This window comes from Kitasatospora sp. NPDC050463, assembly GCF_040655255.1.
In the GTDB taxonomy this organism is placed as follows: Bacteria; Actinomycetota; Actinomycetes; order Streptomycetales; family Streptomycetaceae; genus Kitasatospora.
The window spans coordinates 1-57418 of sequence record NZ_JBFAJO010000034.1; the positions used below are offsets into that span (position 1 = coordinate 1).

48 protein-coding genes, 1 rRNA gene and 2 pseudogenes (1 of these 51 cut by a window edge) are annotated in these 57418 nt (G+C 72.5%); 32 read left to right on the forward strand and 19 right to left on the reverse strand.

The window, feature by feature from the left end; genetic code table 11:
• Positions 1-84 (forward strand): 5S ribosomal RNA (gene rrf / locus AB0J08_RS21750); the annotation flags it as partial.
• Positions 85-158: 74 nt separating this feature from the next.
• Here the strand turns inward: rrf and AB0J08_RS21755 are convergent.
• The 7 genes from AB0J08_RS21755 to AB0J08_RS21785 form a co-directional block, all read right to left on the reverse strand.
• Positions 159-1889, reverse strand: coding sequence for a hypothetical protein (locus tag AB0J08_RS21755; RefSeq protein ID WP_360636548.1), 1731 nt, complete (start codon positions 1887-1889; stop codon positions 159-161).
• Complete coding sequence (locus AB0J08_RS21760) at positions 1886-2869, reverse strand: protein phosphatase 2C domain-containing protein (protein ID WP_360636551.1); 984 nt, start codon at positions 2867-2869, stop codon at positions 1886-1888. The genes AB0J08_RS21755 and AB0J08_RS21760 overlap by 4 nt, the downstream gene beginning before the upstream one ends.
• Positions 2866-3549 (reverse strand): VWA domain-containing protein, encoded by a 684-nt coding sequence (locus AB0J08_RS21765; protein WP_360636554.1) that lies wholly within the window; start codon positions 3547-3549, stop codon positions 2866-2868. Before AB0J08_RS21765 ends, AB0J08_RS21760 begins: the two co-directional genes overlap by 4 nt.
• Before the next feature lie 133 nt (positions 3550-3682).
• On the reverse strand, positions 3683-4048 hold the full coding sequence (locus AB0J08_RS21770) for a hypothetical protein (RefSeq protein ID WP_360636557.1): 366 nt from the start codon (positions 4046-4048) through the stop codon (positions 3683-3685).
• Positions 4045-5838: a hypothetical protein gene (locus AB0J08_RS21775; protein ID WP_360636559.1), complete on the reverse strand. Its 1794-nt coding sequence runs from the start codon at positions 5836-5838 to the stop codon at positions 4045-4047. The genes AB0J08_RS21770 and AB0J08_RS21775 overlap by 4 nt, the downstream gene beginning before the upstream one ends.
• Before the next feature lie 692 nt (positions 5839-6530).
• Positions 6531-7763 (reverse strand): acyl-CoA dehydrogenase family protein, encoded by a 1233-nt coding sequence (locus AB0J08_RS21780; protein WP_360636562.1) that lies wholly within the window; start codon positions 7761-7763, stop codon positions 6531-6533.
• A gap of 19 nt (positions 7764-7782) precedes the next feature.
• Complete coding sequence (locus tag AB0J08_RS21785; protein WP_360636565.1) at positions 7783-8961, reverse strand: acyl-CoA dehydrogenase family protein; 1179 nt, start codon at positions 8959-8961, stop codon at positions 7783-7785.
• 523 nt (positions 8962-9484) lie between these two features.
• Here AB0J08_RS21785 and AB0J08_RS21790 point away from each other — a divergent pair.
• From AB0J08_RS21790 to AB0J08_RS21840, 11 genes are all read left to right on the forward strand, one after another.
• Positions 9485-10645 carry an isopropylmalate synthase gene (locus tag AB0J08_RS21790; RefSeq protein WP_360636568.1) on the forward strand — a complete coding sequence of 387 codons (1161 nt, stop codon included), beginning with the start codon at positions 9485-9487 and terminating at the stop codon, positions 10643-10645.
• Positions 10646-10716: 71 nt separating this feature from the next.
• Complete coding sequence (locus AB0J08_RS21795; protein ID WP_360636571.1) at positions 10717-10908, forward strand: lysine biosynthesis protein LysW; 192 nt, start codon at positions 10717-10719, stop codon at positions 10906-10908.
• Between the two features lie 4 nt (positions 10909-10912).
• Positions 10913-11764 (forward strand): RimK family alpha-L-glutamate ligase, encoded by an 852-nt coding sequence (locus AB0J08_RS21800; protein WP_360636574.1) that lies wholly within the window; start codon positions 10913-10915, stop codon positions 11762-11764.
• Positions 11761-12816, forward strand: coding sequence for an N-acetyl-gamma-glutamyl-phosphate reductase (argC, locus tag AB0J08_RS21805; RefSeq protein WP_360636577.1), 1056 nt, complete (start codon positions 11761-11763; stop codon positions 12814-12816). Before AB0J08_RS21800 ends, argC begins: the two co-directional genes overlap by 4 nt.
• Positions 12813-13616, forward strand: a complete 804-nt coding sequence (locus AB0J08_RS21810; protein ID WP_360636580.1) for an acetylglutamate kinase — start codon at positions 12813-12815, stop codon at positions 13614-13616. The genes argC and AB0J08_RS21810 overlap by 4 nt, the downstream gene beginning before the upstream one ends.
• A gap of 12 nt (positions 13617-13628) precedes the next feature.
• On the forward strand, positions 13629-14192 hold the full coding sequence (locus AB0J08_RS21815; protein WP_360636583.1) for a gamma-glutamyl-gamma-aminobutyrate hydrolase family protein: 564 nt from the start codon (positions 13629-13631) through the stop codon (positions 14190-14192).
• A gap of 108 nt (positions 14193-14300) precedes the next feature.
• Positions 14301-15416: a Glu/Leu/Phe/Val dehydrogenase dimerization domain-containing protein gene (locus AB0J08_RS21820; RefSeq protein WP_360636586.1), complete on the forward strand. Its 1116-nt coding sequence runs from the start codon at positions 14301-14303 to the stop codon at positions 15414-15416.
• The gene (locus AB0J08_RS21825; RefSeq protein ID WP_360636589.1) at positions 15413-17062 is read left to right on the forward strand and encodes an AMP-binding protein; all 1650 of its coding nucleotides are present in this window, start codon (positions 15413-15415) and stop codon (positions 17060-17062) included. Before AB0J08_RS21820 ends, AB0J08_RS21825 begins: the two co-directional genes overlap by 4 nt.
• Before the next feature lie 92 nt (positions 17063-17154).
• A complete protein-coding gene (locus tag AB0J08_RS21830; RefSeq protein ID WP_360636592.1) occupies positions 17155-18468 on the forward strand; it encodes a pyridoxal phosphate-dependent aminotransferase in 1314 nt (437 codons plus the stop codon).
• A gap of 13 nt (positions 18469-18481) precedes the next feature.
• Entirely contained in the window at positions 18482-19375 is an 894-nt protein-coding gene (locus tag AB0J08_RS21835) for a fumarylacetoacetate (FAA) hydrolase (protein WP_360636595.1), read from the forward strand.
• A 470-nt stretch (positions 19376-19845) separates the two neighbouring features.
• Positions 19846-21051 (forward strand): MFS transporter, encoded by a 1206-nt coding sequence (locus AB0J08_RS21840; RefSeq protein WP_360636598.1) that lies wholly within the window; start codon positions 19846-19848, stop codon positions 21049-21051.
• A gap of 380 nt (positions 21052-21431) precedes the next feature.
• On the opposite strand, the gene AB0J08_RS21845 is transcribed toward AB0J08_RS21840, so the two are convergent.
• On the reverse strand, positions 21432-22142 hold the full coding sequence (locus AB0J08_RS21845; RefSeq protein ID WP_360636601.1) for a response regulator transcription factor: 711 nt from the start codon (positions 22140-22142) through the stop codon (positions 21432-21434).
• Between the two features lie 153 nt (positions 22143-22295).
• On the opposite strand from AB0J08_RS21845, the gene AB0J08_RS21850 reads away from it, so the two are divergent.
• Positions 22296-22910, forward strand: coding sequence for a TetR/AcrR family transcriptional regulator (locus AB0J08_RS21850; RefSeq protein WP_360636604.1), 615 nt, complete (start codon positions 22296-22298; stop codon positions 22908-22910).
• A 33-nt stretch (positions 22911-22943) separates the two neighbouring features.
• Here the strand turns inward: AB0J08_RS21850 and AB0J08_RS21855 are convergent, their stop codons facing one another.
• On the reverse strand, positions 22944-23678 hold the full coding sequence (locus AB0J08_RS21855) for an SDR family oxidoreductase (protein WP_360636777.1): 735 nt from the start codon (positions 23676-23678) through the stop codon (positions 22944-22946).
• Positions 23679-23881: 203 nt separating this feature from the next.
• On the reverse strand, positions 23882-24511 hold the full coding sequence (locus tag AB0J08_RS21860) for a ScbR family autoregulator-binding transcription factor (protein ID WP_360636607.1): 630 nt from the start codon (positions 24509-24511) through the stop codon (positions 23882-23884).
• Between the two features lie 116 nt (positions 24512-24627).
• On the opposite strand from AB0J08_RS21860, the gene AB0J08_RS21865 reads away from it, so the two are divergent.
• On the forward strand, positions 24628-25566 hold the full coding sequence (locus AB0J08_RS21865; RefSeq protein ID WP_360636610.1) for a ScbA/BarX family gamma-butyrolactone biosynthesis protein: 939 nt from the start codon (positions 24628-24630) through the stop codon (positions 25564-25566).
• Between the two features lie 346 nt (positions 25567-25912).
• Positions 25913-27358: a glyceraldehyde-3-phosphate dehydrogenase gene (locus tag AB0J08_RS21870; protein ID WP_360636613.1), complete on the forward strand. Its 1446-nt coding sequence runs from the start codon at positions 25913-25915 to the stop codon at positions 27356-27358.
• A gap of 99 nt (positions 27359-27457) precedes the next feature.
• Here AB0J08_RS21870 and AB0J08_RS21875 read toward each other — a convergent pair whose 3' ends face one another.
• The 3 genes from AB0J08_RS21875 to AB0J08_RS21885 all read right to left on the reverse strand — a co-directional run bounded on the left by AB0J08_RS21875 (position 27458) and on the right by AB0J08_RS21885 (position 30846).
• Positions 27458-28726: a sugar ABC transporter permease gene (locus AB0J08_RS21875; RefSeq protein ID WP_360636780.1), complete on the reverse strand. Its 1269-nt coding sequence runs from the start codon at positions 28724-28726 to the stop codon at positions 27458-27460.
• 59 nt (positions 28727-28785) lie between these two features.
• The gene (locus AB0J08_RS21880) at positions 28786-29574 is read right to left on the reverse strand and encodes an ATP-binding cassette domain-containing protein (RefSeq protein WP_360636616.1); all 789 of its coding nucleotides are present in this window, start codon (positions 29572-29574) and stop codon (positions 28786-28788) included.
• 159 nt (positions 29575-29733) lie between these two features.
• The gene (locus AB0J08_RS21885; protein ID WP_360636619.1) at positions 29734-30846 is read right to left on the reverse strand and encodes a substrate-binding domain-containing protein; all 1113 of its coding nucleotides are present in this window, start codon (positions 30844-30846) and stop codon (positions 29734-29736) included.
• Between the two features lie 508 nt (positions 30847-31354).
• Here AB0J08_RS21885 and AB0J08_RS21890 point away from each other — a divergent pair.
• The 4 genes from AB0J08_RS21890 (at position 31355) to AB0J08_RS21905 (ending at position 37910) form a co-directional block, all read left to right on the forward strand.
• Positions 31355-33058, forward strand: coding sequence for a cellulose synthase catalytic subunit (locus AB0J08_RS21890; protein WP_360636622.1), 1704 nt, complete (start codon positions 31355-31357; stop codon positions 33056-33058).
• Positions 33059-33073: 15 nt separating this feature from the next.
• Positions 33074-36130 carry an acyltransferase family protein gene (locus AB0J08_RS21895; RefSeq protein ID WP_360636625.1) on the forward strand — a complete coding sequence of 1019 codons (3057 nt, stop codon included), beginning with the start codon at positions 33074-33076 and terminating at the stop codon, positions 36128-36130.
• Positions 36131-36344: 214 nt separating this feature from the next.
• A complete protein-coding gene (locus AB0J08_RS21900; protein WP_360636628.1) occupies positions 36345-37085 on the forward strand; it encodes a DUF5995 family protein in 741 nt (246 codons plus the stop codon).
• A gap of 108 nt (positions 37086-37193) precedes the next feature.
• Positions 37194-37910 carry a flavodoxin family protein gene (locus tag AB0J08_RS21905; RefSeq protein ID WP_360636631.1) on the forward strand — a complete coding sequence of 239 codons (717 nt, stop codon included), beginning with the start codon at positions 37194-37196 and terminating at the stop codon, positions 37908-37910.
• 262 nt (positions 37911-38172) lie between these two features.
• Here the strand turns inward: AB0J08_RS21905 and msrA are convergent, their stop codons facing one another.
• Complete coding sequence (msrA, locus tag AB0J08_RS21910; RefSeq protein ID WP_360636634.1) at positions 38173-38679, reverse strand: peptide-methionine (S)-S-oxide reductase MsrA; 507 nt, start codon at positions 38677-38679, stop codon at positions 38173-38175.
• Positions 38680-38837: 158 nt separating this feature from the next.
• Here msrA and AB0J08_RS21915 point away from each other — a divergent pair.
• Positions 38838-38956, forward strand: a pseudogene (locus AB0J08_RS21915) (IS5/IS1182 family transposase); the annotation flags it as partial.
• 80 nt (positions 38957-39036) lie between these two features.
• Here the strand turns inward: AB0J08_RS21915 and AB0J08_RS21920 are convergent.
• The 3 genes from AB0J08_RS21920 to AB0J08_RS21930 all read right to left on the reverse strand — a co-directional run bounded on the left by AB0J08_RS21920 (position 39037) and on the right by AB0J08_RS21930 (position 40677).
• A complete protein-coding gene (locus AB0J08_RS21920; protein ID WP_360636637.1) occupies positions 39037-39288 on the reverse strand; it encodes a histidine phosphatase family protein in 252 nt (83 codons plus the stop codon).
• 333 nt (positions 39289-39621) lie between these two features.
• Positions 39622-39918 carry a cupin domain-containing protein gene (locus tag AB0J08_RS21925; protein WP_360636640.1) on the reverse strand — a complete coding sequence of 99 codons (297 nt, stop codon included), beginning with the start codon at positions 39916-39918 and terminating at the stop codon, positions 39622-39624.
• A gap of 462 nt (positions 39919-40380) precedes the next feature.
• A complete protein-coding gene (locus AB0J08_RS21930) occupies positions 40381-40677 on the reverse strand; it encodes a hypothetical protein (RefSeq protein ID WP_360636643.1) in 297 nt (98 codons plus the stop codon).
• Between the two features lie 430 nt (positions 40678-41107).
• Here AB0J08_RS21930 and AB0J08_RS21935 point away from each other — a divergent pair, with 430 nt between their 5' ends.
• From AB0J08_RS21935 to AB0J08_RS21965, 7 genes are all read left to right on the forward strand, one after another.
• Positions 41108-41626 carry a hypothetical protein gene (locus tag AB0J08_RS21935; RefSeq protein ID WP_360636646.1) on the forward strand — a complete coding sequence of 173 codons (519 nt, stop codon included), beginning with the start codon at positions 41108-41110 and terminating at the stop codon, positions 41624-41626.
• 279 nt (positions 41627-41905) lie between these two features.
• The gene (locus AB0J08_RS21940; RefSeq protein WP_360636649.1) at positions 41906-42598 is read left to right on the forward strand and encodes a Tat pathway signal sequence domain protein; all 693 of its coding nucleotides are present in this window, start codon (positions 41906-41908) and stop codon (positions 42596-42598) included.
• A gap of 587 nt (positions 42599-43185) precedes the next feature.
• Positions 43186-44628: an MFS transporter gene (locus AB0J08_RS21945; protein ID WP_360636652.1), complete on the forward strand. Its 1443-nt coding sequence runs from the start codon at positions 43186-43188 to the stop codon at positions 44626-44628.
• Positions 44629-44781: 153 nt separating this feature from the next.
• Positions 44782-45081 (forward strand): hypothetical protein, encoded by a 300-nt coding sequence (locus tag AB0J08_RS21950; protein WP_360636655.1) that lies wholly within the window; start codon positions 44782-44784, stop codon positions 45079-45081.
• Positions 45078-46040 (forward strand): acyl-ACP desaturase, encoded by a 963-nt coding sequence (locus AB0J08_RS21955; RefSeq protein ID WP_360636658.1) that lies wholly within the window; start codon positions 45078-45080, stop codon positions 46038-46040. Before AB0J08_RS21950 ends, AB0J08_RS21955 begins: the two co-directional genes overlap by 4 nt.
• 178 nt (positions 46041-46218) lie before the next feature.
• On the forward strand, positions 46219-46614 hold the full coding sequence (locus tag AB0J08_RS21960) for an acyl-CoA thioesterase (RefSeq protein ID WP_360636661.1): 396 nt from the start codon (positions 46219-46221) through the stop codon (positions 46612-46614).
• Positions 46615-46690: 76 nt separating this feature from the next.
• Positions 46691-48289: an AMP-binding protein gene (locus AB0J08_RS21965; protein ID WP_360636664.1), complete on the forward strand. Its 1599-nt coding sequence runs from the start codon at positions 46691-46693 to the stop codon at positions 48287-48289.
• Between the two features lie 122 nt (positions 48290-48411).
• Here the strand turns inward: AB0J08_RS21965 and AB0J08_RS21970 are convergent, their stop codons facing one another.
• Complete coding sequence (locus AB0J08_RS21970) at positions 48412-48738, reverse strand: hypothetical protein (RefSeq protein WP_360636667.1); 327 nt, start codon at positions 48736-48738, stop codon at positions 48412-48414.
• 381 nt (positions 48739-49119) lie between these two features.
• On the opposite strand from AB0J08_RS21970, the gene AB0J08_RS21975 reads away from it, so the two are divergent.
• From AB0J08_RS21975 to AB0J08_RS21995, 5 genes are all read left to right on the forward strand, one after another.
• Positions 49120-50142: a hypothetical protein gene (locus tag AB0J08_RS21975; protein WP_360636670.1), complete on the forward strand. Its 1023-nt coding sequence runs from the start codon at positions 49120-49122 to the stop codon at positions 50140-50142.
• Between the two features lie 138 nt (positions 50143-50280).
• Positions 50281-52170, forward strand: coding sequence for an HSP90 family protein (locus tag AB0J08_RS21980; protein WP_360636673.1), 1890 nt, complete (start codon positions 50281-50283; stop codon positions 52168-52170).
• A 2-nt stretch (positions 52171-52172) separates the two neighbouring features.
• Positions 52173-55112, forward strand: a complete 2940-nt coding sequence (locus tag AB0J08_RS21985; RefSeq protein ID WP_360636676.1) for a tetratricopeptide repeat protein — start codon at positions 52173-52175, stop codon at positions 55110-55112.
• Positions 55113-55356: 244 nt separating this feature from the next.
• The gene (locus AB0J08_RS21990) at positions 55357-56673 is read left to right on the forward strand and encodes a sensor domain-containing protein (protein ID WP_360636681.1); all 1317 of its coding nucleotides are present in this window, start codon (positions 55357-55359) and stop codon (positions 56671-56673) included.
• Positions 56661-57317 (forward strand): response regulator transcription factor, encoded by a 657-nt coding sequence (locus tag AB0J08_RS21995; RefSeq protein ID WP_360636684.1) that lies wholly within the window; start codon positions 56661-56663, stop codon positions 57315-57317. The genes AB0J08_RS21990 and AB0J08_RS21995 overlap by 13 nt, the downstream gene beginning before the upstream one ends.
• Before the next feature lie 34 nt (positions 57318-57351).
• On the opposite strand, the pseudogene AB0J08_RS22000 reads toward AB0J08_RS21995, so the two are convergent.
• Positions 57352-57418: pseudogene (locus AB0J08_RS22000) on the reverse strand (transposase); it runs 1174 nt beyond the window's last position.

The following is a 57418-nucleotide window of genomic DNA, read 5'->3' on the forward strand; positions in this document are numbered from 1 at the left end:
TACATTCCGAACCCGGAAGCTAAGCCTCACAGCGCCGATGGTACTGCAGGGGGGACCCTGTGGGAGAGTAGGACGCCGCCGAACAATCATTCACAGAGAACCCCCACCCGATTCCGGGTGGGGGTTCTTTGCGTTGTGCCGGCGAATTCTCGGCACGTCTACAGGTCGGGTACGTCCTTGCGCCTCCACCGGGCATCGCCGCAGTAGACGGTGCCGCGGTCCGTCTTCCACTGCCGGTCGTTGCCGCAGGCGTCGGCGGGTGCACCGTTGGGGTACACCTTGGAGATCTGGACCATGTACTCGTACTTGTCGGGGATGCCGACCCGGCACGGGACGACGGCGTTGTAGTAGACGAAGAGCTGCTTGCCCTCGGCCTTGGCGAACATGCATTGGCCGGCGACGAAGTTGCGGTTCATGCAGAGGTTGGTCTCGGTGCCGTCGCGGTTGTTGTGGTACCAGCCCCGGTCGTACGAGTCGCAGGTGCCGGAGCGCGTGATCGACATCACGCGGTAGACCGCCTCGGCACCGGTGCAGCTCGTCACGGCCGGAGTGGTCGGCTCCCAGTCCGAGATCGTGTCGTTGTAGTTGCTCAGGCAGTCGCCGGTGTCGACGTGGCCGAAGGCGATGTCCGAGGGCGCGGGTTGGGGCGCGGGTGGTGGTGTGTAGGGCGGGTCCACGGGGGTGGTCTTCGCGGGCTTGGGGAGCGGGGCCGGGGTGTACGGGGTGTACGGGGTGTAGGTGGACACCGCTGTATTCGGCGTCGTGTCCGACACCGAGTTCGAGTCGTGGCGGGACTGGACGAACGCGTATGCGGCGACGACGGCGGCGAGGAGGAGGATCACGCCGATGCCGGAGCCCACCGAGGACTTCGGTGCGGGCGTCGGCCCGCCGGGCGAACCCGACGCGGAACCGCCCGCGCCGCCGGTCCCGCCGGTCCCGCCTGCGCCGCCCGCGCCGCCCGCCCCGCCGGTCCCGCCCGCCCCGCCGGCCCCGGTGACGGGAGCGGTCGACGCCGCCACGGCGGCCACCCCGAGATGTTCCGCCCACAGCACCGGGCTCGGCCGCCGGGCCGGGTCCGGGTCGAGGCTCGCGCGGGCCAGGTCGCCCAGCGCCGGACTCACCGCGGTCAGGGCGGCGGGGTCGGTGGTGGTCTGGTCGCGGGCGAACAGGCGGACCGCCAGCAGCGCCAGCTTGTGGACGTCACCGGCCGGAGTGGCCTTCTCCTCGCCCGCCGGGAGCTGCCAGTCCGGTGTCTCGGCCTGCGGCAGGATGCTGGCACCCCGCAGGCGCATGGCGTCGCAGTCGATGAGGAAGCACTCGGGCCGGCCGCCGGCCGTGGTGAACAGCAGGTTCTTCGGGGACAGGTCGCCGACGGTGATGCCGATGCGGTGCAGCCGGCCGAGCGTGGTGGCCAGGTCGGCCAGCAGGAGCAGCCGGTCCCGCTCGCTGACGGTCAGGCCGATGCCGGCCACGTACCTGTCGTCGTTGAGCAGGAACTCCAGGTTCGCGAGCCGGCGGGTGGCCGTGGCCGTGCTGCTCAGGCTGCGGAAGTCGAAGTGGAAGCGGTCGGGAGCGGCCCGCATCAGGAAGCCGCTGGTGCGGCCCTCGCGCCGGACGACGGCGGCGGGCCAGGCGGTCTTCTCGCAGAGCCACCTGCCCTCGCTCCCGCTGAGTTCGGCGAGCAGGCCCACCATGGTGGCCAGGGCACGGGCGTCGAGAAGAGGCAGCAGGGCCGGGGCGTACTCCTTGTAGACGACCTCCCAGCCGTCGCCGTCGGCCTCGTTGATCCTCCGGTTGGCCACCCGGTGGACCACACCCTGGCCGCCCTGCCCGAGCTGGCGGTCCAGGACGAGGGCGCCGTGGTCGACGGTGCGTCCGGAGGTGGTCATCGCCGCGCCGCCGGGTCGCGGGGCCAGACGGCCAGCAGCGTCCGGTCGTCGTCGAAGGTCTCCCGGGAGAAGTCCAGTACGTGCGCGAGCCAGAGCGGCGGCGGTGGTTGGGCGAGGTGGCGGGCGAAGAGCGCACCGACCTGGCCGTCGCCGTCGCCGAGCGGGTCGCCGAAGCCGTCGGTGCCGACCAGCAGCGCGAGACCGGGCGTCAGCCGTACGGTGGCCTGTTCGAGTCGCTCGGGCACGCTGGGCAGCGGGGTCACCTCGTTGGAGACCAGCAGGGTGTCCGAGCCGGTCTTCGAGGGGAAGAGTGGGCGGTACCGGCCGTGCGGGCGGTCCAGCAGCCAGGCGCCGGAGTCCCCGACCCGGCACAGCTGGACGATCGGTCCGTCGGGATGGGGGCGGACCACGCCGGTCACCAGCGTGGTCGCGTACAGGCCCGCGACCTCGGCGGGGCTCGGCTCGGCGCTGTTCAGCCGTCCGCGGGCCAGCCGGTGCAGTCGCTCGGCGGCGTGCCGGGCGACATCCTGGAGGTCCAGCGCCGCGGTGCTCCAGGAGAGTTGGAGCAGCATCCGCTCCAGCGCGGCCCGGCAGGCCTCGCCGGCGCCGAGCTCGGCGTTCGTGGCACTGGAGACGCCGTCGGCGACGGCGAACACGACGGTGCCGGTGGACTCGTGCGCCACGGCGCGGGCGGCGTCCTGGCGCGGCTTGCGGTAGTAGCGGTGCTGGGCACCCCGTACCGAGGCGAGCCGCAGGGTGAGGCCCGGGGTGGACCAGCCGTCGCACTCGGTGTCGGGCACGTCGAAGGCGTCCTCGCCGGGCGGGCGCGACTCGAATTCGACACCGGGCGCACCGACCGCGATCCGCGCCCAGGGCGCCGGCCCCGGCCCCGGCCCCGGGCCGGGGGCGAGCGGCGGGGTCAGCGGTGGGGCCGGCGGCGGCAACGGCGGCGGACCGCCGTCGAGGCCGTACGGATTCACAGGCCCACCTCGTCGATGGCCATGGTGAACTGGTCGGGCCGGTTGACGACGAGCTGCGGGCTGGCGGAGTTCAGCGCGTGGCCCGAGGCGACCAGGCTCGCGGTGAGCGAGTGGAAGAACTCGGCGATGGCCCGGCCGATGTCCGTGCCCGTCTTGGCCACGAAGGCGAACTCCGGCCGGGTCGCGACCTCCAGCATGGTCCGGGCCTGGGCGTCGCCGATCCCGCAGGCGATGATGTTCGGCGAGGTGGGGGTGCGGGCCCGGTCGGTAAGGACGGTGTGCGGGTGCCGCCAGGCGTCGCCGTCGGTCGGCTGGCCGTCGCTGAGGAAGAACACCACCGGGCGGTGCACCTTGTACCCCTGGCCGCGCAGCCACTGCACGTCGGTGGGGATGCGCTGCAGCAGGTCGTCGAAGACCGCCTGGTACCTGGTCGTGCCGCGGATGACCACCTGGGGCAGGCTGGTCTCGGTGCGCATGTCGGCGACGGCGAGCCGGACCTGCACGTCGTCGGAGAAGCCGAGGACGGCCAGCCGCAGTTTGGCGGCGATCATCGGCTCGGCCCGCAGCCCCTCGCAGAGCGAGATCAGACCGTCCGACAGTTCCCGCAGGTAGGGGCCCATCGAGGCCGACTCGTCGGCGAGTACGTAGGCGGGCAGCAGAACACCCCTGGTCTCGGCCATGTGCAATCCCCCTTCAGATCGCGTCCCTGACGCGCGGTTCCGATGTTCGTGCGACGTGCGACGTGCGACGAGCGACAGGCAACGTGTGACGTCACTCGCCGGCGGCCGGGCCCCGTTCCCCGGCGCGGCGTTCCTACGGCAGGAGCGCCCTGACGGCGTTGTCCAGGCCCTGGATCTCGGTGGCCACCGCCGTGGTGGCGGCCAGGCCCTGCCCGGCCCGGGACAGGTAGGCCAGTACCTGCTCCCAGCGCCGCGCGGGTGCGGTCACCGCCTGCTGGAGGTCCTCCGCAGCCCGGGCGGTGGCCGGGTCGGAGCTCTGCCGCAGCTGCTCGGCCAGCGCGAGCACCCGTCGGGCCAGCGCCTCCTCGTCCACCGCCGGCGAGGAGGTGTGGACGGTGGCCGACGAGTTCTCGCCGGCGGCCACCCCCGAACCGGTGATGGTGACGTTGGCGTTGCCGCTGACGTGGAATCCACCGGTGATGCGTCGGTCCTCGCTCATCGGCCCTCCTTCCTGCCGCCGGCCGGCCCGCGGCCGGCCCGGGTCATGATCCTGCTGGCGGCTCCGGCGGCCACCGCGGAATTGACGAAGTTGACGGTGGCGTTGCCGGAGGTGAACACGCCGCCGTTGTAGATCACGCTCTGGCGTTCCCGGAGCTCGGAGACGTCCACCTGGTGGTCCGCCAGGAAGTCGGTGAGCGTGTCCAGGACGCGGCGTTCGACGATCTTGGAGTACATCTGGCTGTCGATCTGCTGGAAGTACCGGTGGAACTGCGTGTCGCTCGCCGTCTCCCGGAGGCTCAGCGCCGCACCGTAGTTGAAGGCGCCGAGGGCGATCTGCCGCAGCTGGTCGCGTTCCTTGCGGCGTTCGGCCAACTGGGCGCTCACCAGGGCGAGCAGCTTGAACGGGGCGGTCGGCAGCCGGAACAGCACGGCGCCGGCCGAGGAGCGCAGCAGGTCCGCCAGCTGCCACCAGGTGGGGCGGTCGAGCAGGTGGTCGACCTGGTGGTAGCGGCGGTGGAGCGGGGGGAGCAGCGAGGTGGCGCCCTCGACGAACAGCTGGTCCCGCGCGGGGCTGAGCGAGAAGCGGACCGCGGTGGTGGCCACCAGTTCGCTGTTCCAGCCCGCGACGGTGGTCACCAGGTACGGCCGGGCCCGGCCGGAGCCGTCCGCGCGCAGCCGGTCGAGCACGGCCGGGTCCAGGGCGATTTGCGGCCGGCCCTCGGGCCGGGGGAGGAGGAGCGGGCGGAGTGCCTGGTCCAGGCCCTGCGCCAGGTCCGCACCGTTGACGAAGACGCGCTCGGAGATCTCGACGCCGGGCAGCCCGAGGCCGGTGACCGCCGTCATGACCTCGGCGTCCAGCGTCTTGAGGGTGAACGGGACCACGTGGTCGAACTGCTCCCCGGGCCGGTCCACGGCGACGGTGAAGTTCCAGCTGTTGAGCTGCCTCCCGTAGCCGAGGAACGGTTCGTAGCCGGCGAAGACCGAGACGTTCCCCTGCTGGTCCTCTGTTGCCAGCCGGCTCAGCAGCGTCTCGTCCTGCGGCCGGGCGCGCGGTGCCTGCGCGGGGTCGAAGGCGCCCCGGCGCAACTTGGGCCGCAGGACGCCGTAGAACGTGATCAGCCGTTCGACCAGCACGATGCCCCAGGCCACGGCGAGCAGCGGGAGGCCGAGGGGCGGCAGCGGGAGCGGGATGACGGAGGTCGCGGGGTCGGAGAGGGGCTGGTAGGCGAAGGAGGCCACCAGACCGACCGCGGTCAGGGTGAGCAGCACCTGGGCGGTGGTCTGCCGGGTGCGTGCGGCGAGCGCGTAGCGCAGGACGCAGACCAGGTCGACGCCGGGTGAGGAGGCGACGGTGCGGTGCGGCTCCTTGAGGACGGACTCGACGGCCCGGCCGGCCAGGTCGCCCTCCAACTGCACGGCCGCGCACAGGTAGCGGGTGGCGTCCGTGGCCAGGGAAGGGGCCGGCTGGTGCGGCCCGGGGTGGGGCGCCGTCGTCCAACTGCTCGATGTGGTGGGCATCGTGGCGGCGCCGGTGGGAGGGGGCGTCGGTGCGAAGGTGGGGGCCATCGGCGGCGCCGCCTTCGCGGGGCCCGGCAGGGTCGGCCCGGGCGATGCCCCCGAGGCCGGGCCCGTACCGCCCAGGCCGGTGGCGCCCGTACCGCCCAGTCCGCCCGTACCGCCCGGGCCGCCCGTACCGCCCGGGCCGGCTCCGCAGCCGGGGCAGCGGACGGTGGCCGGTGAGCAGGCCGTGCCGCAGCCGGAACAGGTCCACATGTCGAATGTGCTCATCTGATCATCGCCGACTTTCGTGCGACAACGACGTCCCCGTGAGCCTGCGGGGACGCGTCGGCAGGGTGCCGCGGAGGCGTCGCGCATGCATGCCCACAGCATGTACCTGCCCGGGACGGCTCGGCGCCATACGTATCCGTCGTTACCAAACCAATACGTGATGTTGCGTCAAACTTGATAGTCATCAAGTTAGTTGATCACTACGGCGTGGTGATCGGGGGCGGCGCACCCGGGCTTTCCGGACGCCCGGCCATGTGGTCGTGGACAAGGACCGCGGTGCGGGGAGGTCGGTGTGGACCCGGCGCGGTCGACCGGTCGAGGCCGAGCGCGGTCGACCGGTCGCGGCGCCGACCCGGCCGCGGCTCTCCGCCGAACACGGCAAGACCGTCGCCGATGTCCACGGCGACGTCCGACGGGGCGGAGTTCGCCCACCGCCGAGGCCGTTCCGGGGAGTACCGGGAAATCCCGGGACGGGTCGCCGATCCGCGTCACGCGCCGCCGGCGGGACAGCGGGAATTCACGTGCGGTGTTCCGGAGGATGAACTCGGCGTGACATATTCCGATCGAGTCGGAATTCGACCGGCCGGCCGGTCCACATACCTGGACCGGCCGGCCGGTACCGGTATTCCCGTGGTTCTTCCGGCCCGGTCCCGGGCCGGGCCGGAAGAACACGCGAGGTGCCGAATTCCGAACTACGCGGGAACGGCCCCGGCGGACTGCGTGAGGCCGTCGAAGCCCGCCGGGTCGATGCCCAGGCCGGCCGGCGCCACCCAGTCGAAGGGCTGGTAGACCGCCGGGCCCAGGCCCAGGCTCTCGGCGACCGTCTCACGCAGCCGGTTCGAGGTGAACCCGCCGATGACGTTCATCTGCGCGTCCCGGTAGAGGCGCTCCACCTCGTGTCCCCGGGTGACGCCGGCCGCGCCGTGGATCTGTACGGCGCGGGCGGCGACCTCGACGGCCATCTCGGTCGCGTAGATCTTGAGCATCGCGATCGCCTCCCGGGCCGACCGGCCGGCGGCGAGTTCGGTCACCGCCTTGCGGGCCAGCACCCGGGCGGCGTCGATCTGGGCGCGGGACTCGGCGAGCTGGGTCTGCACGCCCTCCATGTGCCCCAGCGGCCGTCCGAAGGAGACCCGCTCGCCCGCGTACCGGACCGACGCGTCCAGTGCGGACTCGGCGATGGCGATGGCCGAGACCGAGATCAGCAGCCACCCCCAGGCCATCAGCTCGGCGAGTTCGCCCGCCAGTTCGCCGAAGGGGACGGGCACCACATCGGCCTCGGAGACCACGGCCTCGGTGAAGACGATGCCACCCCAGGGCATGCCGCGCAGCCCCATCCGCGGCGTCTCGTAGCGGCGGACGCCGGGCTGGTTCAGGTCGACGAAGGCGAGGCACCAGTCGTGGCCCTCGTCGCCGGGGGCCTTCTGCCGGCGGGCGAGCGTCACGGCCAGGTCGGCGTCGGGCGCGTTGGTGATCTTGGCCTTCTCGCCGCTGATGACGAACCCCTCGCCGGGGGCTCCGGCGGGCCGCACGGTGGTGTTGTAGGTGCCGGCGTCGCTGCCCGCGGGCGGCTCCACGATGGCGAAGCAGGCCAGCTTCTCGCCGGAGATCAGCGGCTTCAGCAGCCGGTCGTGCTCGCTCGACCGGCTGTAGCGGGAGATCAGCTTGCCGCAGAGCAGGCCGGACACGGTGGCGGTCCAGTAGCTGCCGGCACAGGCCCGGGCCAGTGCCTCCATGGCCGCCAGCTGGGTGAGCCCGTCGGCGCCGGTGCCGCCCGACGCCGGCGGGTGGAACAGCCGCAGGTAGCCGCTGTCGATGATCTCCGTCCAGTTCGGCGGAGGCATCCGGCCCTCCGCGTCGGTCTCGGCGGCCCGGGACGCGGTGCCCGGGAAGCTGAGGACGGTGCCGTGCGGTGTCTCGGTCATGTCGGTATCAGTCCTCACATCAGCCGAGCCCGAGCAGGGACGCGGCGATCACCGGACGCAGCACCTCGGTGCCGCCGCCGGTCTCGGCGAAGAACAGTGCGTCGCGGTGCGCCCGCGCGATCAGGTGGTCACTGGTCAGGGCGGCCGGGCCGGACAGGCGGGCGGCCCCCTCGGCGACCGCCCGCGCGGCGGCCGCCACGAAGAGCCGGGCGGTGGCGGCGTCCTGGCGGGTGGGCCGGCCGCCGGAGTCGAACTGTCCGGCGGCCCGGTACAACAGACCGGCGGCCAGCTCGCAGCGGGTGGCGAGGTCCGCCAGCGTGAACCGGACGGACTGGGCGTGCACGAGGGGCCGGCCGAAGACCTGGCGCTCGGCCGCACCGTCGACGGCGTCCCGGACCAGGGCCCGCATGACGCCGAGCCAGGGTGCGCTGGAGAAGACCCAGTCCAGTGACGCCATCAGCGGCTCCACCTCGGCCTCGGCGCCGCCGACGGTGCCCAGCACCGCGTCGTCCGGGACGTGGCAGCCGTCCAGGACCAGTCGCCCCCAGGTGCAGGTGCGCATGGCGGCCGGCGCCGACTCGGTGATCAGCAGCCCGGGCGTGGAGCGGTCCAGCACGAAGGCCGTCCGGCCGCCGCCGTCGTGCGTGGCGACGACCAGGAAGTGGTGGGCCACCGGGCCGCCGGCGACGAGGTCCAGGTCGCCCGTGAGCACCCAGCCGCCCAGCCCCGGCGTGCCGGGCCGGGCCGTGACGGTCGGGGCGAGCGCGGCGCCCTGGGTCTGCCGCAGGGACACGGCGCCGATCCAGTCGCCGGAGGCCATCAGGGGCAGGTAGCGCTCGCGCTGGCGGGGGCTGCCGAAGGCGCGCAGCGGCACCGTGGCGAGCACCGCGTGGACGCCGACGGCGAGGGCGAGGCCCGGGTCGCGGGCTCCTTCGCCCAGGCCTTCGAGGAGGGCACAGGTCTGGGTGGCGCTGAGGCCGCCGCCGCCGAGGGCGCGCGGTACCAGCGGCCCGGCGAGGCCGGGGCCCGGTCGGGCGCCCGCCAGTTCGGCGAACAGGGCCGGGTCCCAGCGGTGGTCACGGTCGCGCTCGGCGGCGCTCGGCCGCGCGACGCGCTCGGCCAGTTCGCGGGCCGCGGCGGCCGACGACGGGTCGCCGGCCCCTGGGGCGGCGGGCTTGAGTTCCTGTGGAGCAACCATCGGACGTTCTCTCCTTTCTACGGGCCGTGCTCAGATCGGTAAGAGGTCGCTTCCCCCGGCGCTGCGGGGTGCGTTCGCACGCTTCGACCGTTCTCTTCTCACGTTTTCCCTGGCTCCGTTCTCGGATCGCGGAGGTGCGGCGGTACGGGACGGCACACCGTCGGGGAGCGCTCGTACGGCTCGCGGGGCTCGCCCCCGGCCCCGCCCCCCGCTCGGCGCGGATTTCGCGCGCCTATTCAGCGATACAGGCCGCTCGGGAGGCGTGTCCAGAAAATTGTCGGCATGCCGACGAGAAGTCCGCACAGCTCACCGTCCATGACGTTGCATCACAGTCCTTGACAAGCTTCTGACATTGACGGTGTTGTCCCTTCACGGCGAGATCGACCACCATATTTGTCGAGCGCACTGCGCATCGTCGCTCTTTCGGCCCTGCTTCATTCGTACATGCCGCATCGCGAGAATTCAGGCCGGAGCCGAGGTCAGCGCGAATGGGAACCCGGCTCCGGAAAAGGAGGGAACGCACATGGCACCAGCAGAGCACCTGAAGGAAGACGTGCCCCCGCAGGGGCTGCCCCATCTGTCCGACGCGACCTTGCGGGACTCCGCGCACATGGCCGGCGTCGAGTTCGGCCCCAAGGACGCCGCCCACATCGCCGACCTCCTGGTCCGCACCGGCGTCGAGCTGGTCGAGGTCGGGATGATCTCCGGCCCGTCGTCCAAGGACGCGGACCTCATCCTCGCCACCCACGAGGCGGTGGGCCCGGAGCGCTCACTGAGCCTGGTCGTGGTGCGCGACCGCCAGCAGGTGGTCAAGGCGCTGGACGAGGCCAAGCGGCTGGGCGTGAAGTCCGTGATGTTCTCGATCCCGACGTCCGAGCAGCACGCGGCCCTCAAGCTGAGCTCGGCCAGCACCAAGTACCTGATCGCGGTGGCCCGGGCGGCCATCGTCGCGGCCAAGGAGCGCGGCTTCCACGTCACCTTCAGCGGCGAGGACGGTGCCCGCACGCCGAAGGAGCGGCTCGTCCCCTACGTCGAGGCGGGCTTCGAGGCCGGCGCCGACCGGTTCCGGCTCGCGGAGACCGTCGCCTACCTGTCGCCCTGGCAGATGGAGGAGCAGATCCGCAGCATCACCGCGATCGACGGCTCCGAGATCGAGATCCACTCGCACAACATGCTGGGCATGGCGGTCGCCAACTCGCTGGCCGCCTACCGGGCGGGGGCGAAGTGGATCTCCGCGACGGCCGGCGGGATCGGTGAGCGCGGCGGCAACGCCCCGCTCGCCGAACTGCTCACCTCGCTGCGGGTGATCTACGGCGACACCCGTTTCGACCTGAGCCACCTCACCGAGCTCACCAACGCCGCGCTGCGCGGCGCCCGGCTCGGCGACGCCTTCCAGTCCGGCCCCACGGCCCCGCACGCCTTCGCCTACGAGCTGCCCGGTCAGCTGACCCACCCGGAGGCCTACGAGACGCTGGCCCCGGAGATCGTCGGGAACTCCCGCGAGCTGCGCGTGCGCACCCGGCTGACCTCGCCGCTGGTCAGGTGGGCCCTCGACGAACTGGCCGAGTCCGTCGACGTCGATGCCTTCACCGCCTGGCTGACCGGCCGTCAAGAGCAGGACGACCGCGACCTGCTGGACCGCGACGCGATCCGCAAGGCCGCCGTCGAGTTCCAGTCCGTCTGACCGGGCCCGGCACCTCCCGGGCCGCACCTTCCCCTCCCCGGCTCCACATCCACAGAAGAACGACTACGGAGATGACAATGTCTGCTGGCACGTTGACCGGCCTGTGCCCCGAATGCGAGACCGACCTGACCACCCCGCCGTTGGTACAGGGCGAGACCATCGCCTGCCCCGAGTGCATGTTGACGCTGCGGGTCGAGGACGTCGTGGAGGGCCGGCTCAGCCTCCAGATGGTCGAGGTGCAGCTTCGCGATTGGGGCCAGTAACCCCATGGAACGAACTGTCGCCATCGTCGCCGACCGGGTCGGCTGGGAAGAGCGCCGGCTGATCGACGCGGCCGCCGTCCTCGGCCTGCGCGTCGAGTGGGTCAACGACGAGTCCCTCTCCCTGGGCGACCAGGAGTCGGCCTCGCTCGGTGGCTACGCCGCCGTGCTCGTCCGCAGCCGCAGCTACACGCGGGGCGGCCTGATCGCCACCGTCGCGGAGGCGGCCCGGATCCCCACCCTGAACACGGTCTCGGCCATCCAGGCCTGTGAGAACAAACTGACGCTGCGCGCCCAGCTGCGCGCCGCGGACGTGCCGGTGCCCGACTTCCGTCTCGTGCTGTCCCGGCGGGACTTCGAGAAGGCCCTGGCCGAACTGCCGCCGCCGGTCGTGCTGAAGCCGGTCTTCGGAGGCATGGGCAAGCGGGTCACGCTGCTGCGGGACGCGGACACCGCGCACTCGGTCTACGACTACGTCGAGGACCTCGGGCACGGCTTCGAGCAGGCCTCGCTGGTCGAGCCCTACCTGGCCGGCGGGTCCTCGCTGCGCTGCTTCGTGGTCGGCCGCGAGCTGGTCGCCATCGCGGAGTTCCACAGCGCGGGGACGGACTGGCGCAGCAACGCCGCGCTGGGCAACCGCAACCGCGCCGTCGACCTCGACCCCGAGGTGCAGAAGATCGTCGACGGGGTGCTGGACGTCCTCGGCGAGGGCATCTTCGGCATCGACCTCTTCGCGACGCCCAACGGCTACGTGGTCAACGAGGTCAACCACGCACCGGCCTTCAAGGCGGTGGCCTCGGCGACCGGGGTGGACATCGCCACGGCCATCGGCCGCTACGTACGGGAGGAGATCGGATGATCCGGGTCGGCATCTTCGGGGCCTCCGGGCTCGCCGGCGGTGAACTGATCAGACTGGTCGTCCAGCACCCCGAGCTGGAGCTCACCTTCCTGGGCGGCAACGCCAGCGCGGGGCGGCGCCCGGCCGAGTTCCACCCGGGCCTGCGGCTGGACCTCGGACTGACCATCGAACCGGTCAGCACGAACCTCGCCGGCCGGTGCGACGTCGTCTTCCTCGCCACACCCGCCACCGCCTCGGCGGAGCTGGCCGCGCGGCTGGCCGACGAGGTGCCCTGCGTCATCGACCTCAGCGGCGCCTTCCGGATCCAGACGCCGGCCCTGCACGACCGGTGGTACCCGGACGTGCGGCGGGCGGGCGGCCTGGCCGACCGGTTCGTCTACGGCGTCCCGGAGCTGATCGGCGACCAGCTGCCCGGCGCCGCGCTGATCTCCCTGCCGGGCTGCTTCGCCACCGCGATCACCATCGGGCTCGCCCCGCTGGTGATCGGCCTCGGCCTCAACCTGAAGACCGTGGTGGTGGACGGCAAGACCGGCTCCAGCGGCGGCGGCCTGTCGCTGCGGACGGCGGACCTGCACCCGCTGCGCAACGGCGCCATCGCGCCCTACGCGCCGGCCGGGCACCGGCACGCGGCGGAGGTCAAGGACTTCCTGGAGCGCAGCAAGCCGGGCGGCATCGACTCGCTGAGCATGTCGGCGTACGGCGTCTCGCACGTGCGCGGGCTGATGGCCAGCTCCTACGTGTTCACCGACGACGAGGTGGACGCGCGCACGCTGAACCGCGCCTACCTGCGCTTCTACAAGCAGCGTCCCTTCGTGCGGGTCCGCCGGCACAACGAGACGCTGATCCCGGTGCCCGACCCGCAGGCCGTCCTGGGCTCCAACTACTGCGACGTGACCGTCCTGCACGACGAGGAGGGCGGCCGGATCGTCGTCCTGGCGGCGCTGGACAACATGGTGAAGGGCGCGGCGGGCCAGGGGATCCAGGTCCTCAACCTCCGCTTCGGCCTGCCCGAGGAGACGGGGCTGACCATGCAGCCGGTGATGCCCGCATGACCGGGACGACCGCCACCGGCACCCCGACCGTCGTCAAGCTCGGCGGCAGCACGGTCGACGACCTCGCCGGCTCCTGGTGGGACGACCTGGCCCGGTTCGGCCAGGACCGCCCGCTGGTCCTGGTGCACGGCTGGTCCAAGCCACTGAAGAACCTCAGCCCCCGCTACCACGAGCCGTCGGCGATCCTGCGCGACCGGTACGGCAACCAGAGCCGGTGGACGACCCCCGAGGTCATCGAGGACATCAAGACCGTCAGCGCCGAGCTCGCGGAGGACGTCCTGCGACGTCTGGAGCGGCGCGGGATCACCGCCGAGCGCGCGCTCGGCAGCGACGGCCTGGTGACCGCGGGCGAGGGCGAGCGCTGGTGGTGGAAGGAGAAGCAGCTCGTCGAGCTGGAGAACCTCGTCGGTCCCATCACCGGCGTGGACCCGACGGTGCTGAAGAACCTCCGGCCGGGCCACGCGTACCTGGTCACCCCGCTGGCGCGGGACGCGGCCGGCCGCGAGGTGAACACCGACGGCGACCGGGCCGCCGCCGCCGTCGCGGGCGGCATCGGGGCCGAACAGCTGGTCCTGGTCACGGATGTCGCGCACCTGCTGATCGACGATCAGCCGGTGCGCCGGATCACGGCGGAGGCCGCGGCCAGGTTCCGGGACAAGGGTGCCACCGGCGGGATGCGCAAGAAGCTGCGCGCCGCGGGGGAGGCCCTGGACCGGGGAGTGGAACGCGTCGTCATCGGCAGCGCACCCGTGACCGACCTGATCGCCGAGCGCACCGGAACCGTCATCACACGAGCGTGAGGAGCAGGGCACGTGGCGAAATCCCGTGTGCTAGTCGTCAACAACGGAACGCTGTCGCTGAAGCAGCTCCGCGGCCGCTTCGAGGAACTGGGATCGGAGACGGACGTCGTCCGCGCCGATTCGGTACCCGCCGACCTCGGCGGCCGCTACCAGGCGATCGTCCTGAGCGGTACCAAGGTGCGGGCCTATGACAGCGACTTCTACCGGCCGCTCATCGACCTCGTGACGGGTGCCGACGTCCCGGTCTTCGGGATCTGCGGCGGCATGCAGATCATCGCCGTCGCGGCCGGCGGCCGGCTCGCCGAGGGGCCGCAGCGCGTGGGCGGCTACGAGGTGCAGGTCGACAAGGAGGAGCCGCTCTTCACCCATGTGAAGCCGACCGTGACGGTCTTCCACCGGCACACCCTCTACCTGCAGGAGGCACCCGAGGGCTTCCGCTCCATCGGCCGCTCGGAGCACGCCCCGGTGGAGTTCATCCGCTCCGAGGACGGGCGGATCCACGGGGCCCAGGCACATCTGGAGTTCCGCAGCGACGGCCTGGAGATTCTGCGAGGCTTCGCCCAGTTGTACCAGTGACGGTCCGTCAGCAGGCGTGCGCGGCCGCGCTCTTCGGGGCGGCCGCCGCGTCTGCGCGACGCACACCGTCGGCTTTCTGAACCCACCTAGGTACCAAAGGACTTCGCAATGACTGTGGAAGAGACCCAGGCGCCCGCATTCGCCGTCCACCTCAACGGCAGCGGCGGCGCGATCAAGGGCTGGGTGGTCGTCGACTCCCTCGTCGACGGCCTGGCCATGGGGGGCACCCGGATGACCACCGGGGTCACCGAGGAGGAAGTGGCGGGCCTGGCCCGCGACATGACCGACAAGTTCACCCTCGCCGGACTGCGCATCGGTGGCGCCAAGGCCGGCATCGTCTCCGACGGCAGCAACCGCGAGGAGACCTTCCGGACCTTCGGGCGGACCGTGAAGCCGCTGCTGCACGGTGGTATCCACCTCGGCATCGACATGGGCGTCACCCCCGCGGACCGGGCCGTGTTCTTCGAGGAGGCCGGCTACGACCCGCGCTTCCGGCTGGGCGCCCCGGACATGCCGATCGACTGGCGCACCTACTACGAGCCGCTGATCGACTGCACCGGGCACGGGGTGGGCGTGGCCGCGGTCACCGCCCTGGAGGAGAGCGGCCGCACCGAGTCGGCCCGGGTCGTGGTGCAGGGCTTCGGCGCGGTGGGCCGCGCGGTCGCCCGCTTCCTGGAGGACCGCGGGCACATCGTGGTGGGCGTCGCCGACGTCCAGGGCACCATCAGCGCGGACCGGCTGCCGGTGGCCGACCTGGTCGCCATCACCGACGAGTTCGGCCGGATCGACCGCTCACGCCTGCCGCAGGGCGTCACCCAGTCCGGCGAGCCGGACGCCTGGCTCGACGTCGACGCCGACCTGCTGATCCTCGCGGCGCAGAAGCACGCGATCAACGCCGACAACGCCCACCGGCTGCGCCCGCGCCTGGTGGTCGAGGGCGGCAACCTCGCCTCCAGCGCCGAGGGCAAGGCCAAGGTGCTGGCTGCCGGCGCCACCATCGTCCCGGGCGTGATCGCGAACATCGGCGGCGCCGGCTCGGCGGCCCTGGCCGTCACCCGCGTCGTCCCGTTCCACCTGGAGGCGGAGGCCCGCAAGGCCTGGGTCTTCGAGTGGGTCGGCGACCGGGTCCGGCAGAACACCCGCGACCTGCTGGAGATCGCCGCCGGCCGCGCGGGCGACCCGCTGCCCGAGCTGCTCGCCGCCCGCCGCAAGGAGCGCGGATGAGCGCCACCGCGCCCACCGGTCCGGAGCGGGCCCCGGCCCGCGACAGCGCGGCCGAGTACCTTCGGCGCGGCTGGTGGCGCGAGGAGACCTTCCTCGACGACCTGCGCCGGCAGGCCCGGCTGCGGCCGCACAAGCTCGCCGTCGCCGGGCGCCGGATCGGGGAGGCCCGCACCGACACCCTCGACTACTCCGAACTCGCCACCCTGACCGACCGATTCGCCCTCGCACTCGCCGAACTGGGCGTGCAGCGCGGGGAGTTCGTCGCCGTTCAGCTCCCCAACCGGTGGGAGATGGTGCCGCTGCTGTTCGCCTGCATCCGGGTCGGCGCCGTCATCTGCCCGATCGACCCGGTGTGCCAGGAGGACGAGCTGCGCCACCGCCTGGAGCTCACCGGCGCCAGGGTCTGCATCACCGTCCCGGAGTGGAACGGCTACCCGCTGGCCGCGCACCTCACCGCGCTGAAGGCCGAACTGCCCCTGGAGCACGTGGTGGTGGTCGGCGGCCGGGACGCCGGCACGCTCTCCTTCGACGACCACTTCGTCGGCATCCCGTGGGAGGAGCAGCGCGCGGGCGAACTGGACGGGCGTGAACTCACCCCGGACGACCCGTTCGTGGTGCTGTTCACCTCCGGAACCACCGGCGTGTCCAAGGGGGTGCTGCACAGCCAGAACACCATCCACGCGGCCGTCCGCGGCTACGCCGACACCTTCCTGCTCGACGACAGCCTGGTCGCGGCCGTCACCACCCCGCTCGTCCACTACTCCGGCTTCGGCCAGGGCATCCTCACCGGCGTCATGCTCGGCGCCACCATCGCCTTCCAGGACGTCCGGCGCAACTCCGCGCTGCTCGACCTGGTCGAGCGGTACGGCGCCACGCTCCTCTACGGTCCGCCGTCCACCCTCGTGGACATCGCGGCCTCCCAGCGGGCCGACCCCCGCGACGTCTCCACCCTGCGCCACGCCGTCACCGGCTCCGCGCCGGTGCTCCAGGAGCTGGTGGACGACGTGCGCGAGACCCTCGGGGCCCGCACCTACTCGGTGTGGGGCATGTCCGAGTTCGGGCCCGTCACCATCACCCGGCTCGACTACAACCAGGACTGGGCGGCCAGCAGCAACGGCGGGCCGATCGACTCCATGGAGCTGCGCATCGACGACCGCGACGACCCGGGCAAGCGCGCCCAGGTCGGCCGGCTGCGGGTGCGCGGTGCGGCGCAGGCCCTCGGCTACTACAAGCGCGAGGACGTCTTCGCCGCGGAGTTCAACGCCGAGGGCTGGTTCGACACCGGCGACCTGGCGCGCGACGACGGCCGCGGCGGCATCCGCATCCTCGGCCGGGCCAAGGACGCCCTGATCCGCGACGGCATCGTCGTCCCGATGACGGAGCTCGAAGCGATCATCTCGCGGCACCCGGAGGTGACCGAGACCGCCCTGGTCGGGTCCGCCGGCCGGACCGACGACCCGATCCTCGCGGTGGTCGTCACCGGCGGCGCGCAGCCCGAACTGGCCGAGATCCACGCCCAGCTGACCGAAGCCGGTCAGGACCGGCGCTTCTTCCCGGAGCGCCTGGTGGTCGTCGACGCGCTGCCGAAGACCCTCACCGGCAAGGTCCGCAAGGCCGAGCTGCGCCGGCGCTACGGCGGGCAGTGACCGCCGGCCCGTTCGGACCGCCGCCCGGCACCGACCGGGCACCGACCGAGCACCACCCGTACCGACCCCCCTCCGATCCGTGGAGCACACCCATGCCCGAGCCCGCGAAGGTGACGCTGTCGGCGACGCTGGCCGCCGACGAGGCCCTCGCCCGCAGACGCGCCGCCGGCGAACAGGTCCTGATCATGGCCAGCGGCGAGATCGGCCTGCCGGTCCACCCCGAGCTGAAGGCCCGGCTGGCGGCCGCCGCCGACCGGACGACGTACGGCCCGGTGGCGGGCAGCCCGGCCCTGCGGGCGGCGGCGGCCGGCTACTGGCAGCGGCGCGCCCTGGCCGCCGACCCGGAGCTGGTCGTCGCCGGGCCGGGCAGCAAGTCCCTGCTGTTCGCTCTGATCATGGCGGTCGGCGGGGACGTGGTGATCCCCCGGCCCAGCTGGGTCAGCTACGCGGCCCAGGCCGAGCTCATCGGCGCCCGCGTCCTCAAGGTGCCCGTGGTGGCGGGGGAGGGCGGCGTGCCGGACCCGGAGCGGCTGCGCGAGACGGTCCGCGCGGCCCGGGCCGCCGGGTACGACCCGCGCTCCGTCGTGGTCACCCTGCCGGACAACCCCACCGGCGCCGTCGCCTCGCCCGACACCGTACGGCGTCTGGGCGAGGCGGCCCGGGAGCTCGACCTCGTCATCATCTCCGACGAGATCTACTGCGACCTGGTCTTCGACCCGGCCACCCCGGCGGTCTCCCCGGCCGCGTTCGCACCCGAGCGCACCGTGGTCACCACCGGGCTGACCAAGAACCTGGCGGTCGGCGGCTGGCGCACCGGGGTCGCCCTGTTGCCCGACGGCGACACCGGGCGGCAGCTGCACACGCGGCTGCTCGCCATCGCCAGCCAGATCTGGTCCAGCCCGCCCGCCCCCGTCCAGGTGGCGGCCGCCTACGCCTTCGGCGAGCCGCCGGAGATCGTCGAGCACGTGGCCGCCTCGCGCCGGCTGCACGGCGTCGTCGCCCGGGCGACGGCGGAGCGGTTCACCGCCGCCGGGGCCCTGCTGGCCCCGGTTCGCGCCACCTGCTACCTGTACCCGGACTTCGAGCCGCTGCGCGAGCAGCTCCGCGCCGTCCACGGGGTGCGCACCGGAACCGAGTTGGCCGGCCTGCTCACCGACCGCTACGGCGTCGGCGTGCTGGGCGCCGAGGCGTTCGGGGAGGCCGCCGAGCCGCTGCGGCTGCGCGCGGCCACCAGCCGGTTCTACGGCGAGACCGCGCAGCAGCAGCACGCCGCCCTGGCCGCCGCCGATCCGCTCGCACTGCCGTGGATCCGCGCCGCCATCGACCGGGTCGACGAGGTCCTGACGGACCTCACCGCCCCGTCCACCACCCGGCTCCTGCCGGGCCGACCGCACCAACGAGCCTAGGAGGACCACCGAGATGTCCATACTTTTCGAATGCGAATACCAGGGTGAGCGGTACGTGGGCTTCGAGAAGCCCGCTCCCGGTCAGGCTCTGACGCTGTACCGCGTCAACGACGGCCGGCTGCAGGCCGAGTTCATCGCCCAGGAGAGCGCCGAGGAGGTCGTCGCCGCCATCAAGGCCGAGGTGGAGCCGATCACCGTCGAGGGCGGCGAGGAGCAGGTGAAGTACCTGCCGCCGCTGCTGCCGGAGGCCAGCGGGAACGCCCTGCTGAGCGGTTTCATGCGCACCCACAAGTCGAAGTTCGAGAGCGAGCCGGGCGAGGACGACGAGTTCGTGCCGCCGAACTGGTTCTTCAAGGGCTTCGGTTCCTGGCTGCGGCTGCCGGGTGAGACCCTCGTCGTGCCGGAGAAGTCGGTGGCGCTGATCGAGGAGCCGGAGATCGCCCTCGTCTACGTCAACGACGATGCGGGCAACCCGCGGTACGCGGGCTACACGTTCGGCAACGATCTGTGCGACATCGGTCTGCACATCCAGAACCCGGGCTGGAACCCGTACTGCAAGCTGTGCGACACCTCGATCACCCCGTGGCTGTTCCTCGGGGAGCCGCCGGCCTCGGTGACCGGCCGGGTCGTCATCGAGCGGGACGGCGTCCCCGCCTGGGAGGGGCCGTTCGACTGCGGCGAGGACGCCCTGTACTTCCGGATCCAGGACATGGTGGACAACCTCTTCGAGTACCCGGCGCTCCGCCGGCCGGGCCTGGTCAACTACGTCCTGCTCGGCGCCGACAAGGCCAGCTACCACGACGGCTTCCGGATCGCCCACGGCGACCGCATCACCATCGACTTCAAGAGCCACGGGGTCGTCCTCTCTAACGAGGTGACGTTCGGTCAGCCGGAGGCATCGGCCTAGGCACCGTGACCGGTTCCCGTTCTTGTGGCCTGATTCACCTGCCCGGCGGGGGAGTTCGCCCCGCCGGGCAGGTGGGTTCCCGCAAGGCGTCCAGCATGTGAGACGGTCTCGCCGCCGAAATCGGCGGCCCCTCGATCTCCCACGCGGTGCCCCGCACGTCCGTCGCCGCCGACCGCTCCGTGCCCCTGACCTGCACGGTTGACGATACGTCAACTAGCTGAAGCCCCAGACCGAGTGGTGAGTTCCTGGCTCGCCGCGGCCACCGGTTCCGCCAGAACATAAATAAGTCCATCATCTCTGCGAGAAACGGGATGACCGGGCGCCCGGCGGTTGTTGCGGCTGGCAGCACGCTGCGTCGGGGCCGGGGGGCTTTGGCGTGCACGAACCGCTCTCCGACCCGTGGTCGGCTCACCCCGTACGTACCGCAGCGTCCTGAATCCGCATTCGTATGAGAGTTTGAGGTAACAAGCATGGCAACGTCCCAGACCGGGCTGTCGGCAAGCTCCCCTCCTGATACGGAGGAGAGTCGCAAGCTCCCGCTGTCCCCCCTGTTGGCCCTGGCCACGGCAGCCTTCGTGATGGTGCTGACCGAAGCGCTGCCCGCAGGCGTGCTCCCCGAGATGGCGAGTGACCTCTCGGTCAGCGAGTCCGCGATGGGCCAGGCGCTGACGATCTACGCGATCGCCACCGGCGTCTCGGCCATCCCCCTGGCGGCCGCCACCGCCGGCTGGCGCCGCAAGCAGCTCGTCCTGGTCGCGGTGGTGGCCTTCATCCTCGCCAACACCGTCACCGCGATCTCGTCGAACTACATCCTGACCATGGGATTCCGGCTCGTCGCCGGTGTGGCCGCGGCCGCCGTCTGGGGTGAACTCGTGGTGTACGCACGCCGACTGGCACCGCCGCACCTGGTGGGCCGGGCGATCGCGATCACCATGATCGGCATTCCGCTCGCGCTCTCCCTGGGCATCCCGGCGGGCACCTTCCTCGGCAAGGTGTTCGGCTGGCGGCTGACGTTCGGCCTGATCACCGCGGTCACCGTACTGCTGCTGCTCTGGATCATCGCGTCCGTGCCCGACCACCCGGGCCAGAAGGCGGGCCACCGCGAGCCGATCCTGCAGGCCCTGCGCCTGCCCGGCGTGTCGATCATCCTGGTCGTGGTGGCCGCCTACGTGCTCGCCCACAATACCTTCTACACGTACATCGCCTCGTTCCTGGACGAGAACAAGATGGGCGACAACCGGGACGTCGTACTGCTGGTCTTCGGTCTCGCCTCGATGCTGAGCATCTGGATCACCGGCACGCTGATCGACCGCTACCTGCGCGAACTGACCATCGCCAGCTGTGTCCTGTTCTCGGTGGCGGCGGTGTTCCTGGCGCTGACGCCCGGCAGCCCGGTCGCCGTCTACGGGGCGATGGTGTTGTGGGGTCTCGGCTGGGGCGGCCTGGCCACCCTGCTGCAGACCGCGGTCACCAACACCGGCGGCAGCCGCGGACAGGCGCTGCTGGTCACCGTCTGGAACTCGTTCATGGCCGGCGGTGGCGTGGCCGGCGGCATCCTGCTCTCGGCCGCCGGACCCACCTCGTTCCCGTGGACCGTCCTGGTGCTCGTGATCCCGCTGATCGCCCTGGTGTTCGCCGCCCGGACGCACGCCTTCCCCGCGAAGCGCGCGGCCTGAGTCTCCGGGTCATGGCAGTGGCTCCCGCCCTTGGGGTGGGAGCCACTGCCATCTGTCGAACCGTTCGGTTGTCGCGCCGGGGTCGCGCCACCCTGGGCCGCGCGGGTGCCGTCCGATCGTCGAACCGCCGGGGAAACAGCAGTTGACGATTGATCGGACGACGGATTGCGGTTCCTGAGGGCTGCGCTCGCGGAGGTTCGCCTGCGGGGAATGCGGTGGGGGGCTGTGTTCACTGCGCGTCTTCAATGCGTCTTCAATGCGTCTTCACTGCGCGTCTACGAGGGTGCGTCTACGAGGTGCGTCCGTGCGGGTGTGTTCCCGCGAGGGTGCGAGCCGGCGGGTGCGAGCCGACGGGGCCGCGCGTCCGCGGGCGCCGGTCGTCAGCCGTGGCCGATGCGGTAGCCGATGCCGCGGACGGTGATTACCCAGGTGCTGGCTCCCAGCTTCGCGCGGAGGTTGCGTACGTGGGTGTCGATGGTCCGGCTGGAGTCCACCCAGTCGGTGTCCCAGACCCGGGCCATCAGATCCTTGCGTGACATGACGTTCCCGGGGTTCGAGGCCAGGATGTGCAGCAGCTCGAACTCCTTGGCGGTGAGGCTCACCCGCTCGCCGTGCAGGCGGACTTCGCGGGTCCTTTCGTCAACGTGGAGAGGGCCGATGGATAATATGCGGATGGGGGCCGGTCTAGGATGAGCCCGTCGGAGGACGGCCTCGATGCGCGCCGTCATCTCGCGTGGACCGCAGGAACGGACGACGCAGTCGTCCGCGCCCGCCTGGAGGGCGAGGACCCGGTCCAGTTCCGTGTCGCGTCCGGTGAGAGTGATAATGGGCTTGTCTCCGCTCGCTCGTATCGAACGGCACACTTCGAGGCCGTCGATGTCGGGAAGATCGAGGTCGAGCAGGATCATGTCCGAGTGCTCATGGGTTCTCAGCACCTCTGCGCCAGTGCTGGCGAGCCTCGTGCAGTACCCCTGTCGTCGGAGGTCGTGTGCCCTTTCTTCGGCCGCGTCGTGGTCGCCGGCGACGACGAGCACCCGGATCGCTTGCGGCTCGGCGGTCTTCTCGGTCCGTCGGTACTGAATCGACACCACGGCCCGGGGCTGACCTGGTAGTTCGGTTCGAGAGGTTGCCGTCAGAGTCATAAAGTCCCCCCTGTACACCAGTTCTACACAGGATGCACCACGGGGAGGCGGCCCCGCTACAAAAATAGTGGCATTCTTTTTTTACGCCTATGGTGCGGGTGCATGAACGCCACATCTGACAGGAGCATGATGATGCAAGAGAGGGCGGCCCGGACGCGACAGAACCTGGTCAGCGCGGCCGCTGGCGAGTTCGACCGCGACGGATACGCGGGGGCGTCCCTGGCGCGGATCGCGAGGTCGGCCGGAATCACCACCGGGGCCCTGACCTTCCACTTCCAGAGCAAGGAGGAGATGGCCGCGGTGGTCCGGACCCAGGGGCACGCCGTGACCCGGGCTGTGGTGGGTCAGGTCACGGCGCGCAGCGAGCCCCCGGTCCAGTCGGTCATCTCGCTGACACTGGCGCTGGCCGACCTGCTGGAACGGGAGGCCGTGGTGCGCGCCGCGGCCCGGCTCGCCAGAGAGCAACCCGGCGAGCCGGACTGGTCGACGACCTGGGTCCCGGTGATCAGGGAGCGTCTGCAGGAGACGCGCGAGGCCGAGTTGGGCCCGTACGGCGACCGGACCACCCTCGCCAACCTGGCCGGGTACCTGGTCACCGGTGCGGAGTCCTGCATCCGCCAACGGGCCTGCCGCAAGGAGCCCCTGGACGGGCAGTCCGTGGAACACATCAGCCGCATCTGGGAGCTCATCGGCTGTGGAGAGCAGTGCCTGACTTGAGCCCCCCGGGCGAGAGTCCCCCCGCCGGCCCCGTCAGACGGCGCTGCAACCGCCGTCGACGGGGACGGCTCCACCGGTGACGAACGAGGCCTGGTCGCTCAGCAGCCAGGCCGCCGCGCGCGCCACCTCGACCGGTTCGGCGAGCCGGGGCTGGATGGACCTGGCCACCGCCAACTGCTCCAGCCGCGGTACCCGGCGCACGGCGTCCTCGATCAGCTCGGTGCGGGTGGTCCCGACCACCAGTGCGTTGACCCTGATGCCGCGCACCCCGTACTCGGCTGCCGCGGCCCGGGTCAGACCGAGCACGGCATGCTTGGCCGCGACGTACGGGGAGACCGCGCCGGTGGCGAACAGGCTCGCGATGCTGGCGGTGTTGACGATCGACCCGCCCGACTCCTGGCGCAGCATCACCGGCACCTGGCGCTTCAGGCAGTTCCACACGCCGCGCACGTTGACGTCCATGATCCGGTCGTAGACCGCGTCGTCCGTTTCGTGCAGCTCTGAGCCGATCGATCCCCAACCGGCGTTGTTGAACGCGCCGTTGAGGGTGCCGAACGCCTCCACCGCCGTGCTGACGGCGCGTTCGACGTCGGCCGTCGCCGTCACGTCGCCCGGTGCCACCTCGACCCGGCCGCCCCCGGAGCGGATCTCCTCGGCGAGCCGGTCGAGCAACTCCACGCGGCGGGCCATCAGCACCACGGCCGCACCCTCGGCGGCGAACAGCCGGGCGGCGGCCGCGCCTATCCCGCTGGACGCTCCGGTGATCATGACGGTCTTGCCCTGCAACAGCCCCTGGCCGTGTTCCATGTGCTTCGCCCCCCTGCCCGCGGCGCCGACAGACCCGCGAGCCGGTCCTCGGTGTCCTCGAACTCGGATGTGGATCATTGTTCCGGGCCCGCCGCGCGGTGCACCAGTCGGGACGGTCGACCATCCGGGAAACAGACCGTGGGCCACGGGCCCGGGCGTCCGCGCTACTGCGGCCGCCCCCGGCACTCCGAGAGCTCGATCCGCCTGGCGGTGCCCGGCGTCGCGACGGCGGGAAGCAGGAGCTGCCAGAACTCCACGACGCGCTCCGGGAGATCGGCCCGCCTGGTCTCGATGAACGAATGCATCTGGGCGCCCGTACACGCATAGACCACCAGGCGTGCGAGGGCCTGGATGTCGGTACCGGCCCGCAGCTCCCGGCGGCGCTGGGCGACGACCAGGTCCTCCATGACGATCTCGGCCCACTGGCGGTGGGAGTTCTCGTCCGGGGAGTTGAACTGCTCCTGCTCCCAGACCAGTCGGGCGCCCGCCTGAAGGATGGGGTTGTCGAGGAGCTGGCAGGCCCAGGTGAGCGAGACGTCGACGACGCGCTGCAGCCCCTCCGAGGGGTGCGGGGTCACCACCCATTCGGGCTGCCGGAAGACGATCTCCCGGGCCAGCTCGCTCTTGTTCCTGAAGTGGAAGTACACCGCGCCCAGGGTCAGGCCCGCCTCGTCGGCGATCTTCACGACGCTGGTCCCGGAGAAGCCCTGTTCTCCGAAGAGCTTCGCGGCGGCCTGGACGAGGGCGGCCCGCGTCCGCTCGGCCCGCTCCTGCTTCACTGGGCGTCCCACCATGCGATAACACCTCATGTTGCTTGATAAAGAAGAGTATTCTTCATTTTATAGGCTGGAGGGGCGATCGCGACGTTCCCGTCCTCCGCCACACTCACTCCGGGGGGAGACGGCTCATCATGGAGTCGCGTCCAACACTCGTTCAGCACACGGCCACCACCCGGCCGGCGGCCGCGCCGGAGATACCGGTCCTCGTCGGCAAGTCCATGGCGGCCGAAGCACTCGTCACCGACTGGGGCGACGTCTGCGGCGCCACCCAGTGGGTGACCCTGCGATGGCCGCACGACCACCCCTTCTACACCGAGGGCGGCCGCTACAGCCCCCTGCTGTTCACCGAGAGCGCCCGTCAGGCGCTGTCCGTGCTGAGTCATGCCGTCCACGGCATCCCGCTCGGGTACCGCTTCGGTCTGGAGCGTATCCGAACGTCCGTCAACTCGGACGAGCTGCGCACGACTTCCCGCCCGGCCGGGATCGAGCTGCGCATCTCGCACAGCTCGATCACCCGCCGCCGGCTCGGCTCCGCCCACCTCGTCTCCCAGGTCGAGGCCCGGCGGGACGGGCGCCACCTCGGGACGGCCGAACTGCACTACACCAGCCACCCGCCCGCCCTCTACGACCGACTGCGCGGCCGCTACGCCGACGCCGGCGAGGCGTTCGCCCGGGCGATCCCCCTCACCCTGCCGGCCCCCGCCACGCTGGTGGGCCGCCTGCACCGGCGCGACGTCGTCATCTCACCGACGGGCACGGCCGGCCGGTGGCAGCTGCGCACCGACACGGGCCACCGGGTCCTCTTCGACCACCCGCACGACCACGTGCCGGGCATGGTGCTGCTGGAGGCCGTGGTCCAGGCGACCCAGGCCGCCCTGCCGTACCCGGTGGTCCCGGTCGCCTTCGACAGCACGTTCCTGCGCTACGTCGAGTTCGACCAGCCGTGCCAGCTGACGGCCGCACCCGAACCCCCCGACGCCGAGGGCCGCTCCCGCACCCGCGTCGACGCCACCCAGGCGGGCCGACCCGTCTTCTCCACCACCCTGACCACCGAGCCCCGCCGGGCCTGAGCCCCCCGGGGGGCGGCCGGGCGGCCGGGCCGGTGGCTTGATCGCCACCCGGGGTGACGACGGGGGGCGCCCCGGAAGGTCGCTTGCGACCGGCCCGTCCACGAGGGCCCGCTGTCCGGCCGGCCCGGGCCCGGCTTCGACGCCGCTGTGACCGTCGCCGGGTTCCATCGGGCGATGCCGGCACCGGGAGGCTCCGGGGCCGCGCGCGGGGCCCGCCGGCCCGGTGGTGGCGCGGGTGTCCGGGGCCCCGGTGGCGGGAAATCCCTGCTCGGGGTGGGTCCGGCTGAGAGGCCAAAATGGCTCAAAGCTAGCATGTAGGCATTCGCCTAGCTCGAAAGATGGACCTGTGACTGTCAACGAAGACGTGTTCACTAACTGGATGAACCGCGAGGAGATCGCGGAGTCGATGATCCCGATCATCGGGAGGCTGCAGCGGGAGCGGGACGTCACCGTTCTGCTGCACAGCCGTTCCCTGGTGAACAAGTCGGTGGTCAGCATCCTCAAGACCCACCGGTTCGCCCGCCAGATAGCCGGTGAGGAGCTCTCGGTCACCGAGACGCTGCCGTTCCTGCACGCGCTCACCGCGCTGGACCTCGGCCCCTCCCAGATCGACATCGGCATGCTCGCCGCGACGTACAAGGCCGATGACCGCGGTCTGTCGGTGGCGGAGTTCACCGCGGAGGCGGTGGCCGGCGCCACGGGAGCCAACAAGCTGGAGCGTCGCGGGTCGCGCGACGTCGTGCTGTACGGGTTCGGCCGGATCGGCCGGCTGCTGGCCCGCCTGCTCATCGAGAAGGCCGGCTCGGGCAACGGCCTGCGGCTGCGTGCCATCGTCGTCCGCAAGGGTGCGGGCGACGACCTGGTGAAGCGCGCCTCGCTGCTGCGGCGCGACTCGATCCACGGCCAGTTCAACGGCACGATCACCGTCGACGAGGCGAACAACAAGATCATCGCCAATGGTCACGCGATCACGGTGATCTACTCCGACGACCCGACGAAGGTGGACTACACCGAGTACGGGATCAAGGACGCGATCCTGATCGACAACACCGGCCGGTGGCGGGACCGCGAGGGGCTGTCGAAGCACCTGCGCCCCGGCATCGAGAAGGTGGTCCTGACCGCGCCGGGCAAGGGCGACGTCCCGAACATCGTCCACGGTGTGAACCACGACATGATCAAGCCGGACGAGCAGATCCTGTCCTGCGCGTCCTGCACCACCAACGCGATCGTCCCGCCGCTGAAGGCGATGGCGGACGAGTACGGCGTTCTGCGCGGCCACGTGGAGACCGTCCACTCGTTCACCAACGACCAGAACCTGCTGGACAACTACCACAGCTCGGACCGCCGGGGCCGTTCGGCGCCGCTGAACATGGTCATCACCGAGACCGGTGCCGCCTCCGCCGTCGCGAAGGCGCTGCCCGACCTCGACGCGAAGATCACCGGTAGCTCGATCCGGGTGCCGGTGCCGGACGTGTCGATCGCGATCCTCAGCCTGCGCCTCGGTCGCGAGACCACCCGCGAGGAGGTCCTCGACTACCTCCGGGACGTGTCGCTGACCTCGCCGCTGCGGCGCCAGATCGACTTCGTCACCGCCCCCGACGCGGTGTCGAGCGACTTCATCGGCTCGCGCCACGCCTCGATCGTGGACGCCGGCCCGACCATGGTCGACGGCGACAACGCGATCCTCTACCTCTGGTACGACAACGAGTTCGGCTACTCGTGCCAGGTGATCCGGGTCGTCCAGTACGTCTCCGGCGTGGAGTACCCGACCTTCCCGGCCCCGGCGCTCTGATCCCGGCCCCGGTGCTCTGATCCCGGGCGGATGCGACGACGGAGGCCCGCTCCACCGAGGTGGAGCGGGCCTCCGTCGTGCCCGGGGAGCCGGTGGCGGTCAGGCGCGGCCGGCGGCCTTCTGGGTGCGGCGGGCGAGCGAGTCGACGACCACGGCGGCCAGCAGCACGGCGCCGGTGATCATGAACTGGATGGCGTTGCTCAGGCCCTCGATGTTCATCCCGGACTGGATCGAGCCGATCACCAGCGCACCGAGCAGGGCCGACCAGGTCTTGCCGCGCCCGCCGAAGAGGCTGGTGCCGCCGATGACCGCGGCCGCGATGGCGTTCATCAGCAGGTTGCCGCCGCCGGAGGTCTGGCTGGCGGACTGGATCTGGGCGGCCAGGAAGAGGCCGCCGATGCCCGCCATGGTGGAGCAGATGATGAAGACGCTGATCCGGATCCACGAGATGTTGATACCGGCGCGGCGCGCACCCTCGATGTTGCCGCCGAGCGCGAAGATCTGGCGTCCGTAGGTGGTGCGGCGCAGCACGAAGTCCAGCACCACGATGAAGATCAGGAAGATCAGCAGCGCGAGCGGCAGCCCCTTGTACTGGTTGAGGGTGTAAGCGGCGAGGAACGCGACGACGGCCAGGACCGTCGTCCGCAGCACCAGGTCGGCCACCGGCCGGTAGGGCACGCCGGCCGCCCGGCGCCGTCTGGTGTCGGCCAGTGAGGCGGCGACGAACAGCAGCACGCCCACGGCGGCGGCGCCGTAGGCGGCGATCTGCTGGCTGTAGATGGTGCTGTAGAGGCGGGAGACGATGTCCGTGCCGGGGAGGTTGACGGTGCCGCTGGCGCCGAGGACCTGCAGCATCGCGCCGTTCCAGCCGAGGTTGCCCGCCAGGGTGACGACGAAGGCCGGCACGCCGACCTTCGCGAAGAACAGGCCCTGGATCAGGCCGACGACCGCGCCGCCGACGACGGCGGAGAGCAGCGCGACCCACTGGTTCACCCCGTGGGTGACGTCGAGGACGGCGTAGATGGCCGCGCACAGACCGCTGACCGAGCCCACCGAGAGGTCGATCTCGCCGAGCAGCAGCACGAAGACCACGCCGATGGCGATCATGCCGGTGCCGACGATCTGCTGCGACAGGTTGGAGAGGTTCTGGGCGGAGAGGAAGGTGCTGTCCAGGCTGCCGAAGACGGCCCAGATGACGATCAGCGCCAGGACGACCGGCAGCGAGCCGAGTTCGCCGCTGCTCACCCGCCGGCGGAACTCGCCCAGGTAGCCCTTGAGGCCCTCCTGCCGCACGATCAGCCGTGGGTCCACGACCGGGGTCGCCGACGGCGCCACCGGGACGGGGGCGTTGACGCCGCCCTTGGGCATGCTGTCCTCGGGCAGGGGGTGGTGGCGGCGGCCTTCGTCGCCGCCCGGAATGTTGTCGGTCACTGGGAGCCCTCCGTGCCGCGGGCCTGTCGGCGGGTCACCGCGTTGTCCGTGGCACCGGTGATGGCCGAGATGATCTGTTCCTGGTTGGTGGCGCGTCGTTCGAAGACGCCGTTGTTGCGGCCGAGGCGGAGGACCGCGACGGTGTCCGCGACCGCCATCACGTCCGCCATGTTGTGGCTGATCAGGATCACGCCGAGGCCCCGGTCGCGCAGCCGCTCGACCAGGTCCAGGACCTGTGCGGTCTGCTCCACGCCGAGGGCGGCGGTCGGCTCGTCCAGCATCACGACCTTGGGCGAGCCGATCAGCGCGCGGGCGATCGCCACCACCTGGCGCTGGCCGCCGGAGAGCGAGGCGATCGGGATCCGCACGCTGGGGATGCGGATGGAGAGGGTGTCCAGCAGCTCGCGGGATCGCTTCTCCATCTCCACCTCGTCGAGGACGGCGAAGCGCTTGATCTCGCGGCCCAGGAAGAGGTTCCCGACGACGTCGAGGTTGTCGCAGAGCGCGAGGTCCTGGTAGACGGTGGCCACGCCCAGGTGCTGGGCGTCCTGGGGGCGGTGGATGGCCACCGGGCGGCCCTGCCACTCGATGACGCCCTCGTCCGGCTGGTGCACCCCGGCGATCGCCTTGACCAGGGTGGACTTGCCGGCACCGTTGTCTCCGACCAGTGCCACCACCTCGCCGGTGTGCACCTCCAGCTCGATGTCGGTGAGCGCCTGGACGGCGCCGAACCGTTTGGAGACCCCGCGCAGGGCCAGCACGGTCTCACCTGCCACAGTGACCAACTCCCTTGCCCCGCCTCCGGGGAGGCGGGGCGTCTTTGCTTCGGCGGGGCATCTTCGGCTTAGCGTCGGCGCCGGCTTCGGGGCCGGGTCGCCTCGGGGGTCGGGGCCGGGTCGCCCCGGCGATCGGGGCGGCCCGGACCGCGAGGCGGCCTGCGGGTGTTACGTGAGGCCGGCCTGGGCGCAGGCGGCGGCGTAGTCGGGCGTGCAGATCTGCGGGACGGTGTAGAGGCCGTCGGCGACCACCGTGGTCTTGATGTTGTCCTTGGTCAGCACGATCGGGGTGATCAGGTCGGCCGGCACCTTGTTGCCGCTGCCGTTGGTCACCGTCGTCGGTACCAGTTCGGGCTCGGGGGTCTTGCCCTCGGCGAACGCCACCGCCATCCGCGCGGCCGCGTCCGTCTCCGGCTTGAACGGCTTGTAGATCGACATCGTCTGGGTGCCCGCGAGGATCCGCTGGACCGCGTCCAGCTGGGCGTCCTGGCCGGTCAGCGGCACGCTGAGGCCGGCCGCCTTCAGCGCGGTCGCGATGCCGGCGGCCATGCCGTCGTTGGCCGAGTACACGCCGACGACGTTCGGCCCGCCGATCGCGGTGATCGCCGCGGACGCCTCCTGGTTGGCGTTGTTCGGGTCCCAGTTCGGCGTGTCGTACTCCTTGCCGATCTTGAGCTTCCCGTCGATCGCGCTGTGCGCGCCCGCCTTGAAGTCGGCCGCGTTGGGGTCGGTCGGCGAACCGTTGATCATGATGATCGACCCGGCGTTCGCCTTGTCGCCGACGGCCGCCACCAGGGCCTGCCCCTGCAGCTCGCCGACCTTCTTGTTGTCGAACGACACGTAGGAGTCGACCGGCCCCTGCGCCAGGCGGTCGTACGCGACCACCTTCACGCCCGCGTCATGCGCCTTCTTGACGGAGGACTGGATCGATTTGGAGTCCACCGCGTCCAGGATCAGTACCTTGTCGCCCTTGGTCAGCGCGGTGTCCACCTGGGTCTGCTGGGTGGTCGCGTTCTCGTTGGCGTTGTAGTAGTCGATCTGCGCGTTCGGCGCCAGTTCCTTGATCTTCTGCTCGATCAGCGGGCGGTCGAACTGCTCGTAGCGGGTCGTCTTGGTCTCCGGCAGGAGCAGGCCGATCTTGATCGCTCCTCCGGCGCTCGCGGACGCACTGCCCGAGGACGTGCCACCGGACGACTGCTTGGCGCTGCTGCACGACGCCAGGCCCATTCCGACGGTTACCACTGCGGCCACCGCGACGACGCGGCGAAGCCCGATGCTCATGAGGATGCCTCTCCGGTTGAGTCCACCCCCGCCTCCGAGTGTGGGAACACCGGGCCGCCGGCACGATCCGGACTGCGCCGAACGGGTCGGCCGCGCGGCCGTTCGGGGGAGCGGGGCGACGGGTGGGGGCGACGGGTGGGGGAGAGGTGACGTTCGGGAGCGGGGCGACAGGTGGGCCGGGTGGTGACGGGCGAGTGACCGGTGGTGGGCGATCGGGGGCCGTGGCGCGGTCCGGGCGCCGGCGCGGAGGCGTCGGGGCGGTGCCGCGGCGAGGTTCCGGAGGCGTCGGGGCGGGGTGCCGAGGGTGCGCCCGGCGGGCGCCGGGGGATGCCGGACGGCTGTCGACCCCCGGCTGACCTGCTGTTTCCCGTCGAGCCCCGGCCGGGGAGGTCGCATGACCACGGAGGCGGGCGAAGGGTGTCCCAGCCCACGGACGGTCGACCAAATGGTCTATACCAATGAGGTACTGTGACCGCGGCGCTGTCAGAAACGCGGCTGTGGGGGCCTCATGACCGTCCAACACCTTCCTCAACCTCCGTCCGATCAGGAGCTGTACTGGTACTTCGGACCACAGCGCCGCTGGGTGCTGGTTCTCACCTCGCTGGCCTTCGTCTTCACCGCGGCGACGATGTTCACCTTCTCGCTGCGGACCCCGGCCCTCTGGGGCTTCCTCGCCGTCCTCGCGCTCAACGTCGTCGCGCTCGGGCTCTCCTCGGTCAACAGCCTCCGCCAGCGGCGGCTGACCAGGCAGTCGCACGAGGTCCTGGTGCACGCCTGGAACCCCGGTGACCTGCCGACCGTCGACCTCTACCTGCCGACCTGCGGCGAACCGCTCGACGTCCTGGAGAACGCCTACCGGGCCGTCCGGGAACTCGACTGGCCGGGCGCGCTCACCGTCTGGGTGCTCGACGACGCCGACCGCGCCGAGGTCGCCGACCTGGCGGCCGCGCACGGCTACCGGTACGTCGTGCGCCCCGACCGCGGGCACCTCAAGAAGGCGGGCAACCTCAACCACGCGCTCACCCTGAGCAGCGCGGAGTACATCGCCATCCTGGACGCCGACTTCGCACCCAGGCCGGACTTCCTGCGGCACCTGGTGCCGTACTTCGCCGACCCCCGGATCGGCATCGTGCAGAGCCCGCAGTGCTTCGACACCGACGAGACGATGGGCTGGATCCAGCGTGCCGCCGGCTCGGCGCAGGAGTGGTTCTTCCGCTGGATCCAGCCGTCCCGGGACGCCAGCGACGCGGCGATCTGCTGCGGCAGCAACGCGGTCTACCGGCGTGCGGCGGTCGACGCGGCCGGCGGCTTCGCCCGGCTCGACCACAGCGAGGACCTCTTCACCGGCCTCGGCCTGTACGCGCAGGGGTTCCGGACGCTCTACGTCCCGGTCCTGGTCGCCAAGGGCACCTCGCCCGACAACCTCGCCTCCTTCGTCAACCAGCAGTACCGCTGGGCGATGGGCAACCTGCACCTTCTCGGCTCACCCGTCCTCAGGCAGATCCGGGCGCCCTGGCGGATGCGGCTCTGCTTCTACGAGGGCATCGTCGGCTACCTGGCCGCGGCGGTGAACCTCTTCGTGGCTCCGCTGCCGCCGCTGGTGATGATGTTCTGGTACCCGGACCAGATCCGGCCCTGGCACGTCCTGCCGCTGCTCGCGCCGCTCTGGCTCTGGCACGTCCTGCTGCCCCGGATCAGCCGGACCCGCTGGCGGATCGAGGTGGTCCGCTCCAACGTGCTGATGAGCGTGGCCGCCGGCGCCGCCTTCTGGCACACCCTGCGCGGCCGCAGCGCGGCCTGGGTGCCCACCGGCGCGAACCGGGCGAAGCCGGGCGGCCTGGCCCGCCGGGTGGTCCTGGTCTCGCTCGGCTGGCTCTGCGCCTCCGTCGGCGCGGCCGCGGCGGGCCTCGCCCTTGCGGTGGCCCGCAACGGCTGGGAGCCCAACTGGGGCCTCGGCCTCTACCTGGCCGTGCAGTGCCAGATCGGCCTCCCGCTGATCCGCGACCTGGTCGGCGAGCTCCGCCCGGGCACCGGGAGCGCGGTCGCCCCGGCCCGCTCCGGCGCGCTGCGACGACTGCTGCCCGGGCGCTCCGGGCGGACCGGCATGCTGCCCAGGCGCTGGCCCGAAGCGCTGGCCGCCACCGCCACCCTCGTGCTCACCGCCCTGCTCGCCTCCGGCTGGGTCCGCCCGATGCTGCCCTGGCTGGGTTGAAAGGTGGTCACACCGATGTCTCCGACCACGGTTCCGGACCTCCTTCCGGACACCTGCACCATCCCCGGCCCGCCGCGCGGCGGCTCCGGCTCCCGGGGCTCCGGCGCGCGGGCGTCCGGCGGCCCGGGGCCGGCACCCCGCCCGGCCGGCTTCCGTCCCGACATCGAGGGCCTGCGCTCGGTGGCGGTGCTCGCGGTGCTCGCCTTCCACGCCTCCGTACCCGGCCTGGCCGGCGGCTTCGTCGGGGTCGACGTCTTCCTCGTCGTCTCCGGCTACCTGATCACCGGTCTGCTGGTGCGCGAGGCCGTCACCACCGGCCGGGTCCGGCTGGGGGAGTTCTTCTCCCGCCGGGCCCGCCGGCTGCTGCCCTCCGCCGCGGTGGTGCTCGGCGCGGTCGCCCTGGCCGGAGCCTGGCTGACCGTCCCGCTGCGCCGCGCCGACCTGGAGCACGACGTGCTCGCCTCGGCGCTCTCCGTCGCCAACTGGCGCTTCGTCTCCCAGCAGACCGACTACCTGGCGGCCGGGCGCGACCCGAGCCCGCTGCTGCACTTCTGGTCGCTCGCGGTGGAGGAGCAGTTCTACCTGGTCTGGGCCCCGCTGGTCGCGCTGATCGGGTTCCTGGCGGCCCGGGCGGTCCGCCGCGGCCGGGCCGTGCGGACGGTGGCGGCCGCCGTCGCCGGGGCGCTGACCCTCGGCTCCTTCGCCCTGTCGCTGCACTGGACGCACGACTCCGTCTCCCTCGCCTACCTCGGTACGCCGTCCCGCGTCTGGCAGTTCGGGGTCGGGGCACTGCTCGCCCTGCTGCCCTGGCATCGACTGCGCGGACCGCGCCTCCCGCGCCTGCTCACCGGCTGGGCCGGGCTGCTGGCCATCGGCTGGTGCGTCGTCGCCTACGACGCCCGCACCCCCTACCCCGGGTACGCCGCGCTGGTCCCGACCTTCGCCACCGCCGCGATCATCCTGGCCGGGACGCCCGACCGGCGAGGCGGCCACGCGGGCGTCGCCACCGGCTACGGGGTGGACCGGCTGCTCGGCCTGCGCGCCCCGCGCGCGGTCGGCCGGCTCTCCTACAACCTCTACCTCTGGCACTGGCCGGTGCTGGTGCTCGCCGAGGCCCGGCTCGGGACGCTCGGCTGGCCGGCCAAGGCGGCGCTGAGCGCGGCGGCCGTGCCGCCCGCCGTGGCGGTGCTGCGCTGGATCGAGCAGCCGCTGCGCCGTAGTCGTACCGTCTCCGAACTCCCCAGGCGCGGGCTCTCGTTGGGGCTCACCTCGGTGATCGTCCCGGTGGTGCTGGCCTTGGTCGTCGGCACCGGGACGCTGCGGCTGCTCGGTCCGGCCGGCCCGGTGGACCTGCTCGGTCTGCCACCGGGCTCGCCCGACGGCACCTCGCTGCTGGTGCGCACCGCCACGGCGCCCGAGAACGGCCCGGTCGTCCCGGCCGCCGCGCAGGCGCGCAAGGACTTCCCGCCCGACGGCGAGTGCGAGGTGGCGCCGAGCGCCGTCACCAGCCCCGCCTGCCTGTTCGGCGAGACCACCAGCCCGGACCGGATCGTGCTGCTCGGCGACTCGCACGCCGGCCAGTGGTTCTCCCCGGTGCTGGCCATCGCGGCCCAGCGCCACTGGGCACTGGAGGAACTGGTCAAGCAGGGCTGCCCGCTGCCGGAACTCGACGTGGTCAACCCGCAGTTGGGCCGCACCTACTGGGAATGCGACAACTGGCGGGCGGCCGCCCTGGAGCGGCTGAGGAGCGGGCCGAAGCCCAGGCTGATCGTCGTCTCCGCGCTCAACCGCTACACCGACGACCGCCGGCTCCTGCTCGACGGCTGGGAGCGGACGCTGGCGCCGCTGCGTGCGCTCGGCGTGCCCATCGTCTACCTCCAGGACACCCCGATCCCCGGGACGGACGTCCCGGCCTGCGTCTCCGGGCACACCGGGGACCCGGCCGCCTGCGAGTTCCCGCGCAGCCGTGCGCAGTGGCCCGACCCGCTCGCCGAGGAGATCGCGGCCGGCCGGGTGCCCGGCGTCCGGTCGGTCGAGCTGAACTCCGTCCTGTGCCCCGGTGCGGGGCGCAGCTGCCCGGCCGTCCTGGAGCGCATCCTGCTCTACCGGGACGACGCGCACCTGACCAACGTCGCGGCCGTCGTGCTCACGCCCCGGCTCGAACGGCTGCTGACCGAGGCCGGACTGGTGCCCGCCGTCGCCGCCCCGGCGGGTTCCGCCGCCGGGCCCGGGAAGGCCGGCGCCGACGGCTGGACCCCGGTGCTGCGGGACGACTTCGGCGGCCCGGCCGGCAGCCGCCCGTCCGCCGACCACTGGCAGTACGACCTGGGCACCTGCTACCCCGGCTGCCCGGCACCCCAGTGGGGTACCGGGGAGGTCGAGACGATGACCGACTCGACCGCCAACGTCCACCTCGACGGCCGGGGCGCGCTGGAGATCGTCCCCACTCTGGAGAACGGCCGGTGGAGTTCGGGCCGGATAGCGTCCCGCCGGTCCGACCTCGCTCCGCCGCCCGGCGGGGTGCTGCGGATCGAGGCCTCGATCGCGCTGCCCGACGTCACCGGACCGGCCGCCGCCGGCTACTGGCCGGCCTTCTGGACCCTCGGCTCCCAGCTGCGCGACGGCTACACGGGCTGGCCCGCGATCGGCGAACTCGATGTGATGGAGCAGGTCAACGGCCGTGACTCGGTGTTCGGCACGATGCACTGCGGCACCCTGGACGGCGGGCCCTGCCAGGAGCCGAAGGGACTCGGTTCGGGCGACCGGCCCTGCGGCGCCGACTGCCGCACCGGCTTCCACCGGTACGCGGTCGAGGTCGACCTCACGGCCGGCGCCGAGCAGGTCCGCTGGTACCTCGACGGCCGCGAGCACCACCGGGTGGTGGCCGCGCAGATGGACCGTGCGACGTGGGACAAGGCCGTCAACCACGGCCTGTTCCTGATCCTGAACGTCGCCGTCGGCGGCAACCTGCCCGCCGCGCTCGGTGCCACCCCAGGCCCGGCCACCGAGCCGGGGCACCCGATGCGGGTGGACTACGTGGCCGTCTCGACCCGGGGAGGCACTCGCCCCTGAGCCCGGCCGGCCGGGGCCGCCTCCGCCCGCGGGCGGAGGCGGCCCCGCGCGCGTTCCGGTCCTGCCGCGATCGGGCGGTGGGTGGTGGGCGGTGGGCGGTTCGGGTGACGGGCGGCGGTGTGTCCGGGCTGCGCGCGGGCCCGGCGGCGGTGCCCGCTGTGTATACGTGGCAGTCGGGTCCGACCCCGCACCGACCGCTTCGAAAGGGATGGCCATGCCCCAGTCGCACGCCAGGGCCGTGAAGAGCATCGACGAGGTCGTCGAGCGGCTGCGGGCGGTCGAGGCCCGGCTGGCCCCGGCGGACGGTGTGGCCTGCTTCAACCGGATGTACCTGCGGGTCGCCGAACTGACCGGCCGGACGGCGGCCGCGGGCTCCTTCCAGGACCGGGCGTTCACCGAGGGTCTGGAGGCGGCCCTCGCGAACCTGTACCTCGACGCGGTCGAGGCCGCCGACGCCGGCCGCCCGGTCAACGAGGCCTGGCAGCCGCTGTTCGAGGCCCGGGGCGACCGGGCGGTCCGGCCGATCCAGTTCGCGTTCGCCGGGATGAGCGCGCACCTGAGCCACGACCTCCCGCTGGCCCTGGTTGCCACCTGCATCGAGCGCCGCACCACGCCGGACACCCCGCCCGTGCACGCCGACCACCTCAGGGCCGCCGAACTGCTGGAGCAGGCGGAGGCCGAGGCCCGGGCGGTCTTCGAGGCACAGCTCGGCACGCCGGACGCCCGGGCCGCCGAGTCGTTGCAGCACCTGGTCGGGAGCTTCTCCGTCGCCCGCGCCCTGGACGCCGCCTGGGCCACCACCCAGACGCTCTGGCACGAGCGCAACCTGCGTCCCTTCCACGACGCCACCCTGGCCGCCGTCACCGGCGGTGCGGTGCTGGCCGCGCGCTTGCTGGTCACCCCGGTCCTGCCCCCGGTCGAGGCCCCGGTCGAGCCGCCGGTGGACGAGGGCTGACCCCGCCCCCGGCCGGCCGGCTCGCGCGGTCGGCCCAGTCCGACGGGCGGCGCCCGGGACCTGCGGCTGGACTGGTGGGCGACCGCCTCCCTCGGAAAGGGCCCGCCGATGTCCACCTCGCCCCGCACCTACGACGACCTGCGCGCCCTGGTCGTCAACTGCACCCTCAAGCGCTCACCCGAACGCAGCCACACCCAGGGCCTGATCGACATCAGCACCGGGATCATGCAGCGCCAGGGCGTCCAGGTCGACGTGCTCCGGGCGGTCGACCACGACATCGCCACCGGCGTCTGGCCCGACATGACCGAGCACGGCTGGGAGACCGACGACTGGCCGGTGCTCTACAGCCAGGTGATGGCGGCCGACATCCTCGTCCTGGCCGGCCCGGTCTGGCTGGGGGACAACTCCTCGGTGATGAAGCAGGTGATCGAGCGGCTCTACTCCTGCTCCTCGCTGCTCAACTCCGAGGGCCAGTACGCCTACTACGGGCGGGTCGGCGGCTGTCTGATCACCGGGAACGAGGACGGTGCGAAGCACTGCGCGATGAACGTCCTCTACAGCCTCCAACACCTCGGCTACACCGTCCCGCCGCAGGCGGACGCGGGTTGGGTCGGCGAGGCAGGCCCGGGGCCGTCCTACCTTGACCCGGGTTCGGGTGGTCCGGAGAACGACTTCACCAACCGCAACGCCACCTTCATGACCTGGAACCTGCTCCACCTCGCCCGGATGCTCAAGGACGCCGGCGGCATCCCCGCCCACGGCAACCAGCGCTCCGAGTGGGACGCCGGCTGCCGCTTCGACTTCGAGAACCCCGAACACAGATGAGACGCGTGGCGGCGCCGAAGAGGGGGGAGATTGCCCGATGCTGATGGAATACCGGCTGCGATCCGGACCTACCCAGGACGACTTCGTCGTGGCCGCCGAACGCGCGCTGGATCAGCGGCGCCGCCCGCTTCACGTCGGCCGCCGATCCAATCAACACCTGGTCGCCCGTCCCCAGGTGACCGACCCCCGCACGTCGCGGGTGGAGCCCTCCTCCGAGCTGGAAGCGACATTCCCCCCGCGTATTGGCGGGGGCCGGCCGAGGCTAGGCGGTCGCGCGCCGGGGCAGCTTCCAGCCGGGGCGGGGGAAGTGGCAGGTGTAGCCGTTGGGGAACTTCTTCAGGTAGTCCTGGTGCTCGGGCTCGGCCTCCCAGAAGTCCCCGGCCGGGCTGACCTCGGTGACGACCTTGCCCGGCCACAGGCCTGAGGCGTCGACGTCGGCGATGGTGTCCTCGGCGACCCGCTTCTGCTCGTCGGTTAGGTAGAAGATCGCCGAGCGGTAGCTGGCACCGATGTCGTTGCCCTGGCGGTTCTTCGTCGACGGGTCGTGGACCTGGAAGAAGAACTCCAGCAGGGCCCGGAAGTCGGTCCGGGCAAGGTCGTAGTGCACCTCGATGGCTTCGGCGTGGTTGCCGTGGTTGCGGTAGGTGGCGTTCGGGACCTCGCCGCCGGTGTAGCCCACGCGGGTGTCTACCACCCCTGGCTGGTGGCGGAAGAGCTCCTCCATGCCCCAGAAACAGCCCCCGGCAAGGACGGCCTTCTCGGTCGCCATGGTCTTCTCCCTCAGGTGACGGACATCGGTTTGCGCTGCTACTGACAACCTACGAGGCCGCTGTATTCCTGCGCATGCTCCGGCCGGCCCTCGTTCTGGTTCCGTAAGGACGCAGGACCGGCCGGATCCGGGAGGACCACTGCTTCATCCGCTCCTACCTGCGACGCCGCCGGCTCACCGTCCGGATCGCCCGCCGAGGCGTTGAGTCCTCCAGCGTCTTGGTCGGCACCGCTGGGTGATCGAGGGGACCGTGGCCTGGCGGAACGGCTTCCGCCGACCCACCGCCGCTACGAGTGCAAGGCCCCACTTCGCCGGGTGCGCCGGCATCGCCGCAGCACTCATCTTCTCCGACACCTCTCACGGCGGATATGACGACGGTCCGCCGCTACGGGACGTTCCAGGCGTAGATGACCGGCTGCCCGTGCTCGACGGCCGGGAAACTGAGAGTGCCGGATGCGGATGGCCGAGAAGGCGGGCGGCGGACGCATCGAGCCCGAGCCGGCGCACGGTGAGCACACGCGCCAGATGGCCGTGAGCGACCACGGCGACATCACCCTCGCCATGCAACGGCCGGATCCGGTCCAGCACCGCATCCGTGCGTGCGGCCACCTGGTCGAGCTGCTCACCAGGATGGGCGGTGTCACCGGAAGCGACGCCGTCCCGCTGCCGAGCGGCGGGGGCGCGGGGCGGGAGCTCGCGCCCTCGATGTCGACGTCGGGCGTGATGCGGTCGAGCGTACCCAGGAGACGCTCACGAACATGGGAACGCCGACCGTCAGCGCAGACACCGACGGGAAGGAGTGACGCGCAGGGGCGAGGACGGTCCTGCGCTCGGTGCAGGTTGGGCAGCTCGGCCGCCGAGCGGGTGACGTCGCGTGGCCTGCGGCTCGCAGACCCGCCGTCACCCGCTCGATCCAGGCCCGCGTACCGCTCGCGCGGGCCGCTACTTCAGTTCGAACAGCAGTGAGCGGATCTCGGTACTTCCGGTGTTGTGCGTGGAGTGGTCCACGGCCGGGAACCACATCGTCTGGCCACTCGCGAGCGGTGCCTCGAGGGTCTCACCGGACTCGTCGGTGAAGGCCGCCTGCCCGTCCACGAGGTTGTAGACGAGGTTGTCGCGATGGTGATGCATGGCAGTCGTGGCGCCGGGCTGAAGCCGGGCCTCGAGCAGCCGTACCCGGTCGTTCTCGAAGAGGACCTTGTACACGTCGGGTGCCACCTGCACGGCGTCAGCTGCCATGGGAACCTCCTGAATTGTGAGAAGAAGCGGAGTTGACCTGCTGTCGACGGTAGCTCCGGGCGCACGGCCGTGCACGGTGGGGGATCGGCGGGGCTGGCTGCCGCTTCGACTCCGAGAACCCCGAGCACCGCTGAACGACCGGCTGACCCACTGGGAGGTGCTCCGGGTGGGGGCGCCGGAGCTTCTCGCAGTATCGCTGCAGGCCCGTGGACGGATACGCCGACCGGGTACCTCCTCGGCGCCCCTCGAAGGCCGGGTGCCGCGCGTGCCGCCCTCCGACGACAGCGCCTTCGACGCCGAGGAGGCCGCGATCCGGGAGCGGATCGAGCAGAAGGTGCTCGGCCGACCCATGGGCGGCTCTCCGGGCCTGCTGCGGTCTGTTGACCAGGAAGTCCTGTGGCATGCCCCGATGGTCCGATGTGGCCCGGACGGCAGGGGTTCGTGCGACGGCCTCCTTGAGGATCAGGTGCCGGAGTTGTCGACGAATCCCACGATGTCGAGGAATTCGATTCTTGGCGGGACGCCATAGACCCCCGTCACCTTCTCGACGATCTCCTGGGTGAAGAAGGCACGGGCTTTCTCCTCGTCATCCCACACGTAGAAGTTCCTTGCCCGGAGGCCGTCTTCGTCGAGCATGAAGCTCTTGAAGCGAAGGCCGGCCATGCCTTCGAACGGTACTCGGAGTTCGTCGGCAATCCTTGCGATAGTTGAACGGTCGAACTTCTCGGTCTGCGCGAAAGTCACGAGCACGCCGATCATTGGGCCTCCTGTCATTGGGTGGGCAACGGTCGATCGAGTGACGCTAGCGGCGGATCCTAGTACACGAGGCCGGAAATTCTGGTTGTTAAGCCGCGAATGTCGGCGAACTCGGACAGATCGCCCCGGGTGATCGCAGGCAGCTCGGTGATGCCGCGGTCGGCGAGCCACCGGGCGACCATCGACCAGTAGTGGACGGGTCTTGAACCGTGCGCCGTGGCAGCGCACGTGCTCGTCGTTCTCCGACGGGAGTGCGCGGGCCAAGGCGTCCACCATCGAGGGGCCGGGGCGCCGCGCACGGCAGCCAGTGCTCCGCGTGACGCCGGGTGCCGCGCTTCGGCTTCGAGAACCCCGGGCAGCGCTGCCGGGGCCGACCGGCGACCCGCGGGGCGCGAGGGCGGCGCACACTGGAGGGGCACTGTGGAGGTGACCGGTGGGTGCAGCGCCGCTCGGGCGGCGGCACGCCGGACCGGCGGCGCTACGCCGGTGGGCGGGCCGCTCGCGCTCCTGCGCGTCCACCGTCGGCGACCTCGGCGACCTCGGCGAGCAGCGGGCGGCGCTGCTCGTGGTACTGGACGAGGCCGTCGCCGGGCAGGCGGCTACCGACCTGGCGGTGGCCGCGTGCGGCGAGCCCGGCCCGGTGCCGGTGGGTCTGGCCGAGGTCCTCCAGCGCCAGGCCGCGCACTACGCGAGGCTCGCCGACTGGCTGCACGCCCTGCCCGCGGACGGCGACCTGGCTGCCGTCCGGGACGAGGCGCTGCGACTGCTCTCGTACCACCAGTGGATGCTGCACCAGTCCGCGAACCTCGCCTTCGCCGTCCACCGGGCGCCGAGCGTCGAGGCGGCCCGGCTGACCGTGCACGGCCTTGGCGCCCCCGCCGACCGGTTGCGGGCCGTGCGCGACACCCTGCGCGTGGCCGCGCCGTCCACCGGACCGCAGGCCCACGACTGACGCGGCGCCGGCGTCCACCAGCCTCGGCACGGCCGAGGACGTCCAGCACGCGGTCCACCACGTACGAGCCCGGCAGCGAGGGAGCCGCCCGGCGCGCGGATTCAGCGGAGCGGCGGCCGGCGTTTCGCCCTTGCTGACGAAAAGTCAGCAAGTTCGGTGCAGCGCCTTGACGGTGCATGGACACGGCTCTACAACGTAGTCAGCCCCCCGATCCCCACCGTCGGGGAGCAGCGAAAGTTCGTCTTCTCGATTCCCCCTCACCGAGGAAGAGGCTTTCCCATGCGCCTTCGCCGTCACTGTGCCGTCATCGCCACCGCCACCTTCGCCGCCACCGCCGCACTCGCGCTGGGCGCCGTCCCCGCGTCCGCGGCCCCGGGGCCCGTCGCTGCCACCCCCGTGCTGACCGCCGGCAGCGCGGGCGGCGACGCCGTCGCGGCGGGCGACGTGCTCGCCGCGCCGCTCGCCGCGAACACCCGCGCCACCTTCTACTCCGCCGCGACCAGCACCACCGGCGTCACCTGCGCCACCTCCCAGCTCGCCGCCACGGTGCTGACCAATCCGGCGGCGCCCGGCGCGGCGACGGAGTCCCTGACCGGGCTGACCTTCGGCTCCTGCACCAGCAACGTCACCGGGGTCACCTCGGTCCGCAGCCTGACGGTCGGCAACCTGCCCCACGTCATCACCGTCGACGACGGCCCGGGGCTGCCGGTCACCCTCACCGCGGGGACCGCAGGGCCGATCCAGGCCACCGCCGTGCTCAACAGCTGGTTCGGCACGCTCACCTGCACCTACCAGCTCAGCGGCGCGTTCACCGGCAACGCCGACAACGCCGCCCACAGCATGGCCTTCCGCAACGAGCACTTCGCCAAGAGCGGCGGTTCGTCGCTCTGCCCGGCCGACGGCTACTTCTCCGCCGCCTACGGCCCCGTCACCGACACCACCCGGTCCGGCAGCCCGGTCTTCGTCAACTGACCGGCGCCGGGCCGCTCGACGGGCCCGGCGTGGACGAGTCGGCCCCGCAGGATCTCCTGCGGGGCCGCAGCCGTCGGGGGCGGCCCGGCCGGTCGGCCGGGCGTGGGCGAAGCACCGGTGGTCGAGGTCACGGCGCAGGCGTGGCACCGGTCGGCGTCGTGGCTGGTGGGAGGGGGCGGAGCGACGCTGACAGAACGTCAAGGGGCTTCCCGCCGACCGCTTCGGCAGGCCGGTAGGGGATTGACACTGGCGGGTAACAACGAGCAATCTGATCTCGCCCACCGGCGTGTGCGGGGGGTCGAGTGCGTCCTGTGCCGTGGCCGATGAGGCGTGCGGTGCGATGAGTTGTGGCGTCGCGCACTCGGCTCACATGCGGGGGGATTGCCAGTCCGCGTGCCCGCACACGCCCCTGGGGTGTGCGGTGGAGGGCGCGTCGAGCAGGCGTGCCCGAGGGGGGAGAGGCGCGGGCGGGGTCCGGCGGCTCGACGGCGGTGTGCGGGCGCGGTCCGAAAGGCGCGGTCCGCTGCGGCGCGGTGCCCCGACGGCGCACCGACCGCCCGTCCCCGTCGCCCAGGAAGGACGCCCGCATGGCCGATCTGCCCGTCGCACCCGCCAAGGGACATGCCGCCGTGGCGAGTCCGCCCGCCGGGCCGCCCGTCGGAGCGGTACTGCTCTGCTGTCTCGGGGCCTTCGTGGCCTTCCTGGACAGCACCATCGTGAACGTGGCGTTCCCCAGCATCGCCAAGACCTTCGCCGGCTCCGACCTGCCGACGCTCTCCTGGGTGCTCAACGGCTACAACGTGGTGATCGCGGCCTTCCTGATGCCGGCCGGCCGGGCTGCCGACCGGCTCGGCTGCCGGCGGTCGTTCGCGGTCGGCCTCTCGCTCTTCACCCTGGCCTCGGTGGTCTGCGGCCTCGCCGGCTCGGCGGCGGTGCTGATCGCGGCCCGGCTGGTGCAGGCGGTGGGCGCCGCGATCCTGGTGCCGACCTCGCTCGCCCTGCTGATGCCGATGTTCCCGATGGCCCGGCGGCTGATCGCGATCACCATCTGGGGGGCGGCGGCGGCGCTGGCCGCCGGTATCGGGCCCGGACTCGGCGGGCTGCTCGCCGAGCACTGGTCCTGGCGGGCGGTCTTCCTGGTGAACATCCCGATCGGGGTGGTGGCCGTGTGGGCCTCCCGGTCCCTCGCCGAGCAGCGCGAGCGTGGCGGTCCGACCCCGGACGTGTTGGGTGCGGCGCTGCTCGGCGGCGCGCTCGGCCTGCTCGCGCTGGGCCTGGTCAAAGGTCCGGACTGGGGGTGGACGAGCCCCGGCACCCTCGGTGCGCTGACCGGCGGCGCGTTGCTGGCGGTGGCGGCGGTGCTGCGCAGTGCCCGCCACCCGGCGCCGGTCATCGCGCTGGACCTGCTCCGTTCGCGCGGCGCCATCGGCGGCAACCTCGGATCGATGCTGTTCTCGGTGACCTTCTACATGGTCATCCTCAACAACATCCTGTTCCTGACCGGGCACTGGCACTGGTCGTTGATCACGGCCGGGCTGGCCACCACGCCGCCGCCGATCGCCACCGCGCTGGTGGCCCGCCCGGCGAGCCGGCTCGCGGAGCGGTTCGGCGACCGCCCGGTGGTGATCGCCGGCTGCCTGCTCTACGCCTGCGGGACGCTGCTGCTGCTCCGGGGAGGCGGAGCGGGGCCCGACTTCGTCACGCACTGGCTGCCCGGTGCGGTCGTGATGGGCACGGGGGCCGGCCTGGTCTGGCCGGTGCTGGGAGCGGTCGCGCTGGCCGGGGTCGAACCGGCCCGGCTGGCCACCGCGAGTGCGGCGAACGCGGCCTTCCGGCAACTCGGAGCGGTGCTCGGGACGGCCCTCGCGGTCTCCGTCGTGACGACCTCGGCGGCGGACGCGCTCGGCGCGGCGCGGGACACCTGGTACCTGGCGATCGGCTTCGCAGTCGCGGTCGCCGTGCTCGCAGCGGTGACGATCCGCCCGGACCCGGCCGCGGCAGGGCCCGCCGACCTGTCGGGCGTCCGGTGATTTCGGTCGAATTCCGATTCCCTTCCCATTGTCAGCCCCCGTTCCGGCCCGGGGCTTGTCGGTGCTGGTGCGAACTGATCTGACGATTCGTTAACTTCCTTGTAACTGACATCACTTGGCCTGCGTAATCGACAACTTGTATGATTCCGAGCCATGGTGACGCCCGAAGTTGAGTCCTACATCCGGCAGAAATTCGGCGAGCACGCCGGCCTCGCGGACGAGGAAGTTTTCGCCGACGACGTGACACTGGCCGAGGTGATCGGCCGCAGCCCCAAAATGACCAACAGCATTGATCTGATGGAGGCGTTCGCCCGGACGGCCAACGGCCTCCGCAAGGACTACGGCGTGCGGGTGCGGCTGCCCGCACTGCCCCTGGACACCCCGACGCCGATGGTGCTGAAGGTGTTCCTGGAGGAGTTCGAGAAGCAGAAGGCGAAGGAGGACGCCGCGTGAGCATCGTCGAGACGGACCTCGCCGGCCCGGACCTCGGTGCTCCGGCCATCCGCAGGGCGGTCGTCCCCGCCGAGCCGCCGGCCATCATCACCGACCTCTGGGACGCGCTGACGGTGCGCCGGATGTCCCTCGTGGACGTCACCTGGGAGCAGCAGCGGCTGCACGAGTCCCGCCGGTGGAGCGTCGTCGAGATGCTGTCCGCCGTCGATCTGGACAGCCTCACCCCGCTCGACCGCAACCTGGTCTGGAACGCCGGCCGGGCCGAGCTGACCACCAAGCCGGGCGCCGACCGTCTGGAGCGGCAGGCCGAGGCCGAGGTGCGCCGCTGGGAGAAGACCAACCCGGCGCTCGCTGCGGTCATGGAGGCGTGCGGCACCTGGAGCCGCTACTGGAACGAGGAGGAGGCCCACCACGAGACGGTCTTCAACCGGCTGGCGGACGTCAGCGGGATGGAGGCGATCGACGACGAGACCTTCCTCGCCTTCCGCAAGGTCTTCCCGGACGACGACATGCTGCGCACCCTGGTGCTGCTCGCGATCTCCGAGATCACGGCCGCCGTCAACTACGGCCAGTGCCAGCACGTGATCCAGGACGAGGGTCTGCGCCGGATCTTCAAGCAGGTCGCGGCCGACGAGATCCAGCACCGCAACTACTTCGTGTCGTTCGCCAAGGCGCTGGTGGACAGCGGCGAGTACCACGCCAAGGACGCCTTCGCGGTGGCCCACCTCTTCCTCCGCGAGGACGGCGAACTCCTGGGCAGCGCCCGGGACCAGAAGGAGGACCGGGGCACCCACGTCAACTGGTGGGACCACCTGGACACGGCCGAGACCGGCTACCGCCCCGAGGCGATGGAGAAGAAGGAGCAGCTGGTCTGCGGCGCTCTGAAGAAGATCACCGGGATCGAGGTGCACTCGCGCGAGGAGGTCGAGGACACCTGGATGGACCTCCTCGACAGCTGACGTCGAGCCCGGCGGCCCCGGCCCGCGCCCCGCGGGGGGCGGGGCCGCCGGGCGCCGGCGCGGCCGTGCGGGTACGGCCACCGGGCTCGGCCCGTCAGTACGCTTCCCGGCCCCCGGCCGGTCCTTTCGGCACGATCACAACGGACGGTCCGACGTGTTCTTCGGCGAATCACGCCTCATGCTCCCGGTGCGCCCCAACGACCTCGACGCGCTGGGGCACGTCAACAACGCGGTCGCGCTGGAGTACCTGGAGGCCGGGCGGTGGGACTGGCTCGGCCGGCAGGGGCTCGTCCACGGCGACCGGCTGATCGCGGTGGTCGCCCGCACCGAGATCGACTACCTGGCGGAGATCCCCCGCGGCCTCGTCGAGGTGCGGACCCGGCTCGACTCCCCCTCGGAGGAGGAGTGGGACGAGGAGGGCATCACCTTCCGGGTCCGGTTCCGGCAGCGGATCCACCTGCCGGAGGCGGCCCGCCCGGCGGTGGACGCCCTGGTGACGGTGGCCTTCCTGGACGCGGAGCAGCGCTGCCTGGTCTCCCTCCAGGACTTCCTGGCCGCCTCCACCCCCGCCTGACGTGACGTCATGTCACGTCGGCGGCACGTGTGGTGCAGGTGCAGGTATCAATCGATGAACGAGTAGGAGGGGTCCGGTGCTCGAACACATCCAGCGCAACCAGGAGTGCCCGCCCGAGCGGGGGCTCCACCTGTACGAGAAGTACGGCGACCCGGCGGAGTTCACCGCCTACCGGGACTTCCCCGAGCAGATCGCCGCCTGTGCGGAGTTCTTCCGCGACCAGGGGGTCGAGCCCGGTACCCGGGTGGTCTTCCCGTTCGAGACGTCCGTCCCGGTGATCTTCGCGTTCCTGGCGCTGATGGAGATCGGCGCGGTGCCGCTCTCGGTCAAGCCGTTCGTGCTGAACACGCCGAAGGACGGCTACCAGGAGTTCCTGGCCCGGGTCGCGGCGGACTTCGACGCCGCCCGGATCCTCGACGTCCCCACCCTGGCCACCGTCGACCTGCCGGTCGACGTGCTGGCGCTGCCCCCGGCGGGCCTGCGCCGGGCCGGTGCCCGGCTGCGGACGCCCGGGGACGACGAACTGGCCTTCGTGCAGTTCTCGTCCGGGTCGACGTCCTTCCCCAAGGGCATCCCGGTGACGCACGGGCGGCTCCGGGCCAACCTGGACATGATCACCCGGACCGACGGCCGCCGGCCCGAGGAGCGGGTCAGCAGCTGGCTGCCGCTCTACCACGACATGGGGCTGGTCGGCGGCATGCTGTCCTGCTTCGCGGTCGGCTGCGACCTGCTGCTCGCCGAGCCGGTGACCTTCCTGTTCGACGCGCGCGGCTGGTGGGAGCACATGGGCCGGGAGCGGGCCATCGGCACCGTCGTCCCGAACTTCGCCGTCGACTACTCGCTCAAGCTGATGCAGGACCTCGACCCCGAGGAGATCGCCGAGATCGACCTCTCCGGGATGCGGTCGATCTACCTCGGCAGCGAGCCGATCAACCTGCCGAACCTGGAGGAGTTCCTCGACCTGATGGCGCCCGCCGGACTGCGGCGCGACGTCTTCATGCCCTGCTACGGCATGGCCGAGGCCGTCCTGCTGGTGGCCAGCCGGCCCGTGGGCGGCGAGATCCGGGTGGTGACCTCGCCCTCCGGTGTCCCGGCGATCTCGGTGGGCCCGCCGATGGCGGAGTTCACCGTCCGGCTGCGCGGCGAGGGCGGCCGGGTCTGCGGCGAGAACGAGCTGGGCGAGATCGAGTTGGCCGGCGGCAGCCTCGCCGGGGCCTACTTCGACCGGCCGGGGTCGATCGAGGGGCCGGACGGCTACTACGCCACCGGTGACATCGGCTTCCTGAACGCCGGGGAGCTGTTCATCACCGGCCGGATCAGCGACCGGATCAAGGTCGGCGGCCGCAGTCTGTTCGCCGCCGACTTCGAGCAGGCCGTCGAGCAGCTCCCGTTCGTCCGCGAGGGCCGCACCGCGGTCGCGCAGATCGGGCCCGACATCGTCGTGCTGACCGAGGTGGACCGCGAGGCCCGCGAGGACATCCCGGGCAGCCGGGCGCGGATCGTCGAGCACCTGGTGCGCGCGATCGGCGTCACCGTCCGCGCGGAGGACGTGCACTACCTGAAGCCCGGGCAGCTGCCACGCACCAGCAGCGGCAAGCTGCAGCGGCGGGTGATCGTGGCCGCGTACGAGCAGGGGCGGCTCGAAGGACTGACGCTGGCCGGGCCCGGGAGCTGACCCGGCGGGTCGGCTCCCCGTGTCCGACCGCCCGTGTCCGCCCGTGTATGACCGGCCGGTACCCCGGCTGCCGAGCCCCGGACCGCCCGGTCCGGGGCTTCGGCGCCCCCGGCGGAGACGTTTCAGCGGGGCGTCGGCTGTTCGTGCAGGCCGAGCGCCAGCCAGGGGTCGGCCTCGCAGTGCCGCAGCAGCCAGCCGGCCAGCGGGCCCTGCGGGCGGGCCAGTTCCGCGCAGGCGGCGCGCAGCTCGGCCTCGGCCGCCAACAGGCCGGGGGCCGACACGAACGCCACGCCGTCCACTGCTCCCGCCGCGGTTCGGATCCGGACGTGGTCGAGCCGGGCCGGCCCCCGGAGCGCGCGCTCCAGGCCGTCCCGTACGGCGGCCGCGTCCACCGGCTCGGCGGCCGGTCGACCGCCCGGCGTCTCCAGCCGGACGCGAATCATGTACATCCACGACATCGTGACGGATCGACAGTTCCGGTGGTCGGTGAAGCGGTGGCACGCATCTGACTGGCAACAACATGTCAGCGGTGCTACGGGGCTGCTCGGCCGTGTTCCGGTTCCGTTTCACGGCCGAGTCGCCCAGGGCCGTGAGGCGCTGATTGTGCTCGCCGAGGGGCTCGCCGACGAGCGGGCCGGGCGGGGCCCGGGCGGCCACCGTGCCGCGCTGCCGCCTCGATACCGCATAGGGGTATGTGACACCGGCCGTGACCTGGGGTTCGAGGTCGGCCTGGCGGACGGGATGTCAGCCGCCCGTGATATGTACTGCGTCAGGGGCGGCCGGTGCGCAGCCGTACGAAAGATGCCAATGCTGTTCGAGGGGGCCACACCATGTCGTTCTTCCGACGCCGTTCCGGCGAGGGTGCTGCGGGCGGCGGCGACGGCCGCCGGGGGTTCGGCTTCGGCCGGCGCCCCGCGGCGCACGTGAGCGTGCCGCCGGTACTCGACCCGGCCGGCGGCGACGAGGAGCTGCGGCTGATGCTGGCCCAGGCGGCCGTGGGGGACTGGGCGGCGCTGCGCCCGGGACTGGCCGCCGTCACGGACGGGGCCGACCTCACCTGGCTGCTGGTGGCGCTCGCCGACGTCGCCGGGGTGGAGGAGTGGGCGGCCAAGGCCGCCGCCGACCGGCCCGACGACGCGCTGCCGCTGCTGCTTTCCGGTGCCCGGCACGTCTCCTGGGCCTGGGAGGCGCGCACCGGGCGCCGGGCCAAGGACGTCACCGAGGAGCAGTGGCAGCTCTTCCACCAGCGGCTGGACACCGCCGAGGAGCAGCTGTTCGCGGTGGCCGAGCGCGAGCCGCAGTGGCTCGCCCCCTGGTACTTCCTGCAGATCAGCGGCCGCGGCGCCTCGCTCGGTCCGGACGTCGCCCGGCACCGCTTCGAGGCCGCGCTGCGCCGCGACCCCGGCCACCTCGGCTCGCACAGGCAGCGACTCCAGCAGCTCTGCGCCAAGTGGGGCGGCTCGCACCAGGAGATGCACGCCTTCGCCCGCTCGGCGATGCTGGCCGCCCCCGAAGGCAGCCCACTGGGCGAACTGGTCGCCCTCGCGCACCTGGAGCACTGGCTGGACCTCCCGGACGGCGAGGACCACGCCTACCTCACCAGCCCCGCCGTGCTGGCCGAGCTGCAGGAGGCGCTGCGGCGGTCCGTCCTGCACGCCGACTACCGGCGCCCGCGCGGCTGGCAGGGCGCCTTCAACACCTTCGCGATGGCCTTCTCGCTGGCCGACCAGCCGCGGACGGCCCACCTCCTGTTCGAGACGCTCGACGGCGCCGTGACCGAGTCGCCGTGGACCTACCTGGCCGGAGACCCGGTCGAGATCTACCGCGTCCACCGCGACCGCTGCGCCCGCTAGGCCATCGGCCCCGTCCGGCACGCACAGCCGCACCGGCCCCGTCCGGCACGCGAGGCCGCACCGGCACGCACAGCCGCACCGGCCCCGTCCGGCGCCCCAGAACTCCCGCCCCACCCGACGCGATCGAAAGAGCCTGCGGTGTCCCCTTCCGAGAACCCGACGAGTGCGCACACCTTCCAGGTGGATCTGCGCGGCCTGGTGGACCTGCTCTCCCACCACCTCTACTCCAGCCCCCGGGTCTACCTGCGCGAGCTGCTGCAGAACGCGGTGGACGCGATCTCCGCCCGGCAGGCGCTCGACCCGTCCGCGCCGGCCCGGATCACCGTGCACGCCGACGAGGACCTCACCGTCACCGACACCGGCATCGGTCTCACCGAGGCCGACGTCCACACCTTCCTCGCCACCATCGGCCGCAGCTCCAAGCGCGACGCCGAGGGCCGTATCGACGGCGCCGGCCTGGCCCGCGCCCGCGGGGACTTCATCGGCCAGTTCGGCATCGGACTGCTGGCCTGCTTCGTGGTGGCCGACGAGATCACCGTCGTCACCCGCTCCGCCGCCACGCCGGACGCGCCCGTCATCGAGTGGCGCGGCGGCTCCGACGGCCGCTACACCATCCGCACCCTGCCCTCGGAGGCCAAGCCCGAGCCCGGCACCACCGTCCGGCTGGCGCCGCGTGCCGACGCCGCCGAGTGGACCCGCTCCGACCGCGTCCTCTCGCTCGCCCGGGACTTCGGCAGCCTGCTGCGCCACGAGGTGACGGTGGTCGACGGCCGCGGCACCGCCACCCGCGTCAACCGCACCCCGCCGTGGGCCGAGCGGCACGGCTCCCCGCTGGCCCGCCGCGAGGCGCTGGCCACGTACTGCCGCACCACCTTCGACTTCACGCCGCTGGACACCATCGAGCTCGACCTGCCGGTGGTCGGTCTGCGCGGCGTCGCCTACGTCCTGCCGGACGCCGTGCCGCCGTCCCGCCGCTCCGGCCACCGGGTCCACCTCAAGGGCATGCTGCTCTCCGAGCAGGCCGACGAACTCCTGCCGGACTGGGCGTTCTTCGTCCGCTGCGTGGTCGACACCGACAGCCTGCGCCCGACCGCCTCCCGGGAGGGCCTGTACGCGGACGAGACGCTCGCCGCCGTCCGGGACGCCCTCGGCGCGCGCATCCGCGACTGGCTCACCGGGCTCTCCGCCAGCGACCCGGCCCTGCTGCACCGCTTCATCTCGGTGCACCACCTCGCCGTCAAGGAACTCGCTCGCTACGACGACGAGTTGCTGCGGATGCTGCTGCCCTGGCTGCCGTTCGAGACCACCGACGGCAACGTCACCCTGGACGAGTTCGCCCGCGCCCACCCGGTCGTCCTGGTGACGCGCACGGTCGAGGAGTTCCGCCAGGTCGCCCCGATCGCGGCCGCCGCCGGCCTCGGCGTCGTCAACGGCGGCTACACCTACGACCGGGACCTCGTCCACCGGCTGCCGGAGATCCGCCCCGGCACGTCGGTGGCCGACCTCGACCCGGGCACCGTCACCGCCCACCTGGACACCGTCGACCCGGCGGCCGAGCTGGCCGCGGCGGCGTTCCTCACCGTCGCCCGCGAGGTGGTCGGCCGGTTCGACTGCGACGTCGCCCTGCGCAGCTTCCACCCCACCAGCGCGCCCGCGCTGCTGCTGGACAACCGGGAGGCCCGGCACGAGCGCACCCGTGCCCAACTCGCGGACGAGGCCGACGGCCTGTGGGCCGACATCCTCGGCTCGCTGCGCGCCGAGGTGCCCCGCGCCCAGCTGGTGCTCAACCACCTCAACCCGCTGGTCCGCCGCGCCGCCTCGATCGGCGACCGCGAACTGGCCGTCACCGCCGTCGAGGCACTGTACGGGCAGGCCGTCCTGCTCACCCGCCGCCCGCTGAAGTCCAGCGAGAGCGCCCTGCTCAACCGGTCGTTCATCAGCCTGCTCGACCACGCCATGCTCGGCCACGAGTCCGCCGGCCGGCCGTCCGCCGGCCGTGACGCGGCCGACCCGCAGAAGGAGTCCTGACCGTGGACGTGCTGGACACCGTCGACGCGGTGATGGCCGCGCTGCGCGAGAACGACGCCCGCCCGTACGGCCGGCAGCGGACCGTGACCGCCGAGGAGCTCGTCGACGCCGCCGAGCAGTTCGATGACACCGGGGTCCGTGCGACGGCTCTGCTGGAGTTGATGGAGGCCTACGAGTACGACGGCGAGCGGAGCAAGGCCCCGGTGGTCTTCGCCCGGGTGCTGAAGCTCTGGGACACCGACCGGGACGGCTTCGGCGAGTGGGCCGGCCAGCAGGTGTTCTGGCGGTTCAAGTGGGTGGCCACCGCGCTGCTCGGCACGCCCGACGTCCCGCTGGAGGCCGTGCGCCGCTGGCACACCGAGATGCACGACCGCTACCGCGCCGCCGGCCACGGCCTGCAGCCGTACTACGCGCAGCGGTACCACCTGGCCGCGCACACCGGGGTCGACACCGAGAACGCCTTCGAGCTGTGGGCGGCCCGCCCGCGCAGCGAGCTGAGCGACTGCCGGGCCTGTGAGATACGGGCCCAGGCCGGCCACCACGTGCGGTCCGGGGACGACCGGCGGGCGCTGGAGGCCTGGCGGCCGGTCTTCGAGGGCGAGAGCACCTGCGCCGAGGAGCCCTACCTCAGCCACGCCCACGCGCTGCTGCCGCTGCTGCGCGAGGGCCGGTCGGACGAGGCGCGCTCCAGCCACCTGGTCGGCTACCGCTTCGCCCGCGGCAAGTCCGGGATGGCCCGGGCCGTCGGCCTGCACATCGAGTTCTGCGCGCTCTCCGGGAACGAGCCGCGCGGTCTGGAGATCCTCGCCGAGAACCGCGACCTGTTCGCCGTCACCGGGGACCCGATCGGCCGGCTCGACTTCCTGACCGGCGTCGAGGTGCTGATCGCCGCGCTGGCCCGCGGCGGCCACGGCGGGCTCGCCGTCAGCGGCCCGCCCGGTACGGCCTGGACGGTGGACTCGCTCCTCGCCCACCTGCGCACCGAGGCGGACGCGCTGGCCGCCCGCTTCGACGCCCGCAACGGCACCGACGCGGTGAGCGCGCGCCGCCGGGCCCGGCTGGACCGCCGCCCGCTGCTCGCCGAGCCGCTCGCGCTCGGGGTGCGGGCCGTGGCCGCGCCGGAGCTCGCGGCCGCGCCGGCCACCCCGCCGGTGGCGCTGCGCGCGGCCGAGCCGGAGCCGGCGGACTTCGCCGCCCTGGTCGTCCGGGCCCGCGAGCTGGACCTGCTGGGTCACCCCGACGCGGACCGCCTCTGGCAGCGCGTCGCCGAGCGCTTCACCGCCGAGGGCTACGTCCACGCCGAGGGGACGGCGGCCGGCACCGCCGGGCGGCTGCGGGCCGAACTCGCCGAGCAACGCGCCCATCTGGCTCTCGACCGGGACGACTGGTCGGGTGGCCGGGCCGCGCTGTTGGAGGCCGGCGAACTGTTCGAGCAGGAGGGGCTGGCCGGGCAGGCCCTGGTGGTGCGCACCCGCGCCCTGGTGGTCGAGCTCGGTGACGTCGAGGATGCGAGGTCGGACTGGCCGGCCCTGGACGCGGCGCTGGCCGAGGCCGACGCGCTGCTCGCCGCCGGGGCGGCCGGCGGCGAGCCGGCTCTCGCGACCGACGACTACCTGGTCGTCCTGCAGTGCCGGGCCTTCGCGGCCCACCACGACCTGATCCGGGCGCTGCCCGAGCCCCCGGCCGACACGGCCGAGCGCTTCGAGAGCGCCGTCACCGCCTACCGCCGGGAGAGCTCCGAGCGTGGCTCGCTCCGCCGCTCGGCCACCGCCCGCCAGTACGCCGCCGACGTGGCGGCCCGGCAGGGGCGCATGGCCGAGGCGGTGGCCGAACTACGCGGATCACTGGAGCAGTTGGACTCAGCGGAGCTGCCCTGGCACACGCCGCGGGTGCTCGGTCTGCTCGGCCAGGTGCTGTTGCAGAGCGGCGAGCAGGCCGAAGCCGTCGAGGTCTTCCACCGGGCGCTCGCCGAGGCCACCCGCTGGGCGGACGACGCGTACCCGTTCGGGGCGACGTACATGATGCTCGGTCACGCCTGCGCCCACCTCGGGGACAACGGCGCGGCCGTCCGGGCGCTCTCCCAGGCCGCCGCACGGTTCGACCGGAAGGGGCCGGCGGGCGCCGAGGAGGCCGCCCAGGTCCGGCTCCAGCTCGCCGACCTGCTGCGGGACGCCGGCCGGGCGGCCGACGCGGTCGCCGTCCTGGAGTCGGTGCTGCTCGACCCGGCCGCACCCGACCTGGACGTGCGGATGCTCGCCCAGGCCCGGCTGGACCTCGCGCGCGGACTGTTCGCGCTGGAGGAGTTCCGCGACTCGGCGGAGGAGTACCTGCGGCTGGCGGACGAGGTGGCCGGCTGGGAGGAGCGGCACACCCACACCGTGGTCGCCGGCGAGGCCGTCCTCGCGCTGGCCGAGGCGGGCCGCTGGGAGGCCGCCCACGCGGCCCGCGAGCGGGCGCTCGCCTCCCACGCCGAGGCGCCCCGGCCGGACCAGATCGCGGGCATGCTCCGGGAGTTCGCCCGGCTCACCATGCACGAGCAGGGCCCGGACGGCCTGGACTCGGCGCTGGAGCGGCTGGCCGAGGCGGACGCCGTCCGCGAGGCCGCCGAGCGCGGCGGCCAGCCGCACACCCCGTGGTACCTGCGCGGCGCCGCCCACTACGAGCGGGCCCGGGTGTACGCGGTGGCCGGGCGGTACGAGACGGCGCTGGCCGAGGCCGAGCTGGCGATCACCGCCTACCAGGCGGGCGGTGAGCCGGCCGAGACGCCGCGCGCCGAGGCCGTCCGGCTGGCCGGGCTGATCGAGGGCACCGACCTCGGCCGGACGGAGGCGGCCTGCGCCCGCCTCGCCGCCGCCGCCGAGCGCTGTCGGGGCTTCGGACTGCACGAGGCGGCCGCCGTCCTGGCCGGTCTGCGCGAGCGGATCGGGCAGCAGGAGCGGTGACGGGAGGCCCGCCGCCGCACGTGCGGCGGCGGGCCCGCCCCGGGGGGCGTGAGCCTCGACGGCGTCACACGGCGGAGCCGACGCCGTGCACCCGCCCGCCGCCCCCGGGCCGTGGACGGCTCGTCAGGCCGGTGACCGGGTGGCTCCTTGAGCGGGGAGCAGATGCGGACGGGCAGGTCAGGGCAGGTCAGGGCGGGTCAGGGCGGGTCAGGGCGGGTCAGGGCGGGTCGGTTAGGGTGGCCGGGTGGGCGAGGACCGGGGGGTGGCGCAGGAGCGGCAGGCAGTGGCGGTCTGGAACGCCCTGCGGGCGCACCCGCTGCGGTTCCCGTTCACCTCGGCCCCGTGGCGCTGCTGGGGGTACCTGCTCGGCGGCGCCGTCCTCGGGCCGCTGCTGCTGGCCGTGCTCGCCGTCCTGCTGCTGGTCGGCCTCGGCCTGTCCGTCGTCGTGGTCGGTCTGCCGGTCCTGCTGGGCGTCGCCCTCGCCGGCATCCCGGTCGGTGCGCTGGAACGCCGCCGGGTGCGGCTGGTCGAGCCGGTGCCCGTTCCCGATCCGCACCGCCCGCTGCCCGGGGTCGGCCGCCGGGCGCGGCTGCGCACCAGGCTGCGGGAGCGCGCGACCTGGCGCGAACTCGGTTACGCCGCCCTGTTCGCCCTGGTGCTGAGCGCGGTCGATCTCACCTTCACCGCCCTGCTGGCGTTCTGCGGGGCGTTGGTCGTCAGCCCGCTGGTGGTCTGGGCGCTGGCCCCCGAGACCGTGATGCTGATCCCCGGTCGGGCGGTCTCCGGCCCCGTCGCGGCCCTCCCCGCGACCGCCGTCGGGCTGGCCGGCCTGCTGCTCTGCGCGTACGCGGGCGCGCTGCTGACCACCGCCCGGGTCCGGCTCGTCCGGGTCCTGCTCGGGCCGCGGCCCGAGGGCCTCGGCCGGCAGGTCCTCGAACTCACCCGCTCCCGGGCCCGCCTGGTCGACGCCTTCGAGGCCGAGCGCCGGCGGATCGAACGCGATCTGCACGACGGCGCCCAGCAGCAACTCGTCGCGCTCAGCATGACCCTCGGGCTCGCCGCCTACGAGCTGCGCGGGCGCGACGGCGACGACCCGGCCGTGGAGCTGGTCGACCGGGCGCGCGGCGAGGCCCGCCGGGCGCTCGAACAGCTGCGCGACCTCGTCCGGGGCATCCACCCGCAGGTGCTGACCGACCACGGGCTGGCCGCCGCCGTCGCCGAGGTCGCGCTGTGCCACCCGATCCCGGTCGAGGTCGACATCGACCTGCCGCAGCGGCTGCCCGCACCGGTCGAGACGACGGCGTACTTCACCGTCACCGAGGCGCTGACCAACGCCGCCAAGCACAGCGGCGCCACCGTGATCACGGTCCTCGGCCGGATCACGGACGGCCGCCTGGTGCTCCAGGTGACGGACGACGGCCGCGGCGGGGCCGACCCGGCCGCCGGGGCCGGCCTGCAGGGGCTCGCGGACCGGATCGCGATTCTGAGAGGAAGGCTGATGGTGACCAGTCCGATCGGCGGGCCGACCAGGCTCCGGGTGGAGGTGCCGTGCTCCGGGTAGTCATCGCCGAGGACGCCGTGCTGCTCCGGGCCGGGCTGGTCGAGCTGCTCACCCGGGGCGGCCACCGCGTGGTCGCCGCCGTCGGCGACGGTGACGCACTGGGCGCCGCCGTGGACGCGGACCGGCCCGACATCGTGGTCACCGACGTCCGGATGCCGCCGGGCTTCCACGACGAGGGCCTGCGGGCCGCCCTGGAGCTGCGCGAACGCCACCCGGGCCTGCCGGTCCTGGTGCTCTCCCAGTACGTGGCCACCCCGTATGCCACCCGGCTGCTCGGTGCGGCGGGCGCGCAGCCGGCCGGGCTCGGCTACCTGCTGAAGGACCGGGTCGGCGAGGTGGCGGACTTCCTGGACGCACTGGCCCGGGTGGCGGCGGGTCAGACCGTGATCGATCCGGAGGTGGTCCGGGTCCTGCTCCGCCAGCAGGCGGCGGACCGGCCGTTGGCCCGGCTGACCCCGCGCGAGCGGGAGGTGCTGGCGTTGATGGCGGAGGGGTTGAACAACCAGGCCGTCGCCGGGCGGCTGAGCATCACCGAGGCCTCGGTGGTCAAGCACTGCGGCAACATCTTCATGAAACTGGACCTCGACCCGGCCGAGGGCAACCGCCGGGTGCTCGCGGTGCTGGCTCACCTGCGGGGAGATTGAAGTGCTCTCCCGGCTGAAGCCGGGAGATTCCTACTTACCTTGCGGCAGTGGGCTTGACGCGCTTGGCGCGCCTGACGACTGCCCTTCCGGCAGCCGGGATG

What these genes read in the sequence shown, in the direction of transcription:
- AB0J08_RS21755 (WP_360636548.1), bottom strand. Translation starts at nt 1,889, where the DNA reads ATGACCACCTCCGGACGCACCGTCGACCACGGCGCCCTCGTCCTGGAC.
- AB0J08_RS21765 (WP_360636554.1), bottom strand. Translation starts at nt 3,549, where the DNA reads ATGGCCGAGACCAGGGGTGTTCTGCTGCCCGCCTACGTACTCGCCGAC.
- AB0J08_RS21770 (WP_360636557.1), bottom strand. Translation starts at nt 4,048, where the DNA reads ATGAGCGAGGACCGACGCATCACCGGTGGATTCCACGTCAGCGGCAAC.
- AB0J08_RS21775 (WP_360636559.1), bottom strand. Translation starts at nt 5,838, where the DNA reads ATGAGCACATTCGACATGTGGACCTGTTCCGGCTGCGGCACGGCCTGC.
- AB0J08_RS21780 (WP_360636562.1), bottom strand. Translation starts at nt 7,763, where the DNA reads ATGACCGAGACACCGCACGGCACCGTCCTCAGCTTCCCGGGCACCGCG.
- AB0J08_RS21785 (WP_360636565.1), bottom strand. Translation starts at nt 8,961, where the DNA reads ATGGTTGCTCCACAGGAACTCAAGCCCGCCGCCCCAGGGGCCGGCGAC.
- AB0J08_RS21790 (WP_360636568.1), top strand. Translation starts at nt 9,485, where the DNA reads ATGGCACCAGCAGAGCACCTGAAGGAAGACGTGCCCCCGCAGGGGCTG.
- AB0J08_RS21795 (WP_360636571.1), top strand. Translation starts at nt 10,717, where the DNA reads ATGACAATGTCTGCTGGCACGTTGACCGGCCTGTGCCCCGAATGCGAG.
- AB0J08_RS21800 (WP_360636574.1), top strand. Translation starts at nt 10,913, where the DNA reads ATGGAACGAACTGTCGCCATCGTCGCCGACCGGGTCGGCTGGGAAGAG.
- argC (WP_360636577.1), top strand. Translation starts at nt 11,761, where the DNA reads ATGATCCGGGTCGGCATCTTCGGGGCCTCCGGGCTCGCCGGCGGTGAA.
- AB0J08_RS21810 (WP_360636580.1), top strand. Translation starts at nt 12,813, where the DNA reads ATGACCGGGACGACCGCCACCGGCACCCCGACCGTCGTCAAGCTCGGC.
- AB0J08_RS21820 (WP_360636586.1), top strand. Translation starts at nt 14,301, where the DNA reads ATGACTGTGGAAGAGACCCAGGCGCCCGCATTCGCCGTCCACCTCAAC.
- AB0J08_RS21825 (WP_360636589.1), top strand. Translation starts at nt 15,413, where the DNA reads ATGAGCGCCACCGCGCCCACCGGTCCGGAGCGGGCCCCGGCCCGCGAC.
- AB0J08_RS21830 (WP_360636592.1), top strand. Translation starts at nt 17,155, where the DNA reads ATGCCCGAGCCCGCGAAGGTGACGCTGTCGGCGACGCTGGCCGCCGAC.
- AB0J08_RS21835 (WP_360636595.1), top strand. Translation starts at nt 18,482, where the DNA reads ATGTCCATACTTTTCGAATGCGAATACCAGGGTGAGCGGTACGTGGGC.
- AB0J08_RS21840 (WP_360636598.1), top strand. Translation starts at nt 19,846, where the DNA reads ATGGCAACGTCCCAGACCGGGCTGTCGGCAAGCTCCCCTCCTGATACG.
- AB0J08_RS21850 (WP_360636604.1), top strand. Translation starts at nt 22,296, where the DNA reads ATGAACGCCACATCTGACAGGAGCATGATGATGCAAGAGAGGGCGGCC.
- AB0J08_RS21855 (WP_360636777.1), bottom strand. Translation starts at nt 23,678, where the DNA reads ATGATCACCGGAGCGTCCAGCGGGATAGGCGCGGCCGCCGCCCGGCTG.
- AB0J08_RS21860 (WP_360636607.1), bottom strand. Translation starts at nt 24,511, where the DNA reads ATGGTGGGACGCCCAGTGAAGCAGGAGCGGGCCGAGCGGACGCGGGCC.
- AB0J08_RS21865 (WP_360636610.1), top strand. Translation starts at nt 24,628, where the DNA reads ATGGAGTCGCGTCCAACACTCGTTCAGCACACGGCCACCACCCGGCCG.
- AB0J08_RS21875 (WP_360636780.1), bottom strand. Translation starts at nt 28,726, where the DNA reads ATGCCCAAGGGCGGCGTCAACGCCCCCGTCCCGGTGGCGCCGTCGGCG.
- AB0J08_RS21885 (WP_360636619.1), bottom strand. Translation starts at nt 30,846, where the DNA reads ATGAGCATCGGGCTTCGCCGCGTCGTCGCGGTGGCCGCAGTGGTAACC.
- AB0J08_RS21890 (WP_360636622.1), top strand. Translation starts at nt 31,355, where the DNA reads ATGACCGTCCAACACCTTCCTCAACCTCCGTCCGATCAGGAGCTGTAC.
- AB0J08_RS21895 (WP_360636625.1), top strand. Translation starts at nt 33,074, where the DNA reads ATGTCTCCGACCACGGTTCCGGACCTCCTTCCGGACACCTGCACCATC.
- AB0J08_RS21900 (WP_360636628.1), top strand. Translation starts at nt 36,345, where the DNA reads ATGCCCCAGTCGCACGCCAGGGCCGTGAAGAGCATCGACGAGGTCGTC.
- AB0J08_RS21905 (WP_360636631.1), top strand. Translation starts at nt 37,194, where the DNA reads ATGTCCACCTCGCCCCGCACCTACGACGACCTGCGCGCCCTGGTCGTC.
- msrA (WP_360636634.1), bottom strand. Translation starts at nt 38,679, where the DNA reads ATGGCGACCGAGAAGGCCGTCCTTGCCGGGGGCTGTTTCTGGGGCATG.
- AB0J08_RS21925 (WP_360636640.1), bottom strand. Translation starts at nt 39,918, where the DNA reads ATGGCAGCTGACGCCGTGCAGGTGGCACCCGACGTGTACAAGGTCCTC.
- AB0J08_RS21930 (WP_360636643.1), bottom strand. Translation starts at nt 40,677, where the DNA reads ATGATCGGCGTGCTCGTGACTTTCGCGCAGACCGAGAAGTTCGACCGT.
- AB0J08_RS21940 (WP_360636649.1), top strand. Translation starts at nt 41,906, where the DNA reads ATGCGCCTTCGCCGTCACTGTGCCGTCATCGCCACCGCCACCTTCGCC.
- AB0J08_RS21945 (WP_360636652.1), top strand. Translation starts at nt 43,186, where the DNA reads ATGGCCGATCTGCCCGTCGCACCCGCCAAGGGACATGCCGCCGTGGCG.
- AB0J08_RS21950 (WP_360636655.1), top strand. Translation starts at nt 44,782, where the DNA reads ATGGTGACGCCCGAAGTTGAGTCCTACATCCGGCAGAAATTCGGCGAG.
- AB0J08_RS21960 (WP_360636661.1), top strand. Translation starts at nt 46,219, where the DNA reads ATGCTCCCGGTGCGCCCCAACGACCTCGACGCGCTGGGGCACGTCAAC.
- AB0J08_RS21970 (WP_360636667.1), bottom strand. Translation starts at nt 48,738, where the DNA reads ATGTACATGATTCGCGTCCGGCTGGAGACGCCGGGCGGTCGACCGGCC.
- AB0J08_RS21975 (WP_360636670.1), top strand. Translation starts at nt 49,120, where the DNA reads ATGTCGTTCTTCCGACGCCGTTCCGGCGAGGGTGCTGCGGGCGGCGGC.